This window comes from Actinoplanes sp. ATCC 53533 (genome assembly GCF_003947245.1).
Map to the genome: position 1 here is coordinate 55964 of NZ_QHHV01000069.1, position 56266 is coordinate 112229.

57 protein-coding genes and 1 pseudogene (2 of these 58 cut by a window edge) are annotated in these 56266 nt (G+C 72.4%); 17 read left to right on the forward strand and 41 right to left on the reverse strand.

The window, feature by feature from the left end:
- Both fmt and def read right to left on the reverse strand, forming a co-directional pair.
- A pseudogene (gene fmt, locus DMB66_RS23475) lies at window positions 1-743 on the reverse strand (methionyl-tRNA formyltransferase); it reaches 185 nt to the left of the window's first position.
- A 4-nt stretch (window positions 744-747) separates the two neighbouring features.
- Entirely contained in the window at window positions 748-1305 is a 558-nt protein-coding gene (gene def / locus DMB66_RS23480; RefSeq protein ID WP_125806282.1) for a peptide deformylase, read from the reverse strand.
- Window positions 1306-1468: 163 nt separating this feature from the next.
- Between def and DMB66_RS23485 the strand changes: the two genes are divergently transcribed.
- Window positions 1469-2653, forward strand: a complete 1185-nt coding sequence (locus DMB66_RS23485) for an esterase-like activity of phytase family protein (protein ID WP_125806283.1) — start codon at window positions 1469-1471, stop codon at window positions 2651-2653.
- A 57-nt stretch (window positions 2654-2710) separates the two neighbouring features.
- Window positions 2711-3319, forward strand: coding sequence for a LysE family translocator (locus DMB66_RS23490; RefSeq protein ID WP_125806284.1), 609 nt, complete (start codon window positions 2711-2713; stop codon window positions 3317-3319).
- A 441-nt stretch (window positions 3320-3760) separates the two neighbouring features.
- Here DMB66_RS23490 and DMB66_RS23495 read toward each other — a convergent pair whose 3' ends face one another.
- The 14 genes from DMB66_RS23495 to pyrR form a co-directional block, all read right to left on the reverse strand.
- Window positions 3761-6067 carry a primosomal protein N' gene (locus tag DMB66_RS23495; RefSeq protein WP_370319032.1) on the reverse strand — a complete coding sequence of 769 codons (2307 nt, stop codon included), beginning with the start codon at window positions 6065-6067 and terminating at the stop codon, window positions 3761-3763.
- Window positions 6068-6162: 95 nt separating this feature from the next.
- Window positions 6163-7353, reverse strand: coding sequence for a methionine adenosyltransferase (gene metK, locus DMB66_RS23500; protein ID WP_125806286.1), 1191 nt, complete (start codon window positions 7351-7353; stop codon window positions 6163-6165).
- Window positions 7354-7427: 74 nt separating this feature from the next.
- Window positions 7428-8651, reverse strand: a complete 1224-nt coding sequence (coaBC, locus tag DMB66_RS23505; RefSeq protein WP_125806287.1) for a bifunctional phosphopantothenoylcysteine decarboxylase/phosphopantothenate--cysteine ligase CoaBC — start codon at window positions 8649-8651, stop codon at window positions 7428-7430.
- A gap of 69 nt (window positions 8652-8720) precedes the next feature.
- A complete protein-coding gene (gene rpoZ, locus DMB66_RS23510; protein WP_015623990.1) occupies window positions 8721-8984 on the reverse strand; it encodes a DNA-directed RNA polymerase subunit omega in 264 nt (87 codons plus the stop codon).
- A 24-nt stretch (window positions 8985-9008) separates the two neighbouring features.
- On the reverse strand, window positions 9009-9608 hold the full coding sequence (gene gmk / locus DMB66_RS23515; RefSeq protein ID WP_125806288.1) for a guanylate kinase: 600 nt from the start codon (window positions 9606-9608) through the stop codon (window positions 9009-9011).
- 32 nt (window positions 9609-9640) lie between these two features.
- Entirely contained in the window at window positions 9641-9958 is a 318-nt protein-coding gene (mihF, locus tag DMB66_RS23520; protein WP_125806289.1) for an integration host factor, actinobacterial type, read from the reverse strand.
- Between the two features lie 183 nt (window positions 9959-10141).
- The gene (gene pyrF, locus DMB66_RS23525; RefSeq protein WP_125806290.1) at window positions 10142-10972 is read right to left on the reverse strand and encodes an orotidine-5'-phosphate decarboxylase; all 831 of its coding nucleotides are present in this window, start codon (window positions 10970-10972) and stop codon (window positions 10142-10144) included.
- Between the two features lie 21 nt (window positions 10973-10993).
- Complete coding sequence (locus DMB66_RS23530; RefSeq protein ID WP_125806291.1) at window positions 10994-12283, reverse strand: adenosylmethionine--8-amino-7-oxononanoate transaminase; 1290 nt, start codon at window positions 12281-12283, stop codon at window positions 10994-10996.
- Window positions 12284-12377: 94 nt separating this feature from the next.
- Entirely contained in the window at window positions 12378-13406 is a 1029-nt protein-coding gene (locus DMB66_RS23535; RefSeq protein WP_125806292.1) for a quinone-dependent dihydroorotate dehydrogenase, read from the reverse strand.
- 40 nt (window positions 13407-13446) lie between these two features.
- Window positions 13447-16758 (reverse strand): carbamoyl-phosphate synthase large subunit, encoded by a 3312-nt coding sequence (gene carB / locus DMB66_RS23540; RefSeq protein ID WP_125806293.1) that lies wholly within the window; start codon window positions 16756-16758, stop codon window positions 13447-13449.
- On the reverse strand, window positions 16758-17867 hold the full coding sequence (gene carA, locus DMB66_RS23545; RefSeq protein ID WP_125806294.1) for a glutamine-hydrolyzing carbamoyl-phosphate synthase small subunit: 1110 nt from the start codon (window positions 17865-17867) through the stop codon (window positions 16758-16760). Before carA ends, carB begins: the two co-directional genes overlap by 1 nt.
- Window positions 17864-19129 (reverse strand): dihydroorotase, encoded by a 1266-nt coding sequence (locus DMB66_RS23550; protein WP_125806295.1) that lies wholly within the window; start codon window positions 19127-19129, stop codon window positions 17864-17866. Before DMB66_RS23550 ends, carA begins: the two co-directional genes overlap by 4 nt.
- Entirely contained in the window at window positions 19126-20064 is a 939-nt protein-coding gene (locus DMB66_RS23555; protein ID WP_125806296.1) for an aspartate carbamoyltransferase catalytic subunit, read from the reverse strand. Before DMB66_RS23555 ends, DMB66_RS23550 begins: the two co-directional genes overlap by 4 nt.
- Window positions 20061-20633, reverse strand: coding sequence for a bifunctional pyr operon transcriptional regulator/uracil phosphoribosyltransferase PyrR (gene pyrR / locus DMB66_RS23560; RefSeq protein ID WP_125806338.1), 573 nt, complete (start codon window positions 20631-20633; stop codon window positions 20061-20063). Before pyrR ends, DMB66_RS23555 begins: the two co-directional genes overlap by 4 nt.
- Window positions 20634-20945: 312 nt before the next feature.
- On the opposite strand from pyrR, the gene DMB66_RS23565 reads away from it, so the two are divergent.
- Together DMB66_RS23565 and DMB66_RS23570 are read left to right on the forward strand one after the other, a co-directional pair.
- The gene (locus tag DMB66_RS23565; RefSeq protein WP_015624001.1) at window positions 20946-21434 is read left to right on the forward strand and encodes a transcriptional regulator; all 489 of its coding nucleotides are present in this window, start codon (window positions 20946-20948) and stop codon (window positions 21432-21434) included.
- Window positions 21435-21532: 98 nt separating this feature from the next.
- Window positions 21533-21862 (forward strand): DUF952 domain-containing protein, encoded by a 330-nt coding sequence (locus tag DMB66_RS23570; RefSeq protein ID WP_233624791.1) that lies wholly within the window; start codon window positions 21533-21535, stop codon window positions 21860-21862.
- 173 nt (window positions 21863-22035) lie between these two features.
- On the opposite strand, the gene nusB is transcribed toward DMB66_RS23570, so the two are convergent.
- The 4 genes from nusB to aroB form a co-directional block, all read right to left on the reverse strand.
- Window positions 22036-22446, reverse strand: coding sequence for a transcription antitermination factor NusB (gene nusB / locus DMB66_RS23575; RefSeq protein WP_199752588.1), 411 nt, complete (start codon window positions 22444-22446; stop codon window positions 22036-22038).
- A 23-nt stretch (window positions 22447-22469) separates the two neighbouring features.
- Window positions 22470-23027, reverse strand: a complete 558-nt coding sequence (efp, locus tag DMB66_RS23580; protein WP_125806298.1) for an elongation factor P — start codon at window positions 23025-23027, stop codon at window positions 22470-22472.
- A 92-nt stretch (window positions 23028-23119) separates the two neighbouring features.
- Window positions 23120-23566 (reverse strand): type II 3-dehydroquinate dehydratase, encoded by a 447-nt coding sequence (gene aroQ, locus DMB66_RS23585; protein WP_125806340.1) that lies wholly within the window; start codon window positions 23564-23566, stop codon window positions 23120-23122.
- A 14-nt stretch (window positions 23567-23580) separates the two neighbouring features.
- Entirely contained in the window at window positions 23581-24657 is a 1077-nt protein-coding gene (gene aroB / locus DMB66_RS23590; protein WP_125806299.1) for a 3-dehydroquinate synthase, read from the reverse strand.
- Window positions 24658-24727: 70 nt separating this feature from the next.
- Between aroB and DMB66_RS23595 the strand changes: the two genes are divergently transcribed.
- Window positions 24728-25432 (forward strand): Clp protease N-terminal domain-containing protein, encoded by a 705-nt coding sequence (locus DMB66_RS23595; RefSeq protein WP_125806300.1) that lies wholly within the window; start codon window positions 24728-24730, stop codon window positions 25430-25432.
- A gap of 178 nt (window positions 25433-25610) precedes the next feature.
- Here the strand turns inward: DMB66_RS23595 and DMB66_RS23600 are convergent, their stop codons facing one another.
- Window positions 25611-26636, reverse strand: coding sequence for a YafY family protein (locus tag DMB66_RS23600; RefSeq protein ID WP_125806301.1), 1026 nt, complete (start codon window positions 26634-26636; stop codon window positions 25611-25613).
- A gap of 63 nt (window positions 26637-26699) precedes the next feature.
- Here DMB66_RS23600 and DMB66_RS23605 point away from each other — a divergent pair, with 63 nt between their 5' ends.
- The gene (locus DMB66_RS23605; RefSeq protein ID WP_125806302.1) at window positions 26700-27401 is read left to right on the forward strand and encodes an alpha/beta fold hydrolase; all 702 of its coding nucleotides are present in this window, start codon (window positions 26700-26702) and stop codon (window positions 27399-27401) included.
- On the opposite strand, the gene DMB66_RS23610 is transcribed toward DMB66_RS23605, so the two are convergent.
- Both DMB66_RS23610 and aroC read right to left on the reverse strand, forming a co-directional pair.
- On the reverse strand, window positions 27372-27884 hold the full coding sequence (locus DMB66_RS23610; RefSeq protein ID WP_125806303.1) for a shikimate kinase: 513 nt from the start codon (window positions 27882-27884) through the stop codon (window positions 27372-27374). The two genes, DMB66_RS23605 and DMB66_RS23610, sit on opposite strands and share 30 nt — an antisense overlap.
- Window positions 27881-29059, reverse strand: a complete 1179-nt coding sequence (aroC, locus tag DMB66_RS23615) for a chorismate synthase (protein WP_125806304.1) — start codon at window positions 29057-29059, stop codon at window positions 27881-27883. Before aroC ends, DMB66_RS23610 begins: the two co-directional genes overlap by 4 nt.
- A gap of 94 nt (window positions 29060-29153) precedes the next feature.
- Between aroC and DMB66_RS23620 the strand changes: the two genes are divergently transcribed.
- Window positions 29154-30377: a multidrug effflux MFS transporter gene (locus DMB66_RS23620; RefSeq protein ID WP_370319041.1), complete on the forward strand. Its 1224-nt coding sequence runs from the start codon at window positions 29154-29156 to the stop codon at window positions 30375-30377.
- A 49-nt stretch (window positions 30378-30426) separates the two neighbouring features.
- On the opposite strand, the gene DMB66_RS23625 is transcribed toward DMB66_RS23620, so the two are convergent.
- From DMB66_RS23625 to DMB66_RS61330, 9 genes are all read right to left on the reverse strand, one after another.
- The gene (locus DMB66_RS23625; RefSeq protein WP_125806305.1) at window positions 30427-31266 is read right to left on the reverse strand and encodes a shikimate dehydrogenase; all 840 of its coding nucleotides are present in this window, start codon (window positions 31264-31266) and stop codon (window positions 30427-30429) included.
- A gap of 68 nt (window positions 31267-31334) precedes the next feature.
- Window positions 31335-32528 carry an endolytic transglycosylase MltG gene (gene mltG, locus DMB66_RS23630; protein WP_125806306.1) on the reverse strand — a complete coding sequence of 398 codons (1194 nt, stop codon included), beginning with the start codon at window positions 32526-32528 and terminating at the stop codon, window positions 31335-31337.
- Entirely contained in the window at window positions 32525-32986 is a 462-nt protein-coding gene (gene ruvX / locus DMB66_RS23635) for a Holliday junction resolvase RuvX (RefSeq protein WP_125806307.1), read from the reverse strand. The genes mltG and ruvX overlap by 4 nt, the downstream gene beginning before the upstream one ends.
- 16 nt (window positions 32987-33002) lie before the next feature.
- A complete protein-coding gene (alaS, locus tag DMB66_RS23640) occupies window positions 33003-35687 on the reverse strand; it encodes an alanine--tRNA ligase (RefSeq protein WP_125806308.1) in 2685 nt (894 codons plus the stop codon).
- On the reverse strand, window positions 35684-35977 hold the full coding sequence (locus DMB66_RS23645) for a hypothetical protein (RefSeq protein ID WP_125806309.1): 294 nt from the start codon (window positions 35975-35977) through the stop codon (window positions 35684-35686). Before DMB66_RS23645 ends, alaS begins: the two co-directional genes overlap by 4 nt.
- A 27-nt stretch (window positions 35978-36004) precedes the next feature.
- Entirely contained in the window at window positions 36005-36469 is a 465-nt protein-coding gene (locus DMB66_RS23650) for a DUF948 domain-containing protein (RefSeq protein ID WP_125806310.1), read from the reverse strand.
- 75 nt (window positions 36470-36544) lie between these two features.
- The gene (locus DMB66_RS61325) at window positions 36545-37258 is read right to left on the reverse strand and encodes a hypothetical protein (protein WP_158647338.1); all 714 of its coding nucleotides are present in this window, start codon (window positions 37256-37258) and stop codon (window positions 36545-36547) included.
- Window positions 37255-37980 carry a hypothetical protein gene (locus tag DMB66_RS63955; RefSeq protein ID WP_233624797.1) on the reverse strand — a complete coding sequence of 242 codons (726 nt, stop codon included), beginning with the start codon at window positions 37978-37980 and terminating at the stop codon, window positions 37255-37257. The genes DMB66_RS61325 and DMB66_RS63955 overlap by 4 nt, the downstream gene beginning before the upstream one ends.
- Before the next feature lie 90 nt (window positions 37981-38070).
- On the reverse strand, window positions 38071-38904 hold the full coding sequence (locus tag DMB66_RS61330; RefSeq protein WP_158647339.1) for a hypothetical protein: 834 nt from the start codon (window positions 38902-38904) through the stop codon (window positions 38071-38073).
- Between the two features lie 301 nt (window positions 38905-39205).
- Between DMB66_RS61330 and DMB66_RS23660 the strand changes: the two genes are divergently transcribed.
- Entirely contained in the window at window positions 39206-39871 is a 666-nt protein-coding gene (locus DMB66_RS23660) for a hypothetical protein (protein WP_125806311.1), read from the forward strand.
- 1874 nt (window positions 39872-41745) lie between these two features.
- Here DMB66_RS23660 and DMB66_RS23665 read toward each other — a convergent pair.
- The 5 genes from DMB66_RS23665 to DMB66_RS23685 form a co-directional block, all read right to left on the reverse strand.
- The gene (locus DMB66_RS23665; RefSeq protein WP_125806312.1) at window positions 41746-43233 is read right to left on the reverse strand and encodes a replication-associated recombination protein A; all 1488 of its coding nucleotides are present in this window, start codon (window positions 43231-43233) and stop codon (window positions 41746-41748) included.
- Window positions 43234-43308: 75 nt separating this feature from the next.
- Entirely contained in the window at window positions 43309-43530 is a 222-nt protein-coding gene (locus DMB66_RS23670; protein ID WP_125806313.1) for a hypothetical protein, read from the reverse strand.
- 38 nt (window positions 43531-43568) lie between these two features.
- A complete protein-coding gene (locus DMB66_RS23675; RefSeq protein WP_125806314.1) occupies window positions 43569-44849 on the reverse strand; it encodes an MFS transporter in 1281 nt (426 codons plus the stop codon).
- On the reverse strand, window positions 44846-45025 hold the full coding sequence (locus DMB66_RS23680; protein ID WP_125806315.1) for a hypothetical protein: 180 nt from the start codon (window positions 45023-45025) through the stop codon (window positions 44846-44848). The genes DMB66_RS23675 and DMB66_RS23680 overlap by 4 nt, the downstream gene beginning before the upstream one ends.
- Window positions 45022-45597, reverse strand: a complete 576-nt coding sequence (locus DMB66_RS23685) for a winged helix-turn-helix domain-containing protein (RefSeq protein ID WP_125806316.1) — start codon at window positions 45595-45597, stop codon at window positions 45022-45024. The genes DMB66_RS23680 and DMB66_RS23685 overlap by 4 nt, the downstream gene beginning before the upstream one ends.
- 58 nt (window positions 45598-45655) lie before the next feature.
- Here DMB66_RS23685 and DMB66_RS23690 point away from each other — a divergent pair, with 58 nt between their 5' ends.
- Window positions 45656-46135 carry a GNAT family N-acetyltransferase gene (locus DMB66_RS23690; RefSeq protein WP_125806317.1) on the forward strand — a complete coding sequence of 160 codons (480 nt, stop codon included), beginning with the start codon at window positions 45656-45658 and terminating at the stop codon, window positions 46133-46135.
- On the opposite strand, the gene DMB66_RS23695 is transcribed toward DMB66_RS23690, so the two are convergent.
- Window positions 46119-46802, reverse strand: a complete 684-nt coding sequence (locus tag DMB66_RS23695) for a DUF1345 domain-containing protein (protein WP_233624793.1) — start codon at window positions 46800-46802, stop codon at window positions 46119-46121. The genes DMB66_RS23690 and DMB66_RS23695 overlap by 17 nt on opposite strands.
- Window positions 46803-46857: 55 nt before the next feature.
- Here DMB66_RS23695 and DMB66_RS65590 point away from each other — a divergent pair, with 55 nt between their 5' ends.
- The 6 genes from DMB66_RS65590 to DMB66_RS23725 all read left to right on the forward strand — a co-directional run bounded on the left by DMB66_RS65590 (window position 46858) and on the right by DMB66_RS23725 (window position 51998).
- Complete coding sequence (locus DMB66_RS65590) at window positions 46858-48021, forward strand: questin oxidase family protein (RefSeq protein ID WP_125806318.1); 1164 nt, start codon at window positions 46858-46860, stop codon at window positions 48019-48021.
- A gap of 239 nt (window positions 48022-48260) precedes the next feature.
- A complete protein-coding gene (locus DMB66_RS23705) occupies window positions 48261-50018 on the forward strand; it encodes a sensor histidine kinase KdpD (RefSeq protein ID WP_125806319.1) in 1758 nt (585 codons plus the stop codon).
- A 61-nt stretch (window positions 50019-50079) separates the two neighbouring features.
- Window positions 50080-50514, forward strand: a complete 435-nt coding sequence (locus DMB66_RS23710) for a roadblock/LC7 domain-containing protein (protein WP_125806320.1) — start codon at window positions 50080-50082, stop codon at window positions 50512-50514.
- A gap of 2 nt (window positions 50515-50516) precedes the next feature.
- Window positions 50517-50888, forward strand: coding sequence for a DUF742 domain-containing protein (locus DMB66_RS23715; protein WP_125806344.1), 372 nt, complete (start codon window positions 50517-50519; stop codon window positions 50886-50888).
- On the forward strand, window positions 50866-51462 hold the full coding sequence (locus DMB66_RS23720; RefSeq protein ID WP_125806321.1) for an ATP/GTP-binding protein: 597 nt from the start codon (window positions 50866-50868) through the stop codon (window positions 51460-51462). Before DMB66_RS23715 ends, DMB66_RS23720 begins: the two co-directional genes overlap by 23 nt.
- Complete coding sequence (locus DMB66_RS23725; RefSeq protein ID WP_125806322.1) at window positions 51459-51998, forward strand: GAF domain-containing protein; 540 nt, start codon at window positions 51459-51461, stop codon at window positions 51996-51998. Before DMB66_RS23720 ends, DMB66_RS23725 begins: the two co-directional genes overlap by 4 nt.
- 12 nt (window positions 51999-52010) lie before the next feature.
- Here DMB66_RS23725 and DMB66_RS23730 read toward each other — a convergent pair whose 3' ends face one another.
- The 3 genes from DMB66_RS23730 to DMB66_RS23740 all read right to left on the reverse strand — a co-directional run bounded on the left by DMB66_RS23730 (window position 52011) and on the right by DMB66_RS23740 (window position 55135).
- A complete protein-coding gene (locus DMB66_RS23730) occupies window positions 52011-53210 on the reverse strand; it encodes an acyl-CoA dehydrogenase family protein (RefSeq protein WP_125806323.1) in 1200 nt (399 codons plus the stop codon).
- Window positions 53211-53384: 174 nt separating this feature from the next.
- Window positions 53385-54476: a HAMP domain-containing sensor histidine kinase gene (locus tag DMB66_RS23735; RefSeq protein ID WP_125806324.1), complete on the reverse strand. Its 1092-nt coding sequence runs from the start codon at window positions 54474-54476 to the stop codon at window positions 53385-53387.
- A complete protein-coding gene (locus DMB66_RS23740) occupies window positions 54473-55135 on the reverse strand; it encodes a response regulator transcription factor (RefSeq protein ID WP_125806325.1) in 663 nt (220 codons plus the stop codon). Before DMB66_RS23740 ends, DMB66_RS23735 begins: the two co-directional genes overlap by 4 nt.
- A gap of 86 nt (window positions 55136-55221) precedes the next feature.
- Between DMB66_RS23740 and DMB66_RS23745 the strand changes: the two genes are divergently transcribed.
- Both DMB66_RS23745 and DMB66_RS23750 read left to right on the forward strand, forming a co-directional pair.
- Complete coding sequence (locus tag DMB66_RS23745; RefSeq protein WP_125806326.1) at window positions 55222-55968, forward strand: ABC transporter ATP-binding protein; 747 nt, start codon at window positions 55222-55224, stop codon at window positions 55966-55968.
- Window positions 55965-56266, forward strand: the 5' portion of a protein-coding gene (locus DMB66_RS23750) for an ABC transporter permease (RefSeq protein ID WP_125806327.1). 1237 nt of this gene lie beyond the right edge of the window; only the first 302 of its 1539 coding nucleotides appear in the window; the start codon lies at window positions 55965-55967; the stop codon falls past the right edge of the window. The genes DMB66_RS23745 and DMB66_RS23750 overlap by 4 nt, the downstream gene beginning before the upstream one ends.

Here is a 56266-nt window from a genome sequence, read left to right on the forward strand (position 1 = left end):
CGGACCCGGCCGAGCTTGAGCCGCTCGTCGCGCAGGGTCGTCCAGGCGCCGGGCGCCGGGGTGCAGGCGCGGATGCGCCGGTCGACGGCGAACGCCGGGTCGCCCCAGCGGACCCGCGCGTCGTCGACAGTGATCTTGGGAGCCATCGACACGCCGTCGGCGGGCTGCGGCTGCGCCCGGGCGGTGCCCGCCTCGATCGCGTCCAGGACGGCGACCAGCAGGCCGGCACCTTCGGTGGCCAGCCGGGTGAGCAGGTCACCCGAGGTGTCCACGGACCGGATCCGCTCGGTCAGCGTGCCGTAGACCGGCCCGGTGTCCATCCCGGCCTCGAGCTCGAACACGCTGGCGCCGGTGACCTCGTCGCCGTGCAGCACGGCGTGCTGCACGGGCGCCGCGCCACGCCACGCCGGCAGCAGCGAGAAGTGCAGGTTGACCCAGCCGTGCTTGGGGATCTCCAGGGCGCTCGGCGGCACCAGCGCGCCGTAGGCGACCACGGGCACGCACTCCGGGGCGAGCTCCCGCAGCCGCTGCAGGAACTCCGGCTCGCGGGGGCGCTGCGGGGTGAGCACCTCGATGCCGCGCTCGTCGGCCCAGGCGCCGGCCGGGGATCGCACCAGGCGGCGGCCACGCCCGGCGGGGGCGTCGGGGCGGGTGACGACGGCGACGATCTCGTGCGAGGACGCGGCCAGGGCATCGAGCGAGGGCAGGGTCACCTCGGGGGTGCCGGCGAAGATCAGGCGCATCGGGTCACCGCCCCAGGCCGAAGATGCCGCGCTCGTGCGGGCTCGTCCTGACCGTCGGCGGTGCGCCGGCGTCGTACCACTCGGCGGCACGGATCTGCTTCATCGCGTCCTTACGTGCGGCGGCGTCCAGCCGGTCCAGGAAGAGCACCCCGTCGAGGTGGTCGGTCTCGTGCTGCACGCAGCGGGCCATCAGGCCGGTGCCGACCAGTTGCAGCGGGTCGCCGTGCTCGCTGAAGCCCTGGGCGACGACGTGCTGGCGGCGCTTGGTGTCGACGTACACGCCGGGGATCGACAGGCAGCCCTCCGGGCCTTCCTGCTCCTCGGCGTCGGGGAACGACAGCACCGGGTTGACGATGTGGCCGACCACCTCGTCGACGTGGAACGTGAACACCCGCAGGCCCACCCCGAGCTGGGGCGCGGCCAATCCGGCGCCGCCCTCGTCCTGCATCGTCTCGGTGAGGTCCCGGACGAGCCGGCGCAGTTCCTTGTCGAAGTCGACCACGGCGTCGGCCGGCGTACGCAACACCGGGTCGCCGAACAGACGGATGGGCTGGACGGTCACGCGGGTGCCACTCCTGACTGCTCACAGAAATTGCCGTGCACCCCTAGTCTACGGAGCCCGGCCGGACGCCCGGCGCCGCCCATCCGCGCAGCGTGAGCCGGGGCCCTCCGACTTCATGTCCGCGTCGATCACGGTTCACGCGGGTTCACTACCGTCCGCCCTCATGCGACGAAATGCATCCCGTACGGCCGGCGTCGGCCTGCTCGTTCTGGCGCTCGGCTTCGTGGCCGCGCCCTCAGCGGCCCAGTCCGCCGCCGTTCCTACGCTGACTGGCTTCGCCTCCCTGCCGGCCCTGACGTTCGTGCCGGGCAGCGAGCCCGCCGGGGCGGCGCTGGGCACCGCGCCGGTGAACGGCATCGCGGCGCCCTGGGCCGACCAGCCGGTCCAGGGCTTCTCCGGGGTGCTGCCGAACGGCGACGGCACCTACGACGTGCTCTCCGACAACGGCTTCGGCACCAAGGCCAACAGCGCCGACTTCCTGCTGCGCATCCAGAAGATCGGCCCGGTGCCGGCGACGGGCCGGGTCGATGTGCTGGGCGGCATCAACCTGACCGACCCCGCCGCCAAGGTCCCGTTCCCGCTGGTCCGGGCGGACCGGGTGCTGACCGGAGCCGACTTCGACGTCGAGTCGATCGTGCGCGACCGCGACGGCTCGCTGTGGATCGGCGACGAGTTCGGGCCGTGGCTGCTGCACTTCGACCGCGGCGGCCGGCTGCTGACCGCGCCGATCCCGCTGCCGGAGGTACGCGCGCCGGAGAACCCGGCCGGCAACCCGAACCTGGGCAGCAGCAAGGGCTTCGAGGGCATGGCGCACTCCCCCGACGGCCGCTACCTGTACCCGCTGCTGGAGGGCACGGTCGCCGGCGACCAGCCCGGTGACCTGCGCTTCAACGAATTCGACCGCGAGCGCGGCGGCTACACCGGCAAGCGCTGGACGTACCGCCTGGAATCGCCGTCGCACGCGATCGGCGACGCGATCCCGGTCGACGCGAACCGCTTCCTGGTGATCGAGCGCGACGGCGCCCAGGGCGACGCCGCCGCCGTGAAGCGGATCTACCTGGCCGACCGCCGCGACCGCGACCACGACGGCACGATGGACAAGACCCTGGTGGTGGACCTGCTGAAGATCGCCAACCCGCGCGGCGTAGGAGGCTTCGGCAAGGTCTTCCGCTTCCCGTTCCAGACGATCGAGGACGTGGCCCTGCTGGACGGCCATACGCTGGCGGTGCTCAACGACAACAACTTCCCGGGCTCGGCGGGCCGCACGCCCGGCGTGGCCGACAACAACGAGTTCATCACGGTGAAGCTGCCGTCGTCGCTGCACCCGGATCCGCGCGTCCTGCCCTGAGCCACCCTGGCGGCAGGGCGGGCTGCGACGCCCTGCCGCCGGAGTTACGGTCGGCGGATGACGTGGTCGACGTACGGCTCGTTCCTGATCTTCGCGGTCGTGCTCGTGCTGGTGCCCGGCCCGGACTTCGCGGTGATCACCAAGAACACCCTGGCCGGAGGCCGCCGCCGAGGGTCGTGGAGCGCGGCCGGGGTGGCCAGCTCGAACGCGGTACAGGGCCTCGCGGCGGCGGCCGGCCTCGGTGCGCTCGTCACCCGCGCCCAGCCGGTGTTCCAGGCGATCAAGTGGGCGGGCATCGGCTACCTGGCGTACCTCGGCGTGCAGGCACTGCGGTCGGCGCTGGCCGGCCGCTACGCCGAGGCCGACTCGGCCGCCGGTCCGGGGGCGGGGTGGCGGCAGGGTTTCCTGTCCAACATCACCAACCCCAAGGTTCTGGTCTTCTACCTGGCGGTGCTGCCCCAGTTCCTGGGCCCGGACGCGCCGCTGAGCGCGCTGCTGGTGCTGGCACTGAGCCACGCGGTGCTGTCGCTGCTGTATCTGCTGGTGGTGGTCACGGGCCTGACCCGGGCCCGCCGGCTGCTGGCCCGGCGCAACGTCCGGCGCACGCTCGACGCGGCCACCGGGACGGCACTACTCGGCTTCAGCGCCAAGCTGGCCACGGAATGATCTCCCGACCCAGCGAGCGTTTGATCCCGTTAAATCGTCTTTATCCGAAAGGAATTGGCCGCTTCGGTAGATCTTGGAGACCTGCGGTGTGCTCGAAGTCCCGGCTCATCAAGGTCGCGCCGAGTTGGGGGGATGAGTGATCTGGGAGGTTAGGTGCCAGATTATGGGACGGAATGGTCACCCAGTGGTACACAACCCCGATATCTGGAACAGGGTCCGCGCGCTGGACGTGGTGCCCGCGTGATGGACCGCCGCCTAGCCTCGTGGGGAAACGGTCCGACGACTCGCCTTCATGGGCGCTGTCACGAGGATCGGTCGCTGACAGCACGGGGATCGGTCGCTGACGGCATGGGGATCGGTTGCTGACAGCACACACCGGACACTCAGAGCAGTCCCCGCGGCCCAGAGCAGTCCCCGCGGCCCAGAGCAGTCGCCGCAGGCTCAGAGCAGCTCGGCCGGGTCCACCTGGATGCGGATCGGGTGGGGTGACTTCTTCACGCTGCGTACCGCCGCCGCCTCGTGCAGGGCTCGGGCCAGCGCCGCCGCGCGGCCGCGGGACACGCGCAGCAGCATGCGTTCCTGGTCGTCCGCGGCCGGGACCGGACCGAGGAGATCCACGTCCTCGGGCAGCCGGGCCGCGGCGAGGAACTCGGCCACCGCTTCGGCCTTGCCGGTCACGCTCGCCATCCGGGCCGCGGGTGGGAAGCCCAGCTCGCGGCGTTCGGCGAGCTCGCGGGCCGCGAACCAGCCCGGGTCCCACCGCAGCAACGCCTGCACCGGCGCCAGCGAGCCGTCGGCGACGACGACCACCCGGCCGCCGGCTGGGCCGGGCCGGGCGAGGGCAGCGGCCGACAGCCAGCGGCGCATCGTCTCCTCGGCGGCCCGCAGATCCGCGCGGGACAGCAGCGCCCACGTGTCGAGCAACAGCACCGCCCCGTAGCCACCCTCGGCGACGGGCTCGGCGCCCGGCGTGGCCACCACGACCGCGGCCTCGGCCGGCACGGTGTCGAGGATCTCGTCCCGGCCCGAGGTGCGCACCGGATATCCCGGGAACGCCCGGCCGAGCTCCTCGGCGGTGCGCCGGGCGCCGGTCACCGAGGCCCGCAGCCGCCGCCCGCCGCAGGCCGGGCACGCGTAGTCGGCCGCGGCCCGCCCACACCAGTGACAGGCCGGCACGTCCCGCGAACCGGCGAGCCCGAGCGGCCCGGAGCAGTGCGGGCACCGGGCGGGAGTGCGGCACTCGGCGCACGCGGTGGACGGCAGATAGCCCCGGCGTGGCACCTGGACCAGCACCGGCGTCCCGGCCTGCAACGCGCCCCGGGCCGCCTGCCAGGCCAGGCTGGGCAGGCGTGCGGTGACCGCGCCGGGGTCGCGGGCGAGCTGCGGATCGTCTCCGGTCGGTGCGATGGCCGGGCTGCGGGCCCGCAGCGTGTCCCGGCTCGCCACGATCTCCTTGGCCCACCCGGTCTCCAGCAGGAGCTGGGCCTCACCCGTGCGCGCGAAGCCCCCGACGAGCGCGGCGCACCCGGCGAGCTGCGCACGGGTCAGCAGCACATCCCGGGCGTGCGGATAGGGCGCTCGCGGCTCGGCGTGCAGGTCGTCCCCGTCGTCCCAGATGACCACCAGGCCAAGGTCGGCGACGGGCGCGAACATCGCCGCGCGCGTCCCCACGACGACCGGCACCCGATGCCGGCTGGCGGCGAGAAACCGGCGGTATCGCTCGGCCGGCCCGGCGGCGGCGTTGAGCGCCACGTGGCGCCCGGCCCCGAGCGCTCTGGTCAGGGCCTTGTCGAGTCGTTCCAGATCCCGCGCGTCCGCGACGACGATGACGACACCCCGGCCGCCCCGCACGGTGGCCTCGGCGGCCTCGGCGATCCGCGCCGGCCAGTCCTCCCCGGGCAGGGCGGCCCAGACGGCTCGGGCGGGCTTGCCCAGCTCCAGGGCGTGCAGATAGGCGGCGCCCGCCGGATATATCCCCCACCCGTGGACAGGCGCCCCGGCGGAGGGGTCAGGGGCGTCGGGCCCGGTGGCGGCAGTCGCACCCGGCTCGGCTGAAACGGCGGTCCGCGCCGGGCCAGCCGAATCGCTCGCCGGCGGCGACACCCCACCGCCGCCCGGCTGTGCACCAGACTCAACGGACAAATCGGCATCCAACGCGTGGGCACCCGACCCACCAACCAACCGCTCGCCGGACTCAAGCGACGATCCAGCGCTCACCGAATCAGCTGCCAACGGCGACACCCCACCGCCCACCGACCCCACGCCAGACCCAACCGACGAACCACCATTCACCGGCGGCGGGCCGGTGGCAGTCGCGGCCTCGGCGGCCCCGACCGGCGCCGCGGCATCGGGAGCCGGTGTGGCCTGTGCCTCGACGCGGGCGTGGCGGGGTGGCACGGCCAAGCGCAGAACGTCGGAGAGATTGCCGGCGTAACGGTCGGCGACCGCGCGGGCCAGGCGGGCCACTTCCGGGTCCAGGATGCGCTCCGGGGAGACCACTTTGTCCAGATAGGCCAGTTTGCCGGCGTGCGGGCTGGACTCCGCGCGCTCCAGCAGGAAGCCGTTGACCAGCTGGCCGGCGAAGCGGACCTTGACCCGGACGCCCGGCTGCGCGGCCTCGTCGTCGGTGGCCGAGACCAGGTAGTCGAACGGGCGGTCCAGATGCGCCAGCGGCACCTCGACGCTCACCCGGGCGACCGGGAGCCGGGCTGCCGGCTCGCGGTCGGGTTTCGATTTTGCCGCCCTCACCCGCACATTCTGGCGCCCGGGTATGACATCTTCGGCGGGAAAGAGCACGGGTGCCCCGACCGAAGTCGGGGCACCCGTTCCCGGCGAAACCAAGCTCAGGCCGCGGCGGACTTCAGGTCCTGGGCGCGGTCCGTGTTCTCCCACAGCAGTTCCGGCAGCTCGCGGCCGAAGTGGCCGTACGCGGCGGTCTGCTGGTAGATCGGGCGCAGCAGGTCCAGGTCGCGGATGATCGCGGCCGGGCGCAGGTCGAAGACGGCGTTGATGGCCTTCTCGATCCGCTCCACCGGCACGTTCTCGGTGCCGAAGGTCTCCACGAACAGGCTCACCGGGTGCGCCTTGCCGATCGCGTACGCGACCTGGGTCTCGCAGCGCTCCGCCAGGCCGGCGGCGACGACGTTCTTCGCCACCCAGCGCATCGCGTATGCCGCCGAGCGGTCCACCTTCGACGGGTCCTTGCCCGAGAACGCGCCACCGCCGTGCCGGGCGTAGCCGCCGTACGTGTCAACGATGATCTTGCGGCCGGTCAGGCCGGCGTCGCCCATCGGGCCGCCGATCTCGAAGCGGCCGGTCGGGTTGACCAGCAGGCGGTAGTTGTCGACGTCGAGGTCGAGGCCCTCGAGCTCCGGGCCGATGACGTGCTCGCGCACGTCCGGGGTCAGCAGCGACTCCAGCGAGATGTCCGCCGCGTGCTGCGAGGACACTACGACGGTGTTCAGCCGCACCGGGCGCAGGCCGTCGTATTCGATGGTGACCTGGGTCTTGCCGTCCGGGCGCAGGTACGGGATCGTGCCGTCCTTGCGGGCCGTGGACAGCCGCCGGGCCAGGCGGTGCGCCAGCGCGATCGGCAGCGGCATGAGCTCCGGGGTCTCGGAGCAGGCGAAGCCGAACATCATGCCCTGGTCGCCGGCGCCCTGGGCGTCGAGCACGTGCTCGGAGTTGCCCTCGCGCAGCTCGACCGCGCTGTCCACACCCTGCGCGATGTCGGGCGACTGCGAGCCGATCGAGACGCTCACGCCGCAGGACGCGCCGTCGAAGCCCTTCTTGGACGAGTCGTAGCCGATGCCCAGGATCGTCTCGCGGACGATGGCCGGGATATCCGCGTACGCCTGCGTGGTCACCTCGCCGGCGACGTGCACCTGGCCGGTCGTGATCAGCGTTTCCACCGCGACGCGGCTGCGGGGATCCTGCGTGAGCAGGGCGTCGAGAATACCGTCGCTGATCTGGTCAGCGATCTTGTCCGGGTGGCCTTCCGTGACCGACTCGGAGGTGAACAGGCGGCGTGCCACGGTGCTCCTCAGATTTGTCGAAGTTTCGTTCCGCGGCAGTGTAGTCACCGCCGCAGGCAGACTCTGGCCCGGCCTCAGGCCGTCCCAACGCCACCGACCTGCGGATCGAGGCGGGCTACCGCCTGATCCCATATCGCATCGGCCACATCGTCTTTGGGAAGTTCGCCGAGGGCGACACTACTGCCGTCGGCGCCGAGAATGGTGACCGTGTTGCTGTCGGCACCGAAGACCAGGTCGACGCCCACCTCGTTGACGACGATCAGGTCCGCGCGTTTGCGCACCAGTTTGCCGCGGGCGTTCTCCAGCGCGTCATGGGTCTCCGCGGCGAAGGCGACGAGCAGTTGGCCAGGGCGTTTGGCGGCGCCCAACTCGGCGGCGATGTCCGGATTGGTGACCAGTTCGAGCGTGGGCGGCGTACCCCCGTCGCTCTTCTTGATCTTCTGGCCGGCGATCGTGGCCGGCCGGAAGTCGGCCGGCGCGGCCGCCATCACGACCACGTCGGCGTCCGCCGCGGCCTCGACCGTCGCCTTGCGCAGCTCCTCGGTGGTGCCGACCCGGACCACGTCGGCGCCCGCCGGATCGGCCAGAGTGACGTTCGCCGCGATGAGGGTGACGCGCGCCCCACGGGCGACCGCCGCGCGGGCCAGGGCGTAGCCCTGCTTGCCGGAGGAACGATTGCCGAGGAACCGCACCGGGTCCAACGGCTCCCGGGTGCCGCCTGCGGTGACGACCACCCGGCGGCCGGTCAGGTCGGTCTCCGCGGAGGCGCCGCGGCGCAGCACGCGCAGCGCGGCGGCGAAGATCTGCGCCGGATCCGGCAACCGACCCTTGCCGGTATCGGCGCCTGTGAGCCTGCCCACAGCCGGCTCGATGACGACCGCGCCGCGGGCCCGCAGCGTCGCGACGTTCGCCTGGGTGGCCGCGTTTTCCCACATCTCGGTGTGCATCGCAGGCGCGTAGACGACCGGGCACGTCGCGGTGAGCAGCGTGTTGGTCAGCAGGTCGTCGGCGATGCCGTGCGCTGCCTTGGCGAGCATGTCGGCGGTCGCGGGCGCGACCACGACGAGCTGGGCCTGCCGGCCGATGCGCACGTGCGGCACCTCGTGCACGTCATCCCACACCTCGGTGGTCACCGGCCGGCCGGACAGCGCCGCCCAGGTCGGCGCGCCGACGAACCGCAGCGCGGACGCGGTGGGCACGACGCGGACGCCGTGACCCGACTCGGTGAACAGCCGCAGCAGCTCACAGGCTTTGTACGCGGCGATCCCGCCGCACACGCCGAGCACGATCTCGGGCATGGGCACACCCCCGTCAACGAAAAACCCGCGCCCGCGGTCAGCGGGCGCGGGTGCACGGCGAAACAGCGGTCAGGGGTTGTCGGTCGCCTCGGCGGTCAGCAGACCGGCGTTGATCTCACGCATCGCGATCGAGAGCGGCTTCTCCTGCGGAGTGGTCTCGACCAGCGGTCCGACGTACTCGAGGAGGCCCTCACCGAGCTGGCTGTAGTAGGCGTTGACCTGGCGGGCGCGCTTGGCCGCGAAGATCACCAGCGAATACTTCGACGAGGTCTTGTCGAGCAGCTCGTCGATCGGCGGGTTGGTGATGCCTTCGGGGTTGGCGATGGTTCCCACAGTGATGTACTTCCTTAATTCCTGCTAGACACCGGGTGGCTGAGCGGGAGTCAGAAACGACGAACCGAGCAATCCTACCAGCTCGTCTGCGGCCCGCTCGACGAAGTCGTTGACCACGGTGCGGTCGAACTCCTTCTCGGCGGCCAGCTCCTCGTCGGCGTGCGCCAGCCGGCGCTTGATGGTCTCCTCGTCGTCGGTGCCGCGCCCGATCAGCCGGCGCTTGAGCTCCTCGACGCTGGGCGGCGCCAGGAAGACGAGCTGCGCGTCGGACATCGTGGCCCGCACCTGGCGGGCGCCCTGCAGGTCGATCTTCAGCAGCACCGGCCGGCCCTGGGCGAGCCAGCCCTCGACCTGAGCCCGGGGCGTGCCGTAGAGGTTGCCCGCGAACTCCGCCCACTCGAGCAGCTGATCGCCCTCGACGAGGCGTTGGAACTCCGAACGGGTGACGAAGTGGTAATGCTCACCGTCGGTCTCGTAGTCGCGCTTCTTGCGGGTTGTCACCGACACCGACAGCTTGATCCATGGCGAGCGCGCCCGGATCAGCTCGATCACGCTGTCTTTGCCCACCCCCGAGGGGCCGGACAGGACGGTGAGTCGGGCTGCCGGGCGCGCGTCGTCATCCATGCTCACGGCTCATTCCTACACGAGCCGATGAGTCAGTTCGCAGCGAACTCCCCCAGGAGGGCCTTACGCTGCTGCTCGCCGAGGCCACGAAGACGGCGACTGTCGGCGATCTTGAGCTTCTCCATGATCTGGGTAGCCCGGATCTTGCCAATGCCCGGCAGCGCCTGGAGCACGGCCGAGACCTTCAGCTTGCCGACGACATCGTCGCCTTCCGCCCGGTCGAGCACGGCGGCGAGGGTGGTCTTGCCAGACTTGAGCTGATCCTTCAGCTCGGCCCGGGCCTTGCGAATCTCCGCGGCCTTCTCCAGCGCGGCTTTACGCTGCTCGGGGCTTAGTTGCGGGAGCGGCACCAGTTCTCCTCAGGTCCCTATCGCGCCGGTAGTTCAATACCGGCACTCTGTGAAACGTGGTGTGCCAGGGAACCAAAGGGGCATGTGGTTCCCGGCGCCGGGAAAACTAGCGGTCAACGGCGGTTTCGGCAACGTGGGGGTACCCCCCACCCGGACCGGAGCAGGCCTGGTAAGCAGGCCGTTTCACCCGATCACGGCACGACAGGCGGCCGCCGCGCGGTCCGCCGCGGCCTGCAGCGAAGCCCCATCGGGGCCCGCGCCGAGGACCTCGCGTGAGTACGAAGGCAGCACGTTCCGCAGGCTCTCGCCGAAGATCTTGCGTAGGTCTGAGGGGCTTCCGCCCTGTGCTCCGAGGCCCGGAGCGAGCAGCGGGCCGTTCACTTTCGACAGGTCGTGACCGGTCTCGCCGATGGTCGCGCCGACCACCAGCCCGACGCTGCCGAGCGGCTCCGCACCCACGTTGACCTGCGAAATCTCGTCGATCACGGTTTGCGCGACGGTTCGGCCGCCGGCGCCGACGGCGTGCTGGACGCTCGCGCCCTCGGGGTTCGAGGTCAGCGCGAGAACGAAAACGCCGCCGCCATATTCGGCCGCCGCGTCGAATGCGGGGCGCAAAGAGCCGACGCCGAGATAGGGACTCACAGTAATCGCGTCAGCACAGAGCGCACTGTCCGGATTCAGGTAAGCGCTTGCGTAGGCCGCCATCGTCGAGCCGATATCGCCGCGCTTCACGTCGAGTAAGACCAGCGCACCGGCCTCGCGTGACTGTCGGATAGTTGACTCAAGAACGGCGATGCCACGTGACCCAAATCTCTCGAAGAAAGCCGACTGCGGCTTCAGCACGGCGACCCGATCGGCCAGTGCTTCGACGACCGTAAAGGCGAAGCGTTCCAGGCCGGCGACGTCGTCGGAGAGACCCCACTTGGCGAGCAGAGCGGCGTGCGGATCGATGCCGACGCACAGCGGCCCCCGCTGTCCGGTGGCGCGGTGCAGGCGGCTTCCGAAGGACTCCATAGGGACGTTCTCACTTCCGTGTCAGGTGGCGGACACCGCCGCGGCGATTCCTCGGGTAATGCGGGCGATGTCGGCGTCGTCGGCGACGTACGGCGGCATCGTGTAGATCAGGTCCCGGAACGGCCGCAGCCAGACGCCGGACGCCACCGCGGCGGCGGTCGCCTTGGCCACGTCGACGTCGTGATCGAGCTGCACGACGCCGATCGCGCCCAGGACCCGGACGTCAGCGACCCCGGCAGCACCCCGCAGCGGCTCCAGGCCGGCCTGGAGGCCGTCTCCGATACGCCGGACCTGCCCCCGCCAGTCCTGGGCCCGCAGCAGGCCGATGGAGGCGTTCGCGACGGCGCACGCGAGCGGGTTGCCCATGAAGGTCGGCCCGTGCGCCAGCCCGCCGGCGCTGCCGGCGGAGACCGCGTGCGCCACCGCGGCGGTGCAGAGGGTGGCGGCCAGGGTCAGATATCCCCCGGTCAGGGCCTTGCCCAGGCACATGATGTCGGGGGTCACCCCGGCGTGGTGGGCGGCGAAGAGCTCACCGGTACGGCCGAAGCCCGTCGCGATCTCGTCGAAGATCAGCAGGACGCCGTGTGCGGCGGTGGCCTCGCGCAGCACCCGCAGATACTCCGGATGGTGGAAGCGCATGCCGCCGGCGCCCTGCACGACCGGCTCGACGATGACGGCGGCGAGCTCGTCGGCGTGCCGGGCGACCAGCTCGGTCAGCTCGGCGGCGTACGCCTCGTCGTAGCCGGCCGGTGGCGGGCCGGCGAAGACCTGGGCGGGCAGCACGCCGCCCCAGAGCTGGTGCATCCCGCCGACCGGGTCGCAGACGCTCATCGGATGGAACGTGTCGCCGTGGTAGCCGCCGCGCCAAGTGGCGAGCCGGCGGCGGCCGGGGCGGCCCCGGGCGAGCTGGGCCTGCAGGGCCATCTTGATGGCGACCTCGACCCCCACGGAGCCGGAGTCGCAGAGGAAGACGTGCTCAAGCCCCTCCGGGGTCAGCTCGACCAGGGTGGTGGCCAGCTCGACGGCGGGCGCGTGGGTGAGCCCGCCGAACATGACGTGGCTCATCCGGCCGGCCTGGTCGGCCAGCGCCGCGTCCAGCGCGGGGTGCCGGTAGCCGTGGATGGCGGCCCACCAGGACGACATGCCGTCGATCAGCTCACGCCCGTCGGCCAGGCGCAGGCGGACGCCCTCGGCGCTCTCGACGACGTAGGGCTCGTTGCGCCCGGGCATCGGCCCGTAGGGGTGCCAGACATGCGCCCGGTCCAGCGCCAGCAGCTCGGCCTCGCCCCGGCCGCCGGGCCCGCCGGTCAAGACCGGCCCCGCGGACCGCCCGGGGCCGCCCCCGGAACAAGATCATCGACGGCGGCGGAGCCCACGACCGAACCGGCCGCCGGGCGGCCCCGGGTCACGGCCGGGCCTTCTCCCCAAGCTTCGCGTAGGCGTGTGCCGCGGCCTTGACCAGGGCCGGGCCGCGGTAGATGAAGCCGGTGTAGAGCTGGACCAGCGCCGCGCCCGCGTCGAACATGCGGGTCGCGTCGTCCGGCTCGAGAATGCCGCCCACGCCGATGATCGGCAGCCGGCCGCCCGTCTCCTGGTGGACGAAGTGGACGATCTTGCGGGCCCGCTCGGTCAGCGGCCGTCCCGACAGGCCGCCCGCCTCATCCGCCCGGGGCTGGTCGGCCGCCGCCAGGCCGTCGCGCGACAGGGTGGTGTTGGTCGCGATCACGCCCGCCGCGCCGTGGGCCAGGCACACCTCGAGCAACTCCGCGATGGCCGGCTCGGTCAGGTCCGGGGCGATCTTCACCAGCACCGGCTTGGCGCCCACCAGGGCACCGAGCAGCGCGCCCAGCGCCGACTTGTCCTGCAGCGTGCGCAGCCCGGGGGTGTTCGGTGACGACACGTTGACGGCGATGTAGTCCGCGTACGGATGCAGCAGGTTGTAGGACGTCAGGTAGTCGTCCACCGCCTCCTCCAGCGGGGTCACCTTGGACTTGCCCAGCGAGACGCCCAGCGGCACGTCCAGCGGCCCCAGCGCGGCCAGGCGCGCGGCGAGGGCCGCCGCGCCGGCGTTGTTGAAGCCCATCCGGTTGATCACGGCCTCGCTGTCCCGCAGCCGGAACAGCCGGGGCTTGTCGTTGCCCGGCTGCGGCTTCGCGGTGACCGTGCCGACCTCGACGAAGCCGAAGCCCAGCGCGGGCCAGGCCGGCAGGGCCACGCCGTTCTTGTCCATGCCGGCCGCCAGCCCCACCGGGTTTGCGAACCGCACGCCGAAGGCCTCCACCGGGGCTCGCACCGCATAACGGCTGCTCAACAGCGCCCGCGAACGGGCGCCGAGCGACGCCAGCCGGCCCAGCGTGAACTCGTGGGCCTTCTCCGCGTCGCCGCCGCCCAGCCGGAACAGGACCGGCCGGACGGCGTTCGTGAACAAGCTCACGCCGTCACCTCCGCCGGCGCTCGGGTGACGGCAAGCTCGCTCACTCGCTCTCCCGCAGCATCGCGTGCAGCTCCTGCAGCGGGCGGACGGTCATGTCGCCGCGCATCAGGGCCTCGATGCCCATCACCGCCGCCGCCGCGCCCGGCACGGTGGTGATGCTCGGGATGTCGTGCGTGACGGCGGCGCTGCGGATCTCGTAGCCGTCCGAGCGGGCGCTGGCGCCCGAGCCCTGCGGGGTGTTGATGATCAGGGCGATCTCGCCGGCCTGGATCAGCGCCACCGCGTTCTGGCCCGGGCTCTCGAAGTGCTTGGGCACGATCTCGCATTCGATGCCGTGCCGGCGCAGCACCTCGCCGGTGCCGGCCGTGGTGACGATCGTGAAGCCCAGGTCGGCGAGCCGCTTGACCGGGAAGATCATCGAGCGCTTGTCCCGGTTGGCCACCGAGACGAAGATCTTGCCGCTGGTCGGCAGCGAGCCGTACGCCGCGGCCTGCGACTTGGCGAACGCCGGGCCGAAGGCGGGGTCGATGCCCATGACCTCGCCGGTCGACTTCATCTCCGGGCCGAGCAGGCTGTCCACGCCCTTGCCGGACGGGGTGCGGAAGCGCTTGAACGGCAGCACCGCCTCCTTGACCGCGATCGGCGCGTTCGCCGGGGTCTCGCCACCGTCGCGGCTGCGGAAGAGGATGCCCTCCTCGCGCAGCTCCTTGATGGTGGCGCCGAGCATGATCCGGGCGGCGGCCTTGGCCAGCGGCACCGCCGTCGCCTTGGAGACGAACGGGACCGTCCGGGAGGCGCGCGGGTTGGCCTCCAGCACGTAGAGCGTGTCGTCCTTCAGCGCGTACTGGACGTTGAGCAGGCCCCGGACGCCGACCCCGCGGGCGATCGCCTCGGTGTAGCGGCGCACCTCGACCAGGTGCGAACCGGCCAGGGTGACCGGCGGCAGCGAGCAGGACGAGTCGCCGGAGTGGATGCCGGCCTCCTCGATGTGCTCCATGACGCCGCCCAGGTAGACCTCGCCGGTGGCGTCGCAGAGCGCGTCGACGTCGATCTCGATCGCGTCGTCCAGGAAGCGGTCGACCAGCACCGGGTGGTCCGGCGAGATCTCGGTGGCCCGGGCGATGTAGTCGGCCAGGGTCGGCTCGTCGTACACGATCTCCATGCCGCGGCCGCCGAGCACGTACGACGGCCGGACCAGGACCGGGTAGCCGATCTCGTCGGCGATGGCCTTGGCCTCGTCGAAGCTGGTCGCCGTGCCGTGGTCGGGCGAGCGCAGGCCGGCCCGGGCCAGCACCTGGCCGAACGCGCCGCGGTCCTCGGCCAGGTCGATCGACTCGGGCGAGGTGCCGACGATCGGCACGCCCGCGGCCTTGAGCCGCTTGGCCAGCCCGAGCGGGGTCTGGCCGCCGAGCTGGACGATCACCCCGACCACGCCGGGCCCGCCGGCGGCCTTGCCGGAGGTGTCCTCGGCGTGGAACACCTCGAGGACGTCCTCGAAGGTCAGCGGCTCGAAGTAGAGCCGGTCCGCGGTGTCGTAGTCGGTGGAGACGGTCTCCGGGTTGCAGTTGACCATGACGGTCTCGAAGTCGACCTCGCGCAGGGCCATGACCGCGTGCACGCACGAGTAGTCGAACTCGATGCCCTGCCCGATCCTGTTCGGCCCGGAGCCCAGGATCAGCACCTTGGGCTTGTCCGAGGGCGCGACCTCGGTCTCCTCGTCGTACGTGGAGTAGTGGTACGGCGTGTCCGCGGCGAACTCGGCGGCGCAGGTGTCGACGGTCTTGTAGACCGGTCGCACCCCGAGCCGGTGCCGCAGCGAGCGGACGCCGTCCTCGCCGGCGAACTCGGGTCGCAGCGCCGCGAGCTGCCGGTCCGAGAAGCCCGCGCGCTTCGCCCGGCGCAGCAGCGCCTCGTCGAGCACCGGGGCGGCCTCGACGACCCCACGCAGCTCGATCAGGGCCGCGATCTCGTCGAGGAACCACGGGTCGATCCCGCCGCTGGCCTCGTGCACCTGCTCGACCGTCGCCCCCAGGCGCAACGCGCGCTCGACCGTGTAGAGCCGCCCGTCGTGAGGGATGCGCAAGGCCGCCAGAGTGGAGTCGAGATCCGCGTCATCCGCGAGGGTCCAGAAGCCCGCGGCCTTGGTCTCCATCGAGCGCATCGCCTTGTTCAGCGCCTCGGCGAAGTTGCGGCCCAGGCTCATCGCCTCGCCCACGGACTTCATCGTGGTGGTCAGCTCCGGGTCCGCGCCGGGGAACTTCTCGAACGCGAACCGCGGGATCTTCACCACCACGTAGTCCAGCGCCGGCTCGAACGCGGCCGGCGTCTTGAGCGTGATGTCGTTGGGGATCTCGTCCAGGGTGTAGCCGATGGCCAGCTTCGCGGCGATCTTGGCGATCGGGAAGCCGGTGGCCTTCGACGCCAGCGCGCTGGAGCGGGACACCCGCGGGTTCATCTCGATGACGACCAGCCGGCCGTCGGCCGGGTTGATCGCGAACTGGATGTTGCAGCCGCCGGTGTCGACGCCGACCTCGCGCAGCACGGCGATGCCCAGGTCGCGGAGCTTCTGGTATTCACGGTCGGTCAGGGTCATGGCGGGCGCGACGGTGACGCTGTCGCCGGTGTGCACGCCCATCGGGTCGACGTTCTCGATCGAGCAGATCACCACGACGTTGTCGTGCTTGTCGCGCATGAGCTCGAGCTCGTATTCCTTCCAGCCGAGCACGCTCTCCTCGATCAGCACCTCGTGCACCGGCGAGGCCGCGAGGCCGCCGCCGGCGAGGCGGTCCAGGTCCTCGTTGTTGTGCGCCATGCCGGAGCCGAGGCCGCCCATGGTGAACGACGGCCGGATGACCACCGGCAGGCCCAGGTCGGCGACCGCCGCGTGCACCTCGTCCATCGAGTGGCAGACCCGGGAACGCGGCGTCTCGCCACCGGCCTTGGCCACGATGTCCTTGAAGAGCTGGCGGTCCTCGCCCTTGCGGATCGCGTCGATGTTCGCGCCGATCAGCTCGACGCCGTACTTGGCCAGGACGCCGTTCTCGTGCAGGGCGACCGCGGTGTTCAGCGCGGTCTGCCCGCCCAGGGTCGGCAGGATCGCGTCGGGGCGCTCCCTGGCGATGACCAGCTCGACGAACTCCGGGGTGATCGGCTCGATGTAGGTGGCGTCGGCGAACTCCGGGTCGGTCATGATCGTGGCCGGGTTGGAGTTGACCAGCGAGACGCGCAGCCCTTCGGCGCGCAGCACCCGGCACGCCTGGGTGCCGGAGTAGTCGAACTCGCAGGCCTGGCCGATGACGATCGGGCCCGAACCGATCACCATCACGTGCTGCAGATCAGTGCGCTTCGGCATCAGGCATCCACCTTTTCCACAAGCTCCACGAAGCGATCGAACAGGTAGTCCGCGTCGTGCGGGCCGGCTGCGGCCTCGGGGTGGTACTGGACCGTGAACGCGGGCACTTCCAGGGCCCGCAGCCCTTCGACCACGTTGTCGTTGAGGCAGACGTGCGAGACCTCGACGCCGCCGAACTCGGTGTCGATGACCTTGTCCAGCGGAGCGTCGACCGCGAAGCCGTGGTTGTGCGAGGTGACCTCGACCTTGCCCGTGGTCTTGTCGAACACCGGCTGGTTGATGCCGCGGTGGCCGTACCCGAGCTTGTAGGTGCCGAAGCCGAGCGCCCGGCCCAGGATCTGGCTGCCGAAGCAGATGCCGAACAGCGGCAGCCGGCGGCGCAGCACCTCCCGCGCCAAGGCGACCGGGACGTCGGCGGTCGCCGGGTCGCCGGGCCCGGGCGAGAGGAAGACCGCGTCGGGGCTGACCGCGAGCAGGTCGTCGATGGTGGACGAGGCCGGGAAGATGTGCGTGGTCACGCCGCGCTCGGCCAGGCGCCGGGAGACGTTGCGCTTGATGCCCAGATCCAGCGCGGCGACCGTGTAACGGTGCTGGCCGATCGCGTCGACCGTGTATCGCGCCGCCGTGGTGACCTCGGCGGAGAGGTCGGCGCCGAGCATCTGCGGCTGGGCACGGACGCGCTCGAGCAGGGCCGCCGGATCGAGGTCGACCGACGAGATCCCCACCCGCATGGCGCCGAGGGAGCGCAGGTGGCGGGTCAGCGCGCGGGTGTCGATGCCGCTGATGCCGACCACGCCCTCGGCGGCGAGCCGCTCGCCGAGGTCGCCGGTCGAGCGCCAGTTGGACGGCCGGCGGGCCGGGTCGCGGACCACGTAGCCGGCGACCCAGATCCGGTCGGACTCGTCGTCCTCGGCGTTGACGCCGGTGTTGCCGATCTGCGGCGCGGTCTGCACGACGACCTGCCGGTGATACGACGGGTCGGTCAGCGTCTCCTGGTAGCCGGTCATGCCGGTGGTGAAGACCGCCTCGCCGAAGGTCTCCCCCTCGGCCCCGTACGAATTGCCACGAAATGTGCGCCCGTCTTCGAGCACGAGAACTGCTGGTTTCACTTGACGGCCTTCCCGTCCAGGACTGTCGGCTCTCCCCGGAGGAAGGTCGCGACGATGCGACCCGGCAGGGTGGTGCCCGCGTACGGTGTGTTGCGGCTGCGGCTCGCCAGCTCGGCCGGGTCGACGACCCGGCGGGCGGACGGGTCCACGAGCGTCAGGTTGGCAGGCGTCCCGGCCGTCAGGTCGGTGCCGTGCCCGGCGAGCCCGGCGATGCGGGCCGGGGCGCGGGACATCCGCTCGGCGATGAGCTCCCACTGCTCACCGAGCACGGAGAGGACGACCGGCAGCGCGGTCTCCAGGCCCACCATGCCCGGGCGGGCGTACGCCCACTCGCACTCCTTGTCCTCCACGGCGTGCGGTGCGTGGTCGGTGGCGACGATGTCGATCACGCCGTCGATCAGCGCCTGGCGCAGCGCCTCGACGTCCTTGGCGGTCCGCAACGGCGGATTCACCTTGAACACCGGGTCGTAGCTGGCGGCGAGCTCGTCCGTCAGGAGCAGGTGATGCGGCGTGACCTCGGCGGTCACCCGTACCCCCCGGGCCTTGGCCTGGCGCAGCACCTCGACGGACCCGGCGGTGGAGACGTGGCAGACGTGCAGGCGGCTGCCGACGTGCTCCGCCAGGAGCACGTCGCGGGCGATGATCGCCTCCTCGGCGACCGCGGGCCAGCCGGTCAGGCCGAGCCGGGTGGAGACGGTGCCCTCGTGCATCTGGGCGCCCTCGGTGAGCCGCGGCTCCTCGGCGTGCTGGGCGATGATGCCGTCGAACGCCTTGACGTATTCGAGGGCCCGGCGCATCAGGCGCGGGTCGGCGACGCAGTGGCCGTCGTCGGAGAAGATCCGCACGTTGGCCGCCGAGCTGGCCATCGCGCCCAGCTCGGCGAGCTGCTTGCCGGCCAGCCCGACGGTGACCGCGCCGATCGGCTGCACGTCGACCAGGCCGGCCTCGCGGCCGAGGCGCCAGACCTGCTCGACCACGCCGGCGGTGTCCGCGACGGGCGACGTGTTGGCCATCGCGAAGACCGCCGTGTAACCGCCGAGGGCCGCGGCGCGCGAGCCGGTCTCGACCGTCTCGGCGTCTTCCCGGCCCGGCTCGCGCAGGTGGGTGTGCAGATCGACCAGGCCGGGCAGGGCGACCAGGCCCTCGGCGTCGATCACCTCGGCGCCCTCGGCGGAACCGGTGGCGATCACCCCGTCCCTGATCAGCAGGTCGGCCGGTGCGGCGCCGAGCAGGGAGACGCCTTTGACGAGGTACGCGGTCACGCTTTTCCTCCGAGCAGCAGGTAAAGGACGGCCATCCGCGCGCTGACGCCGTTGGCGACCTGTTCGACGATCGTGGAGCGGGACGAGTCGGCCACCTCGGGCGCGATCTCCATGCCCCGGTTCATCGGCCCGGGGTGCATGACGATCGCGTGCTCCGGCAGCTTTCTCATCCGCGGCACGTCGAGTCCGTAGCGGCGGGAGTATTCCCGGGCGGAGGGGAAGTAGGAATCCTGCATCCGCTCGGTCTGCACCCGCAGCATCATCACGACGTCCGCGTCGGGAAGGACGCTATCGAGGTCGTATGACACTTCCAGCCGTGGCTTCTCCACGGCCGGGGTGAGCGCCGCAGCGATGTCCACCGGGACCAGTGTCGGCGGCCCGACCAGGGTGACCCGCGCGCCCAGCGTGGAGAGCAGCAGGACGTTGGAGCGGGCGACCCGGCTGTGCAGCACGTCACCCACGATGACCACGTTGAGGCCCGCGATCTTCCCGAGCCGGGAGCGCATCGTGTATGCGTCCAGCAGCGCCTGGGTCGGGTGCTCGTGGGTGCCGTCGCCGGCGTTGATCACCGAGCCGTCCACCCAGGACGCCAGCCGGTGCGGCGCGCCGCTGGCCGGGTGCCGGATCACGACGGCGTCGGCGCCCATCGCCTGCAGGGTCAGCGCGGTGTCCTTGAGGCTCTCACCCTTGGAGACGCTGGAGCCCTTGGCCGAAAAGTTGATCACATCGGCGGAGAGCCGCTTGGCCGCCGCCTCGAACGAGATCCGGGTCCGGGTGGAGTCCTCGTAGAAGAGGTTGACCACCGTCCGCCCGCGCAGCGTCGGCAGCTTCTTGACCTCGCGGCCGGCCAGCGCGGCCATCTCGCCCGCGGTGTCCAGGATCAGGGTGGCGGTCTCGGCGTCCAGGTCGGCCGCCGAGCGCAGGTGCTTGATCATCGGGGAACCTCCGAGCCGGAGAGCCGTACCTCGTCGACGCCGTCGTCGGTCTCGGCGAGCGACACGCGCACGCTCTCGGACAGCGCGGTGGGGATGTTCTTGCCGACGTAGTCGGCGCGGATGGGCAGCTCCCGGTGGCCGCGGTCGACCAGCACGGCGAGCTGCACGGAGCTGGGCCGGCCGACGTCGCCGAGCGCGTCGAGAGCGGCCCGCACCGTGCGGCCGGAGAAGAGCACGTCGTCGACGAGGATCACCCGGCGCCCGTCGATGCCGTCGCCCGGGATCTCGGTCTTGCCGAGCGCGCGGGTGGCGTGCAACCGCAGATCGTCGCGGTAGAGGGTGATGTCGAGCGCGCCGACCGGCACGTCTATGCCTTCGAAGGCGTGGATGCGGGCGGCCAGCCGGCGGGCCAGCGGGACACCGCGGGTCGGGATGCCGAGCAGAACTGTGCCGGTGGCCCCGGAGGTCTTCTCAAGAATCTGATGCGCGATCCGGTCGACGACCCGGTGCAGATCAGCTGAGGAAAGAACGGTCTTACCTTGCGAGGTCTTTCCTTGCGCATTACCGATGTGGGTGTCGCTTACTGACGCCACAGCGGACCCCCTTCCCCGCCTCACGGGACGGGTCGTTAAAGGATGTCGGTCAGGGGCCCGAGTGCGGACTTCCTGATGGCTGACGCTACGTTACCAGTGAGCGCGGCGATGACCATGGTGACGTGGCTGACCCGCGGACCAGACGGACGAATGCGGGCAACTCTCTCGCCGGCTCGGTGACTCATCGGTATCCGACACTTGACCAGAGGTTGCAAACTCCGTACCGTCACGCAGCGTAGCGATCCGAGGAAGAACCCTCCGGGCCAGCACAGTACTGGGAGTGTCCGAATGCCGTCTGAGTACGCCAAGTCGTTGGGCGCCCGCCTGCGCTCCATCCGCCAGCAGCAGGGCCTGTCTCTGCAGGGCGTGGAAGAGAAGTCGAACGGCCGCTGGAAGGCCGTCGTGGTGGGCTCGTACGAGCGCGGCGATCGCGCCGTCACCGTTTCGCGCCTCGCCGAACTGGCCGACTTCTACCGCGTCCCCGTCTCGGAACTGCTGCCCGACGGCAGCGGAGTCCGCCTCGAGGCAACCAACAAGATCGTGCTGGACCTGGAGAAGCTGTACGACGCCGCCGGTGAGGACCTGGCGTACGTCGCACGGTACGCCCGGGCCATCCAGCAGCAGCGCGGTGACTACAACGGACGCGTGTTGTCGATCCGTGCCGACGACCTGCGCGCGCTCGCCATCGTGTACGACATCTCGCCGTCCGGCCTCATCGAGCGCCTGACCGAGCAGGGTGTGCTGGTCGCCGACCCGCGGGCGTTCTTCGCCTCCTGATCGCCACCGCCGAAAGAGGGGTCCCGCCTGCGCGGGTCCCCTCTTCGCGTCTGTCCCCGAAGCTGGCGGAAACGGCGACCGCCTGGCATTTTGGGACGGTGTTGATCTACAAGATCCTGCTTCCTTCCGAGTGGTCCGCGTTCCAGGCCGCGGGCCGGTTCGACGGCTCGCCGTTCGACCACAGCAGCGGCTACGTCCACTGCTCATCCCGCGAGCAGGTGGGCGCCACGGCGGCCCGGTTCTTCGCGGACGAGCCGGCCCTGATCATCGTGGCCCTGGACGCGGAGGTGCTCGGCGACCACGTTCGCTGGGAGGAGACCCCGGAGCACGGCTCCTTCCCGCACGTCTACGCGGCGCTGCCGATCGACGCCGTCGTCGCGGCACACCACGCCGCCGGCGCGGCCACGGTCGACGAAACGCTGGGCTGATCGTCCGGGGGTTGCTCTGCGTCAACCTGGTGGCGGGGACGGGCGGCCGGGTCACAGACGGTGTCGAAGGTCCAGAATTTCCAAATGGTGTAAGCCGGGCACGGGACCGGACAAGACCGACCACGGAAACGACGAACGGCCCGGACAAAAGCCCGGGCCGTTCGTGACAAGCCTCACCGACTAGCGAATTCCGCGATTCTTCCCAAAATACCGTTCAGGAACCTCGGGCTATCATCCGTGGACATCTGCTTGGCCAGCTCAACCGCCTCGGAGATCGCCACCGGGTCGTCGATCTCGCCCACGTAGAGCAGCTCGAAGACCGCGATCCGCGCCAGATTGCGATCGATGACCGGCATGCGGTCGATGGTCCAGCCCTCGGCGTAGCTGGCGATCAGCTCGTCGATCCGGTCGAGATTCTTCGCCACGCCCTCGATCAGGCTGACCGTGTAATCCAGGTGGTCGGGGCGCGGCTTGGCGATCCTGTCGAGGTAGGTCGCGAGGACCTGCACCGGCGGCAGATCGCGCATGTCCGCCTCGTAGAGGACGTCCAGCGCCCTTTTGCGCGCCTTGCGGCGCGCCGGCATCTGGGTTTTGGGGCCTTCGGCCATCAGCTACGGCCGAGGTAACGGCCGTCGCGGGTGTCGACCTTGATCTTCTCGCCGGTGGTGATGAAGAGCGGCACGTTGACCGTCGCGCCGGTCTCGACCGTGGCCGGCTTGGTGCCGCCGGTGGAGCGGTCGCCCTGCAGGCCGGGCTCCGTATACGTCACCTCGAGGAAGACGCTGGTCGCCAGCTCGATGTAGAGCGGCACGCCCTCATGGGTCGCCACCGTGGCCTCGGCCTCGGGGAGCAGGTAGTTCGCGTTGTCGCCGACCGTGGGGCCGGGCACGGTGATCTGCTCGAAGTTGTCCAGGTCCATGAAGACGAAGTCCTCACCGTCCTGGTAGAGGTATTGCATCGTGCGCTTGTCCACGGTCGCGGTCTCGACCCTGGTGCCGGCGTTGAACGTCTTGTCCACGACCTTGCCGGAGAGGACGTTCTTGAGCGTGGTGCGCACGAACGCCCCGCCCTTGCCCGGCTTGACGTGCTGGAACTCGACGACGGCCCACAGGGCGCCTTCGAGGTTGAGCACCAGGCCGTTCTTCAGGTCGTTGGTGGAAGCCATGTCCTGCCTTGGTGTTGAAAGCGTGATGGTCTGGAAAGCGTGAAGGTGACCGAGAGAGTTTACCGGCGTAAGCCCTGAACAGGCGAATCGGGTCAGCGCCGCCCCGCGAGATGCCGCAGCGCGAGGCGATAGCCGTCGACGCCGAGGCCCGCGATGACGCCGGTGGCCACCGCCGAGACCACCGAGTGGTGCCGGAACTGCTCGCGGGCGTGGATGTTGCTGATGTGCACCTCGACCAGCGGGGCTCGCAGCATCGCGCAGGCGTCGCGGACCGCGTACGAGTAGTGCGACCAGGCGCCCGGGTTGAGCACGACCGGGGCCTGCTCGTCGGCGGCGGCGTGCAGCCAGCCCAGCATCTCGTGCTCGGCGTCGGTCTGCCGCACCTCGACGTCGAGGCCGAGCGCCTTGCCCTCGGTCACGCACAAGTCGACCAGGTCGGCATAGGTCGTGACCCCGTAGACGTCGACCTGGCGGGTGCCGAGCCGGCCCAGGTTCGGGCCGTTCAGGACGTAGATCTTCCCGTCCGACCGCCCCGCCACCGCCGCTGAGGGATTCACTCGGACACCGCCTCGTACGCCTGGCGCAGCGTCTCCTCCGAGGGCCCGGTCAGGATGCCGGGCCGGGCGAGGCCGTCGAGCACGACGAAGCGCAGCGTGTCGGCGCGCGCCTTCTTGTCGACACGCATGGCGGCGAGCAGCTCCGGCCAGGCGGCGCGCGGGTAGGAGGTCGGCAGCCCCAGCAGCGAGATGACCGAGCGGTGCCGGGCGGCGGTGCCGGGGTCCAGCCGGCCGGACAGCCGGGACAACTCGCCCGCGTAGACGACGCCGACGGCGACCGCGTGGCCGTGCTTCCAGCCGTACCGTTCGTTCTTCTCGATCGCGTGGGCCAGGGTGTGCCCGTAGTTGAGGATCTCCCGCAGGCCGGACTCGCGCAGGTCGTTGCCGACGACGTGGGCCTTGACCCGGATCGCCCGCTCGACCAGCTCGCGCAGCACGGCGCCGCGGGGGTCGGTAGCCGCCGCCGGGTCACCCTCGATCAGGTCGAGGATCACCGGGTCCGCGATGAAGCCGCACTTGGCCACCTCGGCGAGGCCGGCGACCAGGTCGTCGGCCGGGAGCGTGTCGAGCACGTCGAGGTCGCAGAGCACCCCGGCCGGCGGGTGGAACGCGCCGACCAGATTCTTGCCCGCCGCCGTGTTCACCCCAGTCTTGCCGCCGACGGCGGCGTCGACCATGCCGAGCAGCGAGGTGGAGACCGGCACCCAGCGCACGCCGCGCAGCCAGCTGGCCGCCACGAAGCCGGCCAGGTCGGTGACCGCTCCCCCGCCGAGGCCGACGACCACGTCGGTGCGGGTGAAGCCGGCCGCGCCGAGCTCGTCCCAGCAGCGCGCGGCCACCTCGATCGACTTGCCGGCCTCGGCGTCGGGCACCTCGATCGGCAGCGGCCGGATGCCCGCCGCGGACAGCGCGTCGGCCACGGCCGACGCCCGCTCCTTCAGCGGCGGGGCATAGAGCACGGCGGCGCGCACGGCGCCGCCGACCAACTCGGGCAGGGCGGCGAGCAGACCACGGCCGACGAGTACGTCGTAGGGCCGGTCACCGGGCACAGGGATTCGCGTCACGTCGTCCATCAGCCACGATCCTAGTGCTCCGAAAATGGGGTTATAGATTCCTAACCCCATTGCGGGTTACATCTGAGGCATGCCGAAAATCAACGTGTACCTCCCCGACGACCTGGCCGAAGCCGTCCGCGACTCCGGGCTGCCGGTGTCCGCCATCTGTCAGCGCGCCCTGGAGGACGCGGTCCGGCGGATCACCGCGATCCGGCAGACCGCCCTGGGCGAGCTCGACGCCGACCAGCTCGCCGCCCGGCTGCCCTCGTTCACCAGCCGGGCCGTCACCGTCATCGCCTTGGCGATCAACGCCGCCCGGGACGCCGGCGCCCCCAACGTCGGCACCGGCCACCTGCTGCGGGCCATGATCACCGAGGGCGAGAACCTGGCGCTGCGGGTGCTGCGGGCGCTGGAGATCGAGCCGGCCGCGCTGAGCTGGGCGGAGAAGGACGAGCCGGGCGGCGGGCCGGGCCTGCGGTACAGCACGCCCGCCGCGAGCGCCCTGGAGCTGCTCACCGCCGAGGCGACCACGCTGGGACACAACTATGTGGGCTGCGAGCACCTGCTCATCGGCCTCGCGGCCGAGCCCGACGGCATCGCCGGGCGGGCGCTGCGCGAGGCGGGCGCCGACGCCAAGTCGGTGCGCCGCACGGTCTCCGCCGCCCTCGGCGGCTACGCCCACCTGCGGGCGACGAAGCCGCCGGCCGGGCCGGAGGAGCTGACTGCGGTGGTACGCCAGGAGCTCCGTCCCCTGGTCCAGCGGATCGAGGCCATCGAGGCGCGGCTGGCCTGAGGATCGAGGCTCGGCCTAGCCCGTGTTTCGTAAGGGGGCCGGGCTGCGCCGGGCCCAGGCGCCGCCTGGCCGCACGCCGGGACCGCCCAGATACAACACCGGTATCCGGACGATCCCGTCGCACACCCAGCCGACCCCTGGACTCCGCCTCGCCGTCGACCCCCTTACGAAACACGGGCTAGCGGGCGGCGTACCGGACGAGCTGCGCGGCGTGCTCGGCGAGCGCGGTCCGCAACTCGTCCGGCCGGACCACCGTGAACGGCCAGCCCAGGCCGGCGAGCATCTGCGCCATGCCGGGCAGGCTCTGTGCCCGACAGCTCAGCCGGACCCCGTCCGCGACCTCGGTGATGTCCGCCACGGCGGCGGGCACCCGGCGGCGCACCTGGGCGACGTCGGCCTCGATCAGCACCTCGACCTCCCACTTCCAGGGCAGCCCGGCCCATTGCCGGGTGACGTGCGCGACGGCGTCGAAGTTCGGCGGCGCCTCGAAGTCCTCGCCGGTCGGCGCGGCGGCGACGATCCGGTCCAGGCGGAACGACCGGATCTCGTCGCTGCGCTGGTCGTGGGCCACGAGATACCACCGCCCGCTGTGGAAGACGAGCCCGTAGGGATCGACCTGCCGCCGGCTGACCCGCATCGGCGGCTCCCGGCCCGGGCCGGTGTCCGGCGGCTGGTCGGCGTCCGGGCGGCGCTGCGGGGCACGGTAGGTGATGGCGAGACGCTGCTGCGAGCGGGTGGCCGTGCCCAGGGTGAGCAGCAGGTCGGCGGTGGCGGGGGCACCCGTACGGGGTGCGTCCGGCTCGCGGCGGCGCGCGGTCAGGCCCAGGCTGGCGCGCAGGGCCGCCAGGCGGTCGGCCAGGGCGGCGGGGAGGACCCGGGTGATCTTCGCTTCGGCGGCGGCGCCGGCCGGGGCGTCCGTCGCCAGTCCGAGGCTGTCGGCGGCGACCAGGCCCAGCACCACCGCCACGGCCTCGTCGTCGGTGAGCATCAGCGGCGGGAGCTTGAAGCCGGGCAGCAGCCGGTAGCCGCCGTACCGGCCGCGCTCGGCCGTCACCGGGATGCCCAGTTCGGCGAGCGTGCCCGCGTACCTTCGGACCGTGCGCTCGTCGACCGCGAGCCGCGCGGCGAGGTCGCCGCCCGTGATCCGGCGGTGGGCCTGAAGCAACTCCAGCATGGCCAGGACGCGCGAGGCGGGGTGTGGCATGCCGGAGATTCTCCACCCGATACCGGACCGGAATCGTCCGGTATCGCTTCTAGCGTGGTGGGCATGACGACATACGTTCTGGTTTCCGGCATGTGGCTCGGCGGATGGGCCTGGCACGACGTGACAGCCGCGCTGCGCGGCGCCGGGCACGAGGTCTTCCCGCTCACCCTGACCGGCGTCGCCGACCGCGCCCACCTGCTGGGTCCGGGCGTGGATCTGGACACCCACACCGAGGACATCGTCCGGCTGGTCGAGACCGAGGACCTGCGGGAGGTGGTGCTGGTCGGGCACAGCTACGGCGGGATGCCGGTGAGCGCGGCGGCACTGCGACTGCGGGACCGGATCGCCCGGGTGATCTATGTGGACAGCGGTCCGCTGCCGGTCGGCACGACCCAGCAGTCGATGTCCGGGGAGCCGGCCGGCGAGGGTGACGCGGTGCCGCCGCGCGACTGGGATCCCGGCGCGGACCCGGTGCTGCTGGCCGGGCTGGACGAGGCGGCGCTGACGCTGCTGCGTACGCGCGGCACGCCGCACCCGCGCGCCTCGGTGACGCAGCCGCTCGGCGCCCGGGCCACCTCGGCCGAGCTGCCGACCACGCTGGTGTCCTGCACCTTCGCGCCGGAGCAGATCAAGGAGCTGAGGGCCGCGGACCACCCGTTCTTCTCGGGTCTCACCGAGGCCGAGATGGTGTCGCTGCCCACCGGCCACTGGCCGATGCTGAGCGAGCCGGCCGCGCTAGCCGCGATCCTTGAGCAGCGCGGCTAGCTCGGCGGCGATCTCCTCGGGCGCGCGGGCGTCGGTGGCGATCGTGTGGGTGGCCACCTCGGCATAGAGCGGGCGGCGCTGCTCCATCAGGTATTTCAGGGTCGCCCGCGGGTTCACGGTGAGCAGCGGGCGGCCCGCGCCGAGCCCGACCCGCTTGACCGCGTCGGACAGCTCGACGGACAGGAACACCACGGTGTGCGCCCGCAGCGCCTCACGGGTGCCGTCGTGCAGGATCGAGCCGCCGCCGAGGGCGAGCACGCCGGTGAACGAGCCGAGCGCCTCGGCGATCGTCGAGCGCTCCAGGGCCCGGAAGGCGTCCTCGCCGTCGTCGAAGAAGATCTCCGGGATCGGCTTGCCGGCCCGCTGCTCGATCAGGTGATCGGTGTCGGCGAAACCGACGCCGAGCAGCGCGGCCAGAGCCTGCCCGACCGTCGTCTTGCCCGCGCCGGGCGGGCCGACGATCACCGCGGCCGGAGCCGTCACCGGATCAGCAGACTGTCGAGATAGCCGGCGAGGTTGCGGCGGATCTCGGCCACCGAGTCGCCGCCGAACTTCTCCGTCGCGGCCTCGGCCAGCACCAGCGCGACCATCGCCTCGGCGACCACCGCGCCGGCCGGCACCGCGCACACGTCCGAGCGCTGGTTGATCGCCGTGGTCGCCTCGCCGGTCAGCACGTCGACGGTCTGCAGGGCCCGGTTCAGCGAGGAGATCGGCTTCAGCGCCGCGCGGACCCGCAGGTTCTCGCCGTTGGTGATGCCGCCCTCCAGGCCGCCGGCCCGGTCGGTGATCCGGCGTACGCCGTCCGCGGTCGGGATGATCTCGTCGTGCGCGACCGAGCCGCGCGAGCGAGCCTGGGTGAACCCGTCACCGATCTCGACGCCCTTGACCGACTGGATCGACATCAGCGCGGTGGCCAGCCGGGCGTCGAGCTTGCGGTCCCACTGCACATGCGAGCCCAGCCCCGGCGGCACGGCCCAGGCCAGCACCTCGACGATGCCGCCCAGGGTGTCCGCGTCCTTCTTCGCCGCGTCGACCTCGGCCACCATCCGGGCGCTCGCCTCGGGGTCGAGGCAGCGCAGCGGGTCGGCGTCGATCCGGTCGGCGTCGGCCGGCGCGGGGATCAGGCCCGCCTTCGCGGCGACCGAGCCCAGCTCGATGACGTGCGAGACGATGTCGATGCCCAGCGCCTGCTTGATCAGCGCCTTGGCGACCACGCCGACGGCGACGCGGGCGGCGGTCTCCCGCGCGCTGGCGCGCTCCAGGATCGGCCGGGCGTCGGTGTGCCCGTATTTCTGCATGCCGGCCAGGTCGGCGTGGCCGGGCCGCGGGCGGGTCAGCGGCGCGTTGCGGGCCTGCGCCGCCAGCTCGTCCGGGTCCACCGGGTCGGCGGCCATCACGGTGCGCCACTTGGGCCACTCGGAGTTGCCGATCCGGATGGCGACCGGGCTGCCCAGCGTCAGGCCGTGCCGCACGCCGCCGATGATCTCGATCTCGTCCTGCTCGAACGCCATCCGCGCGCCCCTGCCGTAGCCGAGGCGGCGACGCGCGAGATCGCGGCCGATATCCTCGCTCGTCACCCGCACGCCGGCGGGGACCCCTTCGAGAAGGGCGACGAGCGCCGGGCCATGGGATTCACCTGCGGTAAGCCAACGCAACACGGGTGACAGTCTGGCACGCGAGCGTCGCGGCCCGCTTCGCCGGGCGCCGCCGTCCCGCCTTGCGGACCGCCGGAAACGTCGGAGCTATGGTCCGGTGGTGTCCTCGCAGCCCACCGCGCCGCCCGCCCAGCCCGTTCCGCACGCCCACGGACGGCTGCTCGTGGTCATGCTCGGGCTCATCACGGCGATCGGCCCGCTGTCGCTGGACATGTACCTGCCCGCGTTCCCGGCCCTGTCGGCCGAGCTCGGGGTACCCGACGCGCAGGTGCAGCTCTCGCTGACCACGTGCCTGATCGGGCTGGCGGCGGGGCAACTGGTCTGCGGCCCGCTCAGCGACCGCTGGGGGCGGCGCCGGCCGCTGATCATCGGCGTCGGCGCGTACGCGGTCTTCTCCTTCCTTTGCGCGCTCGCCCCGAACGCCCCGGTCCTGGCCGGGGTCCGCCTGATGGAGGGCATCGCGGGCGGCGTCGGCGTCGTGGTCGCCCGGGCCATCGTGCGCGACCTGTATTCCGGGGTCGCCGCCGCGAAGTACTTCTCCCGGCTCGTCCTGGTCTTCGGGGTGGCACCGATCGCCGCGCCGAGCCTGGGCAGCGCGGTGCTGAAGGTGACGTCGTGGCACGGCATCTTCGTCGCGCTCGGCATCATCGCCACCCTGCTCCTCGCCCTGATCGTCTGGCGCATGCCGGAGACGCTGCCGCCGGGCCGGCGCAGCCCGGGCGGGCTGGCCGACACCGCCCGCACGGCCCGCACCCTGTTCACGGACCGGATCTTCCTGGGGTACGCGCTCGCGCAGGCGTTCGCGTTCGCCGCCCTGTTCAGCTACATCTCGGGTTCGTCCTTCGTGCTGCAGGACGGCTACGGCATCTCCCCCACGACGTTCAGCCTGCTGTTCGGCCTGAACGCGTGCGGGCTGATCGTGCTGAGCCAGGCGAACGGCAGGCTGCTGGACCGGTTCGCACCCCGCGGGCTGTTGCTCGGCACCCTGACGGCGCAGGCCTCGGCGGGCGGCGTCATCCTGGCGGCGGCCCTGCTGGGCAGCCTGCCCGCGCTGATCGCCGGCCTGTTCGCGCTGGTCAGCACGATCGGCATGGTCACACCGAACGCGACCGCGCTGGCCCTGGACCGGCACCCCGAACGCGCCGGGACGGCGGCGGCACTGCTGGGCGGCTTCCAGGCGGTGACCGCGGCCCTGGCGGCGCCGCTGGTCGGCTTCGGCGACTCGGGCCGGGGCGGCCCGATGGCGCTCGCCATCGTCAGCTTCGCCCTGGTGGCATTGCTGTCGGTGCTGGCCCTGACCCGATCCCGCGCCACGGCCTGAGGCGCCGGATCATGCCCTCGCGAGCACCGGCCGGTGCCCTGGCGAGCGGTCAGCGGACGCCGGCCGCCGCGGTCAGGGCCGCCCGCATCGCCGCCTCGGGAGCCGGAACCACGCCGGTGAAGTGCTCGAACTGGCCCAGGGCCTGAGCCAGCAGCAGGTCCAGTCCGGACACCACCGGGATCCCGTTGCCGGCCGCGGCGGCGGCCAGCGGCGTGGGCCACGGGTCGTAGATCGCGTCGAACAGGACCGAGCCGGGGCGCCAGCGCACCGCGGCCGCCAGCTCGTCGGCCGCGCCCTTGGGCACGGTCGAGATCACCGCGTCGGCGTCGAACGCCGCGGGCGCGTCCGCCCAGTCCACGCCGGTGATCGTCAGGCCCAGCGCGGCCGCCGCGGGCGCCAGCTCCGCCCGGGCCTGCGGGCGGCGGGTCACCACGGTCACCTCGGCGGCGCCCAGCTGGGCGGCGGCGGCCAGGGCGGCCCGGGCCGTGCCCCCGCCGCCGAGCACCGTGACGGCCGGGCCGGCTGCCAGTCCCGCGTCGCTGAGCACCCGGACCATGCCCGGGACGTCGGTGTTGTCGGCGAACCAGGTGCCGTCGGGACGGCGTACCAGGGTGTTGGCCGCGCCGATCGCGGTCGCGACCGGCGACGCCGCCGCGGCCAGGGTGAGTGCCACCTCTTTGAGCGGCATGGTCAGCGACAGGCCGGCCCACTCCGGCCCGAGGCCGGCCACCAGGCCCGGCAACTCGGCCTCGGCACATTCGATCGCGGTGTACGACCAGGTCAGCAACCCGGCGGCGGCGAAGCCCGCGGTATGGATGACCGGCGACAGCGAGTGACCGATGGGCTTGCCGCAGACGGCGGCCCGCCGGCCGCGCTCAGTGGATCGCACAGGCACAGATTAGGCGATGGCCGGCCCGCCGAGCCGAGGCCCAGCGCGACCGGCCAACCGGCCGTGGGTCAGAGGACCCCGTTCTTCTTCGCGGTCTCGATGTTCTTCAGGTGCTGCGTGTAGCTCTGGGTGAACGCGGAGTGACCCTGCTTGTCGATGGCCACGAAGTACAGCCAGTTGCCCTTCGGGGGCACGAGCGCGCCCTGCATGGCGGCCTTGCCGGGGTTGTTGATCGGCGTCGGCGTCATCCCGTCCTTGCCGTGCAGGCGGTACGGGTTCTTCGGGTCCGTCAGTTCCTTGTCGGTCATCTTCGCCGACGACTTCGTCGCCTTGCCGGTGAGCTGGTAGTAGTAGTTGATCCCGACGTCGAACTCCAGGCACTTGCAGTGGAAGTCTTTGCCGTAGAGCCGGTTGTAGGCGACCCGGGAGACCTTGCCGAGGTCGGCGGCGTTACCCGCCTCGGCCTGCGACAGCGACGCCACGGTCAACACCTCGTACGGGCTGATGTTGAGCTGGCCCTCCGCCTGCTTCACGAAGTTGATCTCCGTGGCGACGGTCATGAAGTGCTGGATCATGAGCTGGAGATATTCGGTAGCCGTGCCCTTCGGGGGGAACTCGTAGGTGTCCGGGAAGAGGAAGCCCTCGACCGACTTGGTCACCTTCTGCCCGTCGGTGCGGTTGAACCAGAAGTCGGGGATGCCCAGGGCGACCGGATCCTTGGCCGCCGCCTTGAACTCCGCCACCGGCACGCCGGTCGCCTTCGCCAGGATGTCGTACACCTGATTGGCGGTCTTGCCCTCGGGGATCGTGACGCCGTTGGTGATCCGGGACTTCGGATCGAGCATCAGGGTCACGGCCTGCGCGGCAGCCATCTGCTTGCGCATGTTGTAGGTGCCGGACTGGATGTTCTTGCCCTTGGGGTTCGCGCCCGCCGCGTCGGTGAAGGCCGCTGTGCTCTTCACCACATCGGCGTCGACCAGGGCGTTGCCGATCTCGGTCAGCGACGAGTCCTTGGCGATCTTGACCTGCACCGGATCGGTGCCGGCGCCGTCGTAGTCGGCCGCCGTGAAGAAGCCCTTGATCTTCGAATAGCCCAGGTATCCGCCGACGCCGAGCACGCCCAGCAGGAGAAACACCATGATGAAGGCGACCGCGGACTTGGCGCCCTTGCCCTCACCCTTCGCGCCGCGAGAACCCCGCCGGTGCCGGGGTCTGCCCTTTTCGGCCTGCTCGTCGAACGCCAGGTCCAGCTCGTCGATCATCTCGTCTGCCTCCGCTGCGCGTCCAGCCAGCTCTGCAGGATCTCCACCGCGGCCGCCTGGTCGACGACCGCCCGTTGCCGTTTACCCCGCACGCCACGTTCGGCCAGCCTACGAGTTGCGACCACGGTCGACATCCTCTCGTCCGCCAGGACGACCGGCACGAGCCCGGCTGCTCGTTCCAGGCGACCAGAGTACGCACGAATGTCGATGGCGGCAGCCCCCTCTTCGCCGTTGAGGCGCACGGGGAGGCCCACTACGATCTGCGCCACCTCGTGCTCCCCCACGAGGCGGACGAGCTCAGCTATGTCACTGGGGACGGCGTCGGGCGCCGCACCCATGTCACGGGCGAGGGTGACCAGGGGGGTGGCCAAGATCCCGTCAGGGTCACTGAGTGCGACCCCGACCCGGACCTTACCCACATCCACGCCCAACCGCCTACCCCGCGGCAACGGGAACATTTCGCCGGCCTCCCTCTCAGGCGGCCTCGCCAACCGCCTTCTCCACCGCTGCGAGCAAGACATTCACCTGGTCAGCGGGCACTCCGCCACCCTGCGCGAGATCGGCGTTACCGCCGCCCCGGCCGGAGAGCGCGCCCTTGACCAGGTCGGCCGCGGACAAGCCACGATTCTTCGCTGTGGCGTTGATCGCTACAATGAGTGACGCTTTGCCGTTCGATCGGGCCGCGACCGCGACCACCGCCGGGCGGGCGGCGTCGATCTTGCCCCGAATCTCCTGAGCTAGGGTACGCACATCGTTGGTCGCCGCGCCCTCGGGTGCCTCCGTGCCGACGAAAGCCACGCCACGCAGATCGCGCGCCTGCGCCGCCAGCGCCCCGGCACCGCCGAGCACCAGCTGCGCGCGCATCTTCTCGAGCTCCTTCTCGGCGTCGCGCAGGGCGGTCACGGTCTGCTCGACCCGCTCCGCCACCTGGTCGCCGGGCACCCGGAACAGCTCCGCGAGCCGCGAGACCAGCAGGTGCTCCTTGGCCAGGAAGCCGAACGCGTCGATGCCGACGAGCGCCTCGACCCGGCGCACCCCGGCGCCGATCGACGACTCGTGCAGGACCTTCACCAGGCCCAGCTGACCCGAGCGGGCCACGTGCGTGCCGCCGCAGAGCTCGCGCGCGTAGTCGCCGACTTCAACCACTCGGACCTCGTCGCCGTACTTCTCCCCGAACAGGGCCATCGCGCCGAGCCGGCGCGCCTCCTCCTGCGAGGTGACGAACGCATGAACTTCGAGGTCACGCAGCAGCACCTCGTTGACCTGCTGCTCGACGTCGTGCAGCACCGCGGGCGAGACGGCCCCGGGGGTGTTGAAGTCGAAGCGCAGCCGGCCCGGCGCGTTCAGCGAACCCGCCTGGGTCGCCGACTCGCCGAGGAACGCCCGCATGGTCTGGTGGATCAGGTGCGTCGCGGTGTGCGACCGCGAGATCGCCTTGCGGCGGGTCACGTCGATCTCGGCGAAGCCCGTCTCGCCCGCGCGCACCTCGCCCCGGACGACCCGCGCCTTGTGCACGATCAGGCCGGGCAGCGGCTGCTGCACGTCGACGACCTCGACCTGGCCGCCGCCGACGTTGATCAGGCCGGTGTCGGCCTGCTGGCCGCCGCCCTCGGCGTAGAACGGGGTGGTGTCGAGCACGAGCTCGACGTAGTCACCCTCGCCCGCCGCCGCGACGCTGGTGCCGCCGGAGCCGAGCATCGCGCGCACCCGCGACTCGCGGGAGACCTCCGCATAGCCGGTGAACTCGACCGGGCCGCCGTTGTCGAGCATGGCGCGGTACGCCGACATGTCCACGTGGCCGGTCTTGCGCGCGGCCGCGTCCGCCTTCGCGCGGGACCGCTGGTCGGCCATCAGCCGGCGGAAGCCCTCCTGGTCGACGTCGAGGCCCTGCTCGGACGCGATCTCCAGGGTCAGGTCGATCGGGAAGCCGTACGTGTCGTGCAGCTGGAACGCCTGCGCGCCGCTGAGCTTGGCCCCGCCCGACTTCTTGGTGTCGGTGATCGCCGAGTCGAGGATCGTCGTGCCCGCGCGCAGGGTGGACAGGAACGCCTCCTCCTCCGCGTACGCGTACGTGGAGATCCGGCCGAACTCCTTCGCCAGCTCCGGATAAGACGGCGCCATGCAGTCGCGCGCCACCGGCAGCAGCTCGGGGAACGTCGCGCCCTGCCAGCCGAGCAGGCGCATCGCGCGGATCGCCCGGCGCATGATCCGGCGCAGCACGTAGCCGCGGCCCTCGTTGGACGGGGTGATCCCGTCACCGATCAGCATCAGCGCGGTGCGGACGTGGTCGGCGATCACGCGCAGCCGCACGTCATCGGGGTGCGACTCGCTGGCCTCGTGACCCGAGTGCGCGCCGTAGACCTTGCCGGCCAGCTCCGCGGCCCGCGCCAGGATCGGCTTGACCTCGTCGATCTCGTACAGGTTGTCGACGCCCTGCAGGATCGACGCGACCCGCTCCAGGCCCATGCCGGTGTCGATGTTCTTCTTGGGTAGATCACTGACGATCGTGAACTGATCCTTGCTCTTCACGTCGGTGATCTCGTACTGCATGAAGACCAGGTTCCAATACTCCATGTACCGGTCCTCGTCGACCTCCGGGCCGCCCTCCTTGCCGTAGGAGGGGCCGCGGTCGTAGAAGAGCTCGGAGCAGGTGCCGCCCGGGCCGGGGATGCCCATGTGCCACCAGTTGTCCTTCTTGCCCCGGCGCACGATCCGCTCGGCGGGCACGCCGGTCGCGCGCCACATCTCGAACGCCTCGTCGTCGTCGAGGTAGACGGTCGGCCAGATGCGCTCCGGGTCCAGCCCGAAACCACCCTGCTCGATCGGGTTGACCGACAGCTCCCAGGCGAGCCGGATGGCCTCCGCCTTGAAGTAGTCGCCGAACGAGAAGTTGCCGTTCATCTGGAAGAAGGTGCCGTGCCGGGAGGTCTTGCCGACCTCGTCGATGTCCGGCGTCCGGATGCACTTCTGTACGCTCACCGCGCGCGGATACGGCGGGGTGCGCTGGCCCAGGAAGAACGGCACGAACTGCACCATGCCGGCGTTGATGAACAGCAGGTTCGGGTCGTCGATGGCGGGCAGCGGGGCACTCGGCACGACCGTGTGCCCGTTCGCCTCGAAATGCGCCAGGAAGCGCCGCTTGATCTCCGCCGTCTTCATCGCTGTTCCTCACTCGCGTGTCGCCCGTGCGTGCCGTCACGCAGCTCGGCGAATTGGTCGTCGTACAGTTCGCCCGCGGCGAAGGCCTCGTGGATCTCCTGCTCGCGTTCGGTCATTCCGGCACGGACGTCGTCCACGAAGCTACGCAACGACTCGACGAGACCGCCAGCGGATTGCGACAGCGAGGTGGCGATGCCGGTGGGGGTGAACTCGTTGGCCTTACGGGTGACCTTGCGCACGACGATGGCGCCGACGGCCAGGCCGACACCCAGCCAGAGCAGCCGCTTCATGGCGGTGTTCCTTCCAGGAGAAAGTGGTCAGCGGGCCGCGCGGGCGCCCTTGCGGCGCTGCTTGAGGGAGGCGCGGACCTCGCGCTCGTCCTCGGCGTGCCGGCGCGCGGCGGCGGCCTTGCGCAGGCCGTAACCGAACGACGCCACCTTGATCAACGGGTTGGCGGCGGCAGCGGACACGACGGTGACCAGATTGGCCACGCTCGCCGTGACGTTCTGCGCGTGCTCGGTCATCGTGTCGACCTTGGCCAACTGCACGTTCACACCGTCCAAAGAGACCTGGACCTGGCCCAGCGCGGTGTTCACATTGCCCACCGTCTCGGTGACGTTGCCGAGCAGCGGCCCGGTGCGATCGTTCAGATCGTTGATCGCCTGGGTGGCGGCGTCGACGGTGTGGCGCAGCTTGAGAATCGGGACGGCGAGCACCAGCACGAGCATCAAAAACGCGCCCGCCGCGATCAGGCCCGCGATTTCTCCGGCGGTAACGTCCATCTACGCGTCTCCTCTACTGACGTGCCTCACAGCGTGACAACGTGCAGACCCTACCGTCCGTGACCGGTACGCGCGTCACGACGCCGTCGGTGTCGGATCCGTCAGAGGATCGTCCGTCAGCACGGGATCGGGCGTCTCGCCGATCAGGGAGGGATCCACGGGCGGCTGGGGCCTGACCCGAGGGTCGGTGACCGCGTTCTGCACCTTGATGCTCACGGTCGACCCGGTGCACTTGGCCGGATCCGCGGAGGGCGGCAGCCCGTCGGGCCCGAGGGACGGCAGCGCGGCCGGGTCCTGGGCGGCGACGGCGTCGACGGCGCATTCCGGCAGCCGCACCCACAGGTCCAGAGTGAACTCGTCCCTGGTCCAGCAGGTATACCGACCGGACGGATTCGGCTGATCGGAGCAGTCGCCGCCCCGGATCCGCCAGCCGGCCTCGGTGAGCGCGGCGGCGTAGACCTTGTCGGTCTCCTCGAACGGCCGGTCGGACTGCGCGGTCCGCTCCCGGAACCGACAGTCGATGAAGCACCAGATGCTGCCACTGGTGCGATCATCGACCCGCTTGTCGGCCCAGCCGGGCACACTGAGCGCGTCGAGCGAGTTGAAAACCGGATCCCGCGTCGCCGACCGGATCCCGAACAGCAAGGGCAGCAACCCGAGCACGATCACGCTGAGCGTGACCAGGGTGATGACCCGCAGCCGCCGCTCGGTCCGCAGCTTGGCCCGCAACCCGGCGCCGGCACCCCGCAACCCACCGGGCGACTCCTGCGCACCGTCGTCGTCGGTCACCGCCGAACGAACGGCAGGACCCCCGTCAGCTGCGGCCCGATCGGATGCGACCCCATCAGAAACGGCCCGATCGGGTACGGCCCGATCAGGTACGGCCACAGCGCCGACAACCGCAGCGGCGACAACCCGCCCGGGTGGCGTGACCAGACCGGCACCCCGCCCAGGCACAGCAACCTGCCCGGTGCCCCGCGTGACCTCAGCCTTGCCCCGCCCGGGCACCTCAGCAGCACCACGACCGGGCACCTCTGCAGCACCACGACCAGGCACCTCGGCGGCACCAGCACCCGGCACCTCAGCAGCACCACGACCAGGCACCTCAGCAGCGCCACGACCGGGAACCACGGCCGCGCCGCGACCCGAGAACTCGGCGGCACCAGAACCAGGCACTTCCGCGGCACCGCGAGGAACCGCAGCCGCACCACGACCCGAGAACTCAGCGGCACCAGAACCAGGCACCTCCGCGGCACCGCGAGGAACCGCAGCCGCACCACGACCAGGGAACTCAGCAGCACCAGGCACCTCGGCAGCGCCCCGACCAGGGACTCCAGCGGCGCCGCGGCCCGGGACCGCAGCCGCGCCGCGGCCGGGGATCTCAGCCTTGCCTCGGCCGGGCACCTCCGCGGCACCGGGCACCGCGGCGGCACCGCGGCCGGGGGTGCCGGCGTTGCCACGGTCGGGAAGATCTGCAGGGCCGCGCCCTTGTAGGACATCGCCGGTGCCATAGCCGGGGGGCACCTCGGCGGCGCCCCGCCCGGGCAGGACATCAGCGCCGCCCCTGCTCTGCGGCAGGTCGGGAATGCCGCGCCCGGACGTCACCGGACCACTGCCGTGGCCCGCGGGCACCTCGGCCGAGCCTCGGCCGGGCAGCGCCGGACCGATCCCGCGCACGGGCCGGCCGGGATCGCCCAGGCTGACCGGACGCGAACCCGCGCCGGTGTGCTCGTCGTCATGCGGTCCGGCGAGGCCGCTCGGGTGGCCGGAACCCGCTGGCCCACCGGGCTGCCGTGCTCCAGCAAGGCCGCTGGGCTGCCCAGGACCGGCAAAACCACCGGACTGGCCCGGACCGGCCGGCCCGGGACGGCCGTGACCGGCAGGACCGCTCGGCTGACCAGGACCGCCCGGCTGACGGAGACCGCCAAGCTGACCGGGACTGACCGGACGACCGGGACCGCCCGGCTCATCAGGGCCGACAGGACGGCCGGAACCAGGCTCACCCGGACCGATATGACGACCGGAACCAGAATCACCAGGCCCGATAGGACGACCGTGACCAGGCTCACCAGGCCCGATTGGACGACCGTGACCAGGCTCGCCAGGGCCGGCGGGACGACCGTGACCAGGCTCACCAGCGGCGCCGGGCTGGCCGGCACCCGCGAAGCCGCCCGGCTGACCGGGAGCGGCTGGACGGCCGGGGCCAGCAGGACCACTGGGCACACCGGGCCCACCGGACCGCGGCAGGCCGCCGGGCTGGCCGGGACCTGCCTGGCCACGCTGCGAAGAACCCGTCGAACCGCCCGGGCCAGGCCGACCCGGGCCGCCGCGATGACCGGGCCCGCCCGGCTGACCAGGACCACTCGGCTGACCGCGGTCGCCCAACTGACCAGGACCGCCCGGCTGACCGGGACCGCCCGGCTGACCGGGGCCACTCAACTGACCGGGGCCGCCCGGCCGAGCGGCCCGAGGCAGCCCACTGGGCTGGCCCGGACTGCCGGGCTGGCCCGGAGCTCCGGGCTGATTCGGAGCGCCGGGTAGGCCGCTGGGCTGGCCAGGACCGGAGAGGCCACGAGACTGACTGCCGGGTGCGGGGCTGCTCGGACGGATCGGCAGCCCACTCGGGCTGACCGGGCTGTTCGGGTCGCGTCCCGGGCCGCCTGGGCCGTTCGGCTGCTGGCCCGGCGCGCCGCGGCCGGGTGCGGCACGCCCCGGGCCACGGACCGCGCCGGCGCTGTGCTGACCGCTCTCGGTGAGGCCGGAACCGTGCTTGCCGGGGCCGGCGAAAGCGCCAGGCTGGCCAGCCGGACCGGCCGGACGCCCGGGGGCACCAGCAAGACCGCTCGGCTGCTGGTCGGGCGTGACGCGGCCACCTGCCGATCGACCCGGCACGGCGCGTCCCGCGCCCGGAGGTTGGCCAGGCCCGGCCTGCCCCGGCGCCGATTGAAGCGCGCTCGGCTGGCCCGGTCCGGGACGACCGGTGCCGTGCTGCCCTGGTCCGGGACGACCGGCACCCTGCTGACCTGCACCGGGAACGCCGGTGTCGTGCTGACCCGGACGGCCTGCGTCCGGCTGACCCGGGCGGGGGCGACTGCCCGGCCCGGCTGGACCGGTTCCGGGCTGGCCTGCTCCGGGTTGGCCCGGTGGCGGGGCCACACCGGGCTGACCTGGGCCCTGACCTGGGCCTTGACCGGGGACCGGGCGGCCCTGCGGCTGACCGGGCCGTGCGGCTCGCCCAGTTCCTCGCTTGGCCGCTCGGGCCGCGGCCTCTCCGGCGCGCGCGATCTGGCCGGTGGTGCCGATGACGCCGGAGGTGCTGCCGGCCATCGCCCCGGCACGGCCCGGGACGGCGGGCGTGCGCACCCCTTCGCGGCCGGGCACGACGGGCGGTACGACCGCTGACGCGCGAACCGGGCCGGTGGTGGGGCTGGGGCCGCCGCGACCGGCGGGACCGGGACCGGCGGCAGGGGCACCGCCGCGGCCGCGCGGGCCCGCGGCGCCGCGACGGCCGATCGATCCGGTGCCGGGCTCGTCGTCGGGGTCGGGGGCGCCGTGCTGGCCGGTGGACGGGAGCGCGCCGGTGTGCTGGCCGAGGTTGTCGCCGGACTGCTGTCCAGGGTCGGGACGGCCGTGCCGGCCGCCACCCTCGCCGGGGTAGTTGTCGGGGCGGGCGTGCGCGGCCGGGCCGGCACTGTGCGCGCCGAAGGAGTGTCCGTCGCCACCCGGGGCGGCCGACACCGGGCGGCTGGGGCCGCCGGCCCGCCGGGCGGCGTGCCCGCCAGTGGTGAAGCCGCTGGCCACATCGGGCGCGGCATGCCCACCGAACGACTCCGGCGCGGCGTGCCCACCGGACACGGGCGCGACCGGCCCGTCAAACGATTCCGGCGCGGCGTGCCCACCAGACGACGGAGACACGGCATAGCCACCAGACGGCGGCGCGGCGTAGTCACCAGGCGGCGCAGGCGCGGCATAGCCACCAGACGATGGCACGGCGTAGTCACCAGGCGACGCGGGCGCGGCGTGCCCACCAGATGTAGGCGCGGCGTAGCCACCAGGCGGCGGAGGCGCGGCGTGCCCACCGCGTACAGGATCGGGTTGGTCCGGCGCGGCATGGCCGCCGCGGCCGGGTCGCCCGGGCGGAGGCGCGTATCCGCCCTGGTCGGGACGGCCTCGGCCGGGAGGCGGCGCGCCGGGGGCGGGCTGGTCGGGCCAGCCCGGACCCGCCGGGCGGTTTCCGGGATCCTGGTGCCGGGCGGCACGGCTGGCGGGCGACACCGGTCCACCCGGCAGCGGCCCCGCCGCCGCGGCACGACGGCCACCGGTCGGCGGCCCGGCCTGTCCCATCGGCGGCCCGGCCTGTCCCGCCTGTGCGGGTGAGCCGGGCCAGGCGGGCGACGTCGGCCGCACGCCGGGCACCTCGGGAGCGTTGCCTGAGGCGGGCACTTCCGGGGTGGGACCGACCGCCGGGAACCCGCCGGACGGGCTCGGGTCGATCCAGCCGCCGCGGTGCCCGGGGTCGATCTGCCGGCGGCTGTGGCCGGGGGCCGACGCGTCGCCGGGCCCGGGAGTCTCGGGAGCCGCTCGCCGACCGGGCGGACGCACCCCGGGCTCGCCGCGATCCATCGGGGCGTGCCGTCCGGCGGATGGGTCCTGACCTGGCACGACCTGGCCGGGCGGCGCCTGCCTTGGTCCGGCCGCGTGCGCGCCGGAGCCGGTCTGCCAGGACGGCGGCTGATCGGCACCGGCCGGGCCGGCCGGGAATCCCGGGGTGACCGGCGGCCGGTATGCCGCCGCTGAACCCGGCACCGGTGCGGAACCCGAGCCGGCGGGCGGACCTGGAATGACCGGCGACCGTGAGCCGGCCGAAGGCCCCGGCGCTGCGCCGGCGCGTGGGTCGACGGGGAACTGCGGGCCGGCTGAGAAGTGTGGATCGGCTGGGGAGCCCGGGCCGGCCGGGGCGCCGGGAGCAGCGGCGCTCGGAGCCGCCGGGGATCGTGGCGCTGCCGGGAACGGCGAGTCGTCCTCCACAGCGTCGTCGGGCCCGGGGGCGCGGCGGCCGCTCTTGCTCGTCTTGGCCTCGCCGGCCGGGGCGCCGGGGCCGATCGCCGAGCGCTCCTCCTTGGCGGTGCGCAGTTCGTCGAGCCAGCCGGTCTCCTCGCGGGGCACCTCGACAGGCTCGACGGGCTCCGGCCGACCGCGACCGAACAGGCGGCGGCTGCGGCCTGCCTGTTCGCGCTGGTCGGCGTCGTCGTCGGGCCTCTCGGCACCGCGCCTGCTCACGGCTGATCCTCTCCGGCGGCTGGGCCGCTGTCGTTCACCTTCGGCCCGTTGTCGGACGGGCCCTTCGAACCACCCCCGCCAGACGGCGAGGGCTGCGCAGGACCCGCTGACGGGCCCCGCACGATTCTGCGCAGACGGGGTAGCCGCTCGCCGACCGCGCGTTCCGCGCCGTGGTCAGTCGGGCGGTAGTAGTCCGCGCCGATCAGATCATCCGGCACATACTGCTGCCTAACAACACCCTTCGGGTCGTCGTGTGGATACCGGTAGCCTCTGCCGTGACCTAGACCACGCGATCCCGGGTAGTGCGAATCGCGCAGGGCCGGCGGAACCGCGCCGCCGCGGCCGGCCCGGACGTCGGCCAGCGCCGCACCCAGCGCGGTCGTCACGGCGTTCGATTTCGGGGCCGTGGCCAGGTGCACCACCGCCTGGGCCAGGTTGAGCTGGGCTTCCGGCAGGCCCACCGACTGCACCGCCTGCGCCGCCGCCGTGGCGATCAGCAGCGCCTGCGGGTCGGCCATGCCGACGTCCTCGCTGGCGAAGATCACGATGCGCCGGGCGATGAACCGGGGGTCCTCCCCCGCGACCAGCATCCGGGCCAGCCAGTGCAGCGCCGCGTCCGGGTCGGAGCCGCGCATGCTCTTGATGAACGCGCTGGTCACGTCGTAGTGGGCGTCGCCGTCGCGGTCGTAGCGGACGGCGGCCACGTCGACGGCCTGCTCCGCGGTGGCCAGAGTGATCTCGGTCGCGCCCTGGGCGGCGGCGGAACCGGCTGCGGCTTCGAGGGCGGTCAGGGCCTTGCGGACGTCGCCGCCGGCCAGCCGTACCAGGTGCTCCTCGGCCTCGTCGGTGAGCGTGACCGCGCCGCCCAGGCCGCGTGGGTCGGTGACCGCGCGGCGCACGAGCTGCCGCACGTCGTCCTCGTTCAGGGCCTGCAGGGTGAGCAGCACGCAGCGGGACAGCAGGGGCGAGATCACCGAGAAGTACGGATTTTCGGTGGTCGCCGCGAGCAGGGTCACCGTCCGGTCCTCGACCGCGGCGAGCAGCGAATCCTGCTGGGTCTTGCTGAAACGGTGCACCTCGTCGATGAACAGCACGGTCGGCGGGCCGCCGGCGCGGCGCTCGCGGCGGGCGGTGTCGATGACCGTGCGGACGTCCTTGACCCCGGCGGTCAGCGCGGACATGGCCACGAACTTGCGGTCGGTGGCGCCGGCGACGAGGTGGGCGATGGTGGTCTTGCCGGTGCCGGGTGGGCCCCACAGGATGACCGACATCGGGGTGGTGCCGGTCACGAGCTGGCGCAGCGGGGCACCGGGGGCGAGCAGGTGCTGCTGGCCGACGAGCTCGTCGAGGCCGGCCGGGCGCATCCGCACGGGCAGCGGCGAGTCCTCGGACCAGGTGGTGAAGCCGGGGGACTCCGCACCGGCCGGTAGCGCGGTGCGGACACCGCCCGGCTCGTTCAGGGGAAAGAGTCCGTCGAATTCCATCGGCATCGACAGTACCGGCCCGCCCTCGTGTGCCGGAAATGCCACGAAGGCGGGCCTTATGCCGAAATCAAGGGATCAGCCACGGCCGGGACGGCGGCCGTAGAAGCGCCGGCCGCTGCCGGTGCCGCCACCCGCACGCGGGCCCCGGCCCACACCGGCCAGGTAGAGGGAGAGCAGCAGCAGGCCGAGCGAGGCCATCGTCGAGAAGTTGAACAGGTCGGGGGCTCCGAGGTTGGTGTCGAAGAGATCGAGCAGCAGCCAGAGGCCGAAGACGATAGCGGCGGCGATAGCGAGCATGGGTTTCCTCCGAGGGGATGAGAGCGCTTGTCGTGCTACTACCCCCGGGCTGGTCGCGCGTAAACTCCATCCTGGACGTCGGTCATCGATGACGGTGCGGCCGCATCGCCGCGAGCCACGAGATAGAGCGGCGCCGCGATCGCCAGCGCCGCCGCCCCGACCAGCATCGACACCCGCAGGCTCGCCGCCGACGCGACGGCCGTCAGAGCGACCAGGCCCAGCGCGCCGGCCGGCTGGCCCACCATCGAGTTCAGCGAGAGCAGGCTCGCCCGGTACGGCCCGTCGACCTGGCGGTGCAGCAGCCCGCTGTGCACCGGATTCGCCGCCCCGTGCACCGCGTAGCAGACCAGGTAGGCCGCGATCACGCCGGCCGGCCCCGCGAACAGGGCCATCCCGGCCACCGTCACGCCCTGCAGGACGCGCAGCACGAAGCCGGTCCAGGGCGCGCCGATCCGCCGCGCCAGCAGCGGGATCAGCGCCGCGCCCAGCGCCGAGGCCAGCCAGGCGACCGAGCCGACCGGGCCCAGCAGCGCCGAGGCCCGGCCCGGAGCACCGACGACCTCCGCCAGCCGGACCGGCATCAGGCTCTCGTACGCCACCATGCCGAAACTCCAGAAGAGCTCGACGGCGACCAGCGCCGCGATGATCCGGGAGCGGCGCAGCAGGCTCAGCGCGCCACCGATCGCCGCCGGCACCCCGCGCACGGATCCCACCAGCGCGGCGACTCCGCGGTGCGGGCGCCGCTCGGTCATCAGCAGCGCCACCGCGGCCAGCGACACGATCTGCAGCGCGAGGGCCACGTAGACCGGCAGGCTCAGCGCCGCGACCGGGCCGAACGGGCCGAGCGCCACCAGTCCGCCGGCGATCAGCGCGCCGGCGGCGATGGCGACGCCGAGCACGGCCCCGCTGCGGCTCAGGCCGGTCTCGATGTCGGCGTGCTCGTCGGCCGCCAGGGCATGGTCGACGTACCAGGCCTCCAGCGGACCGCTGTCCAGCGCCCGGTAGACGCCCTGCAGCAGGTAGCAGACCATGAAGAGCAGCACCGAGTCGGCCACGGTGAGCAGGGACAGGGCGGCGATCTCGATGACGCCGGCCAGCAACAGCACGGGCCGGCGGCCGATCGCGTCGGACAGGCCGCCGGTCGGCAGCTCCAGCAGCAGCACGGTGAGGCCCTGCAGCGCGGCGGCCGAGCCGTACTGGGCCAGGCTCAGGCCGCGGTCGAGCGGGAGCAGCACGGTCACCGGGATCATCAGGCCGACCGGCAGCCAGCGCAGGGCGAGCAGCCACAGGAAGCGACGACGGACCTGAGCCGCGGTCATGCTGCGCCCTCCCTAGGCATGCCCTTCTGGCCCTCGCCCGCGAGGCCGTCGTTCGGTGCGGGCAGGTGCCGCTCGGTGCAGGCGGTCATCCTGCGCGGGCTGGGCATGCCCTTCTGGCCCTCGCCTGCGAGGCCGTCGTTCGGTGCGGCTAGGTGCCGCTCGGTGCAGGCGGTCATGCCGGATCCGCCAGCCTCGGCACCGCGTACAGGTAAAGGAGCACCTGGCGGGCGTCCGGCCCGGGGTCGGCCTCGCCGAGGGCGCGATAGCGCTCGATGACCGCGTCGAGCTCGGCGGTCAGCGCGCCGAGCTGCTCGGTGCCGAGCGTGAGGATGTAGTCGGAGAAGCCGGCGGCGGTCCGCCAGGCCGGCGACTCGCCGGGCTTGGCCCGCTGCCAGCTCTCCGCGCGGGCGACGAAGTGCTGCAGAGCGTTGCTGTCGAGCCAGTCGGACGCGGCGGTCGCGTCGGGGTCGCCGGCGAACGCGTCGCGCTGCCAGCTGCTCATGTCGTGGGCGGCGCGCCACCAGCGCTCGCGGCCGCGGCCGGCGCCCTCGTCCTCGGCGACCAGCCCCACGTCGGCGAGCTGGCGCAGGTGGTAGCTGGTCGCGCCGGTGTTGGTGCCGAGCGATCCGGCGAGCCGGGTCGCGGTGGCCGGGCCGTCCAACCGCAGCCGGCCGAGCAACCGGGAGCGCAACGGATGCGCGAGGACCCGGATCTGCTTCGCGTCGAGGTTGACCTGAGTGGGCTCCATAAGTTGCACAATACTTATGCACAGAGGTTGTGCAACCCTTCTGTGCAAGAATACGGTCATGATCGATACCCGTCGCGCCGGTGTCGGCGATGCCGCCGAGGTCCTGCGCCTGCGGAGCGTGATGCTGGACGCGATGCGCCCCGGCGCGGACGACCCGCAGACCTGGATCGGCCCCGGCGTCGCGGTCGTGCGCCGCCTGCTCGATGCGGAGAATGACGCCCTGGCCGCCTTCGTGGTGGACAAGCCCGACGGCCCGGGCCTCGCGGCCTGCGTCGTGGGCACGGTCGATCAGCGGCTGCCCGGCCCACGCGACCCCAGCGGGCTGCGCGGGTACGTCCTCAATGTCGCCACCGACCCCGCCTACCGCCGCCGCGGCTACTCGCGGGCCTGCATGACCGCGCTGCTCGACTGGTACACCCGGCGCGGCATCACGGCGATCGACCTGCGCGCGTCGGCGGAGGGCGAGCCGCTCTACGCCTCGCTCGGCTTCGTCCGCAACCAGGAGCCGGGCATGCGCCTGGTCATCCCAGCGCGTTGACCGCCTTGGCGATCACTAGCGCGGCGGTCACCAGCGAGATCGCCGACTCCAGCATCATGGTCAGCTTCGCCCAGCGCGACAGCGGCAGCGTGTCGGTGGGGCTGAACGCCGTCGCGTTGGTGAACGCCAGGTAGAGGTAGTCGGCGAACTGCGGCCGCCAGTCCGCCGGCGCCACCCCGGCGGTGGTCATCTGCGGAAACAGGAAGTCCGGGTACGGGTCCCGGCCGGCCGCCCGTTCGAGCGCCCCGCCACGGTCCAGTTCCCAGTACCAGACGGCGAACGTCAGCACGTTGATCAGCCAGATCGAGGCGCCGCTGCCGAGCAGCACGGCCGCGCTGCCGGTGTCGGCGCCCCCGGCGATGTCGGCGACCAGCCGGAACACCGACCAGGCCGTGCCCAGGCTGGCGACGGCGATCAGCCCCAGGCTGAGCCGGCGCAGCATCGGGGTGCGGGCCGACTCCCGGCCCGGGTTGGCGGCCATCAGCGCGGCGATGACGACGACCTCGACCGCCGGCAGCACCCACCACGCGCCGAGGCTGTACCGCTCGGGCAGGGTCAGCTGCAGCGCGATCATCGCGGCGATCGCGAGGGCGAACGGCCAGCGCCGCTCGTCGCGGGTGAGCTGCCGCCAGAACGGCCGCCCGGTCAGGTCCTCCTCGATGCCCACCAGCCCATGATGGCCCCCTTGACCTCAACCCGGCTTCAGATCGCACGCTGCGACGATGAACGAGACCCTGGACGAGGCCCTGCGGCGACTGCACAGCACCGGGCCCGAACACGACGGCTGGCTGTCCAACCACGGCCCGATGGCGGCGGAGGCGCTGGTCCACCACGGGCGGGCGGCGGCGGTGCACGGCTGGCTGGACGCGTACGAGCGCCGGCTGGAGGAGTTGCCGCGTGGCATCGCGCCGATCGCGGCCGGCGAGTGGCGCGAGCCCCTCGGCGACCCCGTGCGCACGGGAGACTGGCTGGCGTTCTTCGACCGGGCGGTGCGGGCCGAGCCGTGGCGGGACGTGCTCGCGCTCTGGTGGCCGCGGCTGCTGCCGGGCATCGCCGCGGGGGCCACCCACGGGGTGATCCGGGTCGGGCACGCGGTGCGGGCGCTGCGCGAGCAGGAGACCGGGGCGCGGGTGGCCGAGTTGGGGCAGGGACTGGCCTACTGGGCGGCGCGGTGGCAGCCGCTGGCGCCGGCCGGACGGGGGCCGTACCGGAGTTCGGATCCGCGGGCGGCGCTCGATGCCGTGCCGCGGGTGCCGGACCAGCGCTCCGGCATCCGTTCCCGGCTGGCTCAGCTCGCCGACCTGCCCGGCTGGCCCGCCGCCGCGGGGGCGGTGCCGGGCGGCGGGTCCGTCGAGGACCGGCTGGCCGCGATCGTCGCGGCGGCGGTCCGCCTGCACGCCACCCACGGGTACGGCAATCCGGTGCTGCTCGTGCACGCGGCGACCGCCCCGCTCGCCGTGCTGCGGACCCTGCCGGCGCTCCCCGCCTCGCTGCACGGGCCCAGCCTCGCCGCGGCGTGGGCGGCCACCGCCGCGGTGACGGCGACCTACGCCCCACCGGCCGCCCGAGCGTTCACCACCGGCGACGGTGCCGCCGAAGCCACCCGCGACCACGCCGCCGAAGCCGTCGGCGACGGTGCCGCCGACGCCACCCGCGACCACGCTGCTGAAGGCACCCGCGACCGCGCCGCCGACGCCACCCGCGACCGCGCTGCTGAAGGCACCGGCGACCGCGCCGCCGGGGCCGTCCTGCAGCGGGCCGTGGAGTCCGGTGACGCGCACGCCATCAAGTTCGCCGACGCGGCTATCGAGATGTGGGCACGCGAGAAGGATCCGCTGCTGCTGGCGGCCGCCCAGCAGGCCACGGACCTGATCATGGCCGAGTAGGGGGTGGACCCGCCGGCGGGCGACGGAAAACAATCCGGCGAATTAACGGCAGTCGTGGTGCGGAAAGCGACCGGGGTATCCCGCGTGCCGTTTCATCGGCCGCGGCGAATGAAAACCCGAAACGTTTCTCCGAGGACGCTGGACAAGCTTATCCGGACCACTAGAGTGGTCGCTGCTTCCACAGTGGAATCCGCTGAATGCGTTGCCACGACAAAGTCTCCCGCCGACTGAGGACGCCCATGCCCGAAATAACCTCGTCCGCCCTGCCTGTGTCCGACGACACCTCATTGCAGGGCCGGCTGCTGTGGCTGGTCGCGGCGCCCGCCGGCGCCGCCGCGCTGCTCTTCGCGATCACCGCCGGCTACCTCTGGGCCGGCGGGGCGGACCGGTCGGATCTGGTGTTGATCGTCGCGTTCCTGGCCGGCGTGGTCACGCTCACCGTCGTGGCCGGCCGGGCCACCGGGACCATCCGGCGCATCGACGACCGGCCGGCGCCGCTGCGCGCCGAGGTCGCCGAGGCGCGCGCGCAGGCGGCCGCGGCCCGCGCCGACATCGCCGACGCCCGCGCCGAGGCCACCGTGGCCCGGACCGACGCGATCGGGTTCCGCGCCGCGGTGACGGACGCCCGGGCCGAGATCGAGGCGCTGCGGGAACGGGTGCGGGTGGCCGAGGAACGGCCGGTGCCGGTACGCACCACCGCCGGGCGCCAGGTCGAGGTGTTCGTCAACCTGTCCCGGCGGCTGCAGTCGCTGGTGCACCGCGAGATCAAGCTGCTGGACGCGCTGGAGAACGAGGTCGAGGACCCCGACCTGCTCAAGGGCCTGTTCCAGGTCGACCACCTGGCGACCCGGATCCGCCGGCACGCGGAGAACCTGGCGGTGCTCGGCGGTGCGGTCTCCCGGCGGCAGTGGAGCCGGCCGGTCGCGCTGACCGAGGTGCTGCGCTCGGCCATCGCCGAGGTCGAGCACTACTCGCGGGTCAAGCTGGTGCCGCCGATCGACGGCACCGTGCCGGGCCACGCGGTCGCCAGCATCATCCACCTGGTCGCCGAGCTGATCGAGAACGCGACGATGTTCGCCCCGCCGCAGACCCAGGTGCTGCTGCGCGCGCAGCACGTCACCGCCGGGGTCGCGGTCGAGGTCGAGGACCGCGGCCTGGGCCTGCAGCGCGAGGATCAGGAGCGGGTCAACCGGCTGCTGCTCAACCCGGAGGACATCAACCTCGACGAGCTGCTGCAGGACGGCCGGATCGGGCTGTTCGTGGTCTCGATGATCGCCCGGCAGCACGGCGTCACGGTGCAGTTGCAGGGCAACATCTACGGCGGCACCCAGGCCGTGGTCATTCTGCCGCAGCACCTGCTCGGCTCGGCCCAGGACGACAACGAACCGGAGCCGGTCCAGCCGGCCCTGATCCAGAACACGATGGAGCTGGTCCAGCGGATCCCCGGCCCGTCCCAGATCGCCGCGCCCCCACCGACCTGGCCGGCCTTCGCCGCGGCGCCCACGCCCCCGGCGCTGCCCTCCGCGCCCAGGACGACGCCGGTCTCCGCGATGCCCGGCTCCGCGATGCCCGTGTCCGCGACGCCCGTCTCCGCGGCCCCTGTGTCCGCGACGCCCGTGTCCGCGACCCCCGTCTCCACGGCCCCGGTCTCGGCGCCGATCGCCGTGCCGGTCTCCCCGAAGCCGGCCTTCGAGGCTCCGGCCTTCGAGAGCCGGGCTTTCGAGGCTCCGGCGTCCCTCGCGGCCGAGGTGCCGAGGCGGACCGGGGCCGAGGCCGCCGAGGGCCGGCCCGCGGTCACCCCGCCCCCGCTGCCGCGCCGGAACAGCCAGACGCACCTGGCGCCGCAACTGCAGTTCGGGCCGCCGCCCGCGCCGGCCGACGACGACGGCGCCGAGCACGACCCCGGCCTGATGGCCTCGTTCATGCAGGGCGTCTCCCGCAGCGAGGCCGGGATGCCGGCCGAGCCGGGCCAGCCCGGCCAGCCCGGCCAGCACTGACCATCCCGGCCGCACCCCCGCACCACAGAGACCCGAGCCCCACTGAGAAAGGTGTGCTCAGATGCTGAGCAACGATCCGGTACGTTCCGCCCAGGACCTCGTCTGGCTGCTGTCCGGGCTGGTCGAGCGCGTCCCGGACACCCGCACCGCGCTGCTGCTCTCCTCCGACGGGCTGCGCAAGGCCGCGCACGGGCTGGACGACGACGGCGCGGACCATCTCGCGGCCATCGCCTCCGGCCTGTTCTCCCTGGCCCGCAGCGCCGGTTCGCGGTTCGGCGGCGGGGAGACGGTCCGCCAGGTCGTGGCCGAGCTGGAGGACGCCCTGCTGTTCGTGTCCGCCGCCGGCTCCGGCGCGGTGCTGGCGGTGATCGCCGGCAAGAACGCCGACCCGGGAGTGCTGGGCTACGAGATGGCGCAGCTGGTCAAGAGCGTGCGGCCGTACATCGGTGTCCCGGTCCGGCCCGCGGCCGGCCATACCGGCGGCGCGGGACGGTGACGATGGTGCGTGCCGACGACGAGCACTGGCTCGACGACGACGCGGGACGACTCGTGCGGCCGTACACGGTGAGCAATGGGCGCACCCAGCCCAGCACCAAGATGGAGCTGCTGTCGATGGTGATGGCGACCGGCCGGCTGCCGCACGGCCGGCTCGAGCCGGACCACGCCCAGGTGCTCGGCCTCTGCGGCAGCCCCACCACGGTCGCCGAGGTGGCCGCCCGGCTGCGGCTGCCCGCGGTCGTCACCAAGATCCTGCTTTCCGACCTGGTCGACGCCGGGGCCATCAACACCCGATCCCCCGGCCCGGAGGCCGAACCCACCAACACGGCGGTACTGGAGACCATTCTCAATGCTTTACAACGACGACTCTGATCCCTTCCCGACGGCGCTCAAGCTGCTGATCGCCGGGGGATTCGGCGTAGGCAAGACGACGTTCGTGGGCGCCGTCAGCGAGATCGAACCGCTGCGCACCGAGGAGATCCTCACCACCGCCAGCATCGGCACCGACAACCTGACCGGCGTCGAGCGCAAGAAGACCACCACTGTCGCGATGGACTTCGGCCGGATCACCATCGACCGCGAGCACATCCTCTATCTGTTCGGCACCCCGGGACAGGAACGCTTCTGGTTCATGTGGGACGAGTTGTCGGCCGGGGCGATGGGTGCGGTCGTCATGGCGGACACCCGCCGCCTGCAGGACTGCTTCGCGGCGGTCGACTTCTTCGAGTCGCGGGGCATCGGCTTCCTGATCGCGATCAACCAGTTCGACAACTCCTTCCGGTACGAGGCGGACGACGTTCGGGCCGCGCTCGACCTGAAGCCCGAGGTGCCGATCGTCAGCTGCGACGCCCGCGACAGCCGGTCCGCCACGGGCGTGCTCGTCCTGCTCATCCAGCACCTGCTCGGCGTACGCCCCACCCCCACGGCCATCCGGAGCTTGGCATGATCTATGACTCTTCCCCGCACCACCCGCTGACCCCGACCGACCTGGAGGTGCCGCTGCGGATGCGGCGGCTGCGCGAGCTCGGCATGGGCGACCAGCCGGATCCGGAGTTCGACGACTTCGCGCGCAAGCTGACCGAGGTCACCGGCGCCCCGTACGCGATGGTGAACTTCATCAGCGAGGACCGGCAGTACTTCGCGGGCCTGCACACCGTCGCCAAGGGCGACCCGGCCGCGACGCCGGGCCGGGTCATGGACCGCGACCACGGCTACTGCCCGCACGTGGTGGTCCGGCGCAAGGCCCTGGTCCTCGACGACGTGTGCGACTACCCGAGGTTCGCCGGCAACCCGGTGGTCGACGAGATCGGCATCCGCTCCTACCTCGGCGCCCCGCTCATCGACCGGACGGGCACCACCCTGGGCACGATCTGCGTGGTCGACGTCGAACCCCGCCCGTGGGGACGGGCCGGGCTGGAGACCATCAAGTCGATGGCCGCCGAGCTGATGACCCAGATCCACCGGCGGGAGGACGACCGGTAGCCGCGGGCGGGCTCAGGGCAGGACCGCCTCCACCGCGGCGCGCGGGGCCAGCCGCTGGGACCACTGGCCCTTGGCCGTGCCGAGGGCGAACTCGGCCAGCCGGATCAGCTGCACGTCGGAGGTGCCGGCCGGGGCGAAAATGTGGTGCGCGTCGCGCAGGTAGCGCTCCACCGGCCGGTCCAGGTACAGCCCCGCCGCCGCGTGGATCTCCATCGCGTTGCGCGCACTGTCCAGTGCGGACTCGACGTTGATCAGCTTGGCGTTCATCAGCTCCGCGTCGCAGGGCAGGCCGAGGTCCAGCGTGTGCACGGCGTGGTAGGCCGCCAGCCGCGCGGTCATCAGCCGGGACTGCATCTGGCCCAGCTTGAGCTTGATCGGCAGCAGGTCGCCGAGCGGCTTGCCGTAGCGGTGCCGCTCGGTGACGTAGGCCGAGGTCTCCTCGACCAGGGCCTGGTGGATGCCGAGCGCGACGGCGGTCAGGTTGGGGCGGCCGTACAGGATGCTCGACGAGTAGGCCACGGCGAGGCCGTCGCCCTCGGCACCCAGCCGGTTGACCGCCGGGACCCGGCAGTTGTCGAAGATGAGCTCGCCGAAGCTGAAGCCGTGCAGGCCCATCGCGGTGCGGTGGGCGCCGAGCGAGAAGCCGGGCCGGTCCGCCTCGACCAGGAACGCCGACAGACCCTTGGAGCCGGCTCCGGTGCGGACCACGACGCCGTGCAGGTCACCGACGTGGCTGTTGCCGACGAAGACCTTCCGTCCGTTGAGGACATAGTCGGCGCCGTCGCGCTCGGCGGTGGCCGACATGCCCAGGACATGCCCGCCGGAGTGCTCCTCGGTGACCGCGATGGTCGGCAGGCAGTCCCCCGCCGCGATGGCCGGCAGCCAGGTGGCCTGCTGCTCCGCGTTGCCGAAGTGCAGGATCTTGGCGACCCCGAGCTGGGAGGCCTGGACCATGGCGCCCATCGCGCCGCTGACCCGGGCCAGTTCCTCGATGATGATCGTCTTTGCCAGGTGGCCCAGCCCCATGCCGCCGTGCTCGGCGCCGATGGTGACGCCGATCCAGCCCTGGCGGGCGATCAGCCGGGAGAGGTCGTACTGGACGGCACGTGATGTCTCCATCTCCGCTATCCGCAGGCGCACCTCGGTCTCTGCGAACGCCCGCACCTCCTTACGCAACTGTTCGTGGCGTTCCGTCATGAAGTACGCATCCACTGCAACTCCTTGTGGGGTCGACAAGCGGCAGACTGCGAATCGGACGCGAACACCGGTGGGCGCGCCGTCGCTGCCGCTGATCGTATCCACGCCAACACGGATAGTGATAGATCATCGATCAAGAGAAATCTTCATGGATGAGCCACGCCACAAGGCAATCCGGGGCGAACCCATCTACAGTGGATCGCCGTCGGGTCCGCCGAAGCACACCTCGATGACCAGACCGCCCTCGGACGGCGCCACCGGGGTGAGCGTCGCGCCGTGCGCGGTCGTGATCGCGCGGACGATGGCCAGCCCCAGACCGTGGCCGCCGGTGTTGCCGAGGCGCTGGGCGCCGAGCCGCTGGAACGGCTGGAAGAGCCGGTCCAGCTCGGCCGGCGGGATGACCGCTCCGGTGTTGCTGACCCTCAGGGTGGCCCGGCCGTCGACGGTCACGGTGGTGAGCGCGACGCTGCCGCCGGGGACGTTGTGCCGCAGCGCGTTGTCCAGCAGGTTCGCGACCAGGCTCTCGACCAGGCTCGGGTCGCCGGTCGCCGGGGCCGCCCCGAGGGACACCCGCACCTCGACGCCGCGGCGCCGGGCCTCCTCCTCGCGGGTGGCCAGCACGGCGCCGGCCACCCGGGCGAGGTCGAACGGCTCCCGGTGCTCGACGCCCTGCTCGCCGGTCGCCAGGGCCAGCAGCGCGCCGACCAGCCGTTCCTGCGCGGCGCCCAGATCGAGCACGTCCTGGCAGACGGCCCGCAGGCTCGCCAGCGTGATGCCGGGATCGGCGAGGGCCACCTGCAGCAACGCCCGCTGCGCCGTCAACGGCGTCCGCAACTCGTGCGAGGCGTTGGCGACGAAGTCGCGCTGGGAGGTGAACGACGACTCCAGGCGGGCGAACAGGTCGTCCAGGGTCGCGGCCAGCTCGGTGAACTCGTCGTCGCGCCCGGTGCGGCCGAGCCGGCGGTGCAGGTTGCGGGCGGAGATGTCCCGGGCGGTCGCGGTGATGGCGCGCAGCGGGCGCAGGAACCGGCCCGCGATCAGCCAGCCCAGCACGAGCGCGAGCACGCCCATCGCCGCCAGGCCCAGCGCCGAGGCGGTGAGCAGGCGCGCCAGGTCCGGACCCGGTTCGGGGGGAGCCGGCCCGGTGCCGATCTGGACGCCCACCGGGCTGCTCTCGCGACCCTGCAGGATCGGGATGCTGAGCAGGAACGCGCCGGAGACCAGGAACGGCACCGCGTACAGCAGGGTGAGCTGGGTGCGCAGCCGGCGCCGGGCGCTCACACGTCGCCGATCCGGTAGCCGGCCTCGCGGACCGTGTGCACGACCGGCGGGTCACCGAGCTTGGCGCGCAACCGCCGGATCGTCGTCTTCACCACCGTCGTGAACGGGTCGGCCGCCTCGTCCCAGACCCGTTCCAGCAGCTCCTCCGCCGGCACCAGCCGGCCCTGCGCGGCGAGCAGGCACTCCAGCACGGCGAACTCCTTCGCGCTCAGCTCCAGCCGGCGACCGCCGCGGGTCGCCACCCGCAGGCTCGGGTCGAGCGTGACCTCGCCGCTTGTCAGGATCGGCGGCAGCGCGGTGGCCGGCCGGCGGGCCAGCGCCCGGATCCGGGCCACGAGCTCGGCGAAGTCGAACGGCTTGGGCAGGTAATCGTCGGCGCCCAGGCCCAGCCCGGCGACCCGCTGCCCGACCGCGGCGGCCGCGGTCAGCATCAGCACCCGGCTGCCCGAGTCGCCCGCGACGATCTGCCGGCACACCTCGTCGCCGTGCACGCCGGGCAGGTCGCGGTCCAGCACGACCACGTCGTAGCGGGTGACGGCGAGATGCTCCAGCGCGTCCGGGCCGTCCAGCACCACGTCGACGGCCATGCCCTCGCGGCGCAGCCCGGTGCCCAGGGTGCGGGCCAGGATCTCGAAGTCTTCCACGACCAGCACGCGCATGCCCCCACGATGCCAGCTGCCGGGTGGCAGTGGGGTGTCAGCCGGCGGCACCGTGGCGACACCCGCCGCCGCGTAGACACCACGGCATGAACGAGACCACCATTGTCGTCAACGGCCTGCGTAAACGCTTCGGGCCGACCCTCGCGCTGGACGGGATGTCCTTCGCCGTCGAGCCCGGGCAGGTCACCGGCTTCGTCGGCCCGAACGGCGCCGGCAAGTCCACCACCATGCGGGTGATCCTGGGCCTCGACGCCCCGGACGCCGGGACCGCGCTCGTCGGCGGACGGCCGTACCGCAGCCTGCCCAGCCCGTTGCGCGTCGTCGGCTCCCTGCTCGACGCCGGGGCGCTGCAGCCGGGCCGCACGGCCCGCAACCACCTGCTCTGGCTCGCCCACTCGCAGGGCCTGACCGGGGCACGCGTCGACGCGGCGCTGGAGCAGGCGGGGCTGACCGCGGTGGCCCGGCGGCGCGCCGGCGGCTTCTCGCTCGGCATGCGCCAGCGGCTCGGGATCGCGGCGGCGATGCTCGGTGACCCGCCGGCGCTGATGCTGGACGAGCCGTTCAACGGGATGGATCCCGAGGGCATCGTCTGGATCCGCGGCTTCCTGCGCGGGCTGGCCGCCGAGGGCCGCGCGGTGCTGCTCTCCACCCACCTGATGAGCGAGTTGCAGGGCACCGCCGACCACGTGGTCGTGGTCGGCCGCGGCCGGGTGCTCGCCGACCAGACGATGCCGGAGCTGCTGGCCCGGCACGGGAGCCTGGAACAGGCCTACCTCGAGCTGACCCACCACGCGGTCGAGTTCCGGGCCGAGTCGCCGGAGGCGTCGCGATGAGGGCGGTGCTGCACGCCGAATGGACCAAGCTGCGGACCGTGCGCGGCTGGGTGGTCGCGCTGGCCTGCGCGGCGGCGGCGGTGGTCGGGCTGGGATTGCTCACCGGCGGGCAGGGCTCCTGCGGGCGCAACGGCCCGCAGCCGGAGTGCGTGCTGCCGGTCGGGCCGGAGGGCCAGGAGGTGACCGACCACTTCGCCTTCGTGCACCGGTCGCTGACCGGGGACGGGAGCATCACCGTACGGCTGAACGGCCTCACCGGGACGCTGCCGGCGAAGCCGGGCATGGGCGGTCCGGACCC

Coding starts and splice junctions, on each gene's coding strand:
- alaS (WP_125806308.1), bottom strand. CDS start 35,687: ATGAAGACGGCGGAGATCAAGCGGCGCTTCCTGGCGCATTTCGAGGCG.
- DMB66_RS23605 (WP_125806302.1), top strand. CDS start 26,700: ATGACGACATACGTTCTGGTTTCCGGCATGTGGCTCGGCGGATGGGCC.
- coaBC (WP_125806287.1), bottom strand. CDS start 8,651: ATGCCCGAGATCGTGCTCGGCGTGTGCGGCGGGATCGCCGCGTACAAA.
- DMB66_RS23685 (WP_125806316.1), bottom strand. CDS start 45,597: ATGGAGCCCACTCAGGTCAACCTCGACGCGAAGCAGATCCGGGTCCTC.
- DMB66_RS63955 (WP_233624797.1), bottom strand. CDS start 37,980: ATGGCACCGGCGATGTCCTACAAGGGCGCGGCCCTGCAGATCTTCCCG.
- DMB66_RS23710 (WP_125806320.1), top strand. CDS start 50,080: ATGCTGAGCAACGATCCGGTACGTTCCGCCCAGGACCTCGTCTGGCTG.
- DMB66_RS23565 (WP_015624001.1), top strand. CDS start 20,946: ATGCCGTCTGAGTACGCCAAGTCGTTGGGCGCCCGCCTGCGCTCCATC.
- aroB (WP_125806299.1), bottom strand. CDS start 24,657: ATGGACGACGTGACGCGAATCCCTGTGCCCGGTGACCGGCCCTACGAC.
- DMB66_RS23745 (WP_125806326.1), top strand. CDS start 55,222: ATGAACGAGACCACCATTGTCGTCAACGGCCTGCGTAAACGCTTCGGG.
- DMB66_RS23645 (WP_125806309.1), bottom strand. CDS start 35,977: ATGAAGCGGCTGCTCTGGCTGGGTGTCGGCCTGGCCGTCGGCGCCATC.
- DMB66_RS23555 (WP_125806296.1), bottom strand. CDS start 20,064: ATGATCAAGCACCTGCGCTCGGCGGCCGACCTGGACGCCGAGACCGCC.
- DMB66_RS23595 (WP_125806300.1), top strand. CDS start 24,728: ATGCCGAAAATCAACGTGTACCTCCCCGACGACCTGGCCGAAGCCGTC.
- ruvX (WP_125806307.1), bottom strand. CDS start 32,986: ATGTTCCCGTTGCCGCGGGGTAGGCGGTTGGGCGTGGATGTGGGTAAG.
- DMB66_RS23705 (WP_125806319.1), top strand. CDS start 48,261: ATGCCCGAAATAACCTCGTCCGCCCTGCCTGTGTCCGACGACACCTCA.
- efp (WP_125806298.1), bottom strand. CDS start 23,027: ATGGCTTCCACCAACGACCTGAAGAACGGCCTGGTGCTCAACCTCGAA.
- DMB66_RS23690 (WP_125806317.1), top strand. CDS start 45,656: ATGATCGATACCCGTCGCGCCGGTGTCGGCGATGCCGCCGAGGTCCTG.
- DMB66_RS23485 (WP_125806283.1), top strand. CDS start 1,469: ATGCGACGAAATGCATCCCGTACGGCCGGCGTCGGCCTGCTCGTTCTG.
- DMB66_RS23715 (WP_125806344.1), top strand. CDS start 50,517: ATGGTGCGTGCCGACGACGAGCACTGGCTCGACGACGACGCGGGACGA.
- DMB66_RS23670 (WP_125806313.1), bottom strand. CDS start 43,530: ATGCTCGCTATCGCCGCCGCTATCGTCTTCGGCCTCTGGCTGCTGCTC.
- DMB66_RS23665 (WP_125806312.1), bottom strand. CDS start 43,233: ATGGAATTCGACGGACTCTTTCCCCTGAACGAGCCGGGCGGTGTCCGC.
- DMB66_RS23720 (WP_125806321.1), top strand. CDS start 50,866: ATGCTTTACAACGACGACTCTGATCCCTTCCCGACGGCGCTCAAGCTG.
- DMB66_RS23600 (WP_125806301.1), bottom strand. CDS start 26,636: ATGCCACACCCCGCCTCGCGCGTCCTGGCCATGCTGGAGTTGCTTCAG.
- gmk (WP_125806288.1), bottom strand. CDS start 9,608: ATGGATGACGACGCGCGCCCGGCAGCCCGACTCACCGTCCTGTCCGGC.
- DMB66_RS65590 (WP_125806318.1), top strand. CDS start 46,858: ATGAACGAGACCCTGGACGAGGCCCTGCGGCGACTGCACAGCACCGGG.
- DMB66_RS23725 (WP_125806322.1), top strand. CDS start 51,459: ATGATCTATGACTCTTCCCCGCACCACCCGCTGACCCCGACCGACCTG.
- DMB66_RS23740 (WP_125806325.1), bottom strand. CDS start 55,135: ATGCGCGTGCTGGTCGTGGAAGACTTCGAGATCCTGGCCCGCACCCTG.
- DMB66_RS23675 (WP_125806314.1), bottom strand. CDS start 44,849: ATGACCGCGGCTCAGGTCCGTCGTCGCTTCCTGTGGCTGCTCGCCCTG.
- pyrF (WP_125806290.1), bottom strand. CDS start 10,972: ATGGAGTCCTTCGGAAGCCGCCTGCACCGCGCCACCGGACAGCGGGGG.
- DMB66_RS23490 (WP_125806284.1), top strand. CDS start 2,711: ATGACGTGGTCGACGTACGGCTCGTTCCTGATCTTCGCGGTCGTGCTC.
- nusB (WP_199752588.1), bottom strand. CDS start 22,446: ATGCCGGCGCGCCGCAAGGCGCGCAAAAGGGCGCTGGACGTCCTCTAC.
- DMB66_RS23650 (WP_125806310.1), bottom strand. CDS start 36,469: ATGGACGTTACCGCCGGAGAAATCGCGGGCCTGATCGCGGCGGGCGCG.
- carB (WP_125806293.1), bottom strand. CDS start 16,758: ATGCCGAAGCGCACTGATCTGCAGCACGTGATGGTGATCGGTTCGGGC.
- DMB66_RS23680 (WP_125806315.1), bottom strand. CDS start 45,025: ATGACCGCCTGCACCGAGCGGCACCTAGCCGCACCGAACGACGGCCTC.
- mltG (WP_125806306.1), bottom strand. CDS start 32,528: ATGATCGACGAGCTGGACCTGGCGTTCGACGAGCAGGCCGAAAAGGGC.